General features: G+C 66.7%; 70 protein-coding genes (1 of these 70 cut by a window edge). 23 read left to right on the plus strand and 47 right to left on the minus strand.

Going from position 1 to position 53,608, the window contains the following annotated elements:
- The 3 genes from A3CU_RS0121285 to A3CU_RS0121295 form a co-directional block, all read left to right on the plus strand.
- Window positions 1-253, plus strand: a 253-nt coding sequence (locus tag A3CU_RS0121285; RefSeq protein WP_027944013.1) for a transposase, incomplete at its 5' end; no start/stop codon positions are given.
- A gap of 139 nt (window positions 254-392) precedes the next feature.
- Window positions 393-1,070, plus strand: coding sequence for a hypothetical protein (locus A3CU_RS0121290; RefSeq protein WP_027944014.1), 678 nt, complete (start codon window positions 393-395; stop codon window positions 1,068-1,070).
- 10 nt (window positions 1,071-1,080) lie between these two features.
- The gene (locus A3CU_RS0121295; protein WP_245617246.1) at window positions 1,081-1,959 is read left to right on the plus strand and encodes a hypothetical protein; all 879 of its coding nucleotides are present in this window, start codon (window positions 1,081-1,083) and stop codon (window positions 1,957-1,959) included.
- Here A3CU_RS0121295 and A3CU_RS0121300 read toward each other — a convergent pair.
- The 6 genes from A3CU_RS0121300 to A3CU_RS0121325 form a co-directional block, all read right to left on the minus strand.
- On the minus strand, window positions 1,945-3,054 hold the full coding sequence (locus A3CU_RS0121300; protein ID WP_211246480.1) for a JmjC domain-containing protein: 1,110 nt from the start codon (window positions 3,052-3,054) through the stop codon (window positions 1,945-1,947). The two genes, A3CU_RS0121295 and A3CU_RS0121300, sit on opposite strands and share 15 nt — an antisense overlap.
- A 156-nt stretch (window positions 3,055-3,210) precedes the next feature.
- Complete coding sequence (locus A3CU_RS53555; RefSeq protein ID WP_169739668.1) at window positions 3,211-3,360, minus strand: hypothetical protein; 150 nt, start codon at window positions 3,358-3,360, stop codon at window positions 3,211-3,213.
- Window positions 3,361-3,556: 196 nt separating this feature from the next.
- Window positions 3,557-3,679: a hypothetical protein gene (locus tag A3CU_RS55175; RefSeq protein ID WP_281174132.1), complete on the minus strand. Its 123-nt coding sequence runs from the start codon at window positions 3,677-3,679 to the stop codon at window positions 3,557-3,559.
- 342 nt (window positions 3,680-4,021) lie between these two features.
- Window positions 4,022-4,330 (minus strand): hypothetical protein, encoded by a 309-nt coding sequence (locus A3CU_RS45920; RefSeq protein ID WP_052371953.1) that lies wholly within the window; start codon window positions 4,328-4,330, stop codon window positions 4,022-4,024.
- Between the two features lie 433 nt (window positions 4,331-4,763).
- Window positions 4,764-5,099, minus strand: a complete 336-nt coding sequence (locus A3CU_RS0121320) for a hypothetical protein (RefSeq protein ID WP_027944017.1) — start codon at window positions 5,097-5,099, stop codon at window positions 4,764-4,766.
- A gap of 110 nt (window positions 5,100-5,209) precedes the next feature.
- Complete coding sequence (locus A3CU_RS0121325) at window positions 5,210-6,433, minus strand: helix-turn-helix domain-containing protein (protein WP_043842004.1); 1,224 nt, start codon at window positions 6,431-6,433, stop codon at window positions 5,210-5,212.
- A 366-nt stretch (window positions 6,434-6,799) separates the two neighbouring features.
- Here A3CU_RS0121325 and A3CU_RS52550 point away from each other — a divergent pair, with 366 nt between their 5' ends.
- Genes A3CU_RS52550 through A3CU_RS0121335 form a run of 3 tightly spaced genes read left to right on the plus strand, consistent with a single transcriptional unit; the run spans window position 6,800 to window position 8,054 of the window.
- Window positions 6,800-7,222 (plus strand): hypothetical protein, encoded by a 423-nt coding sequence (locus tag A3CU_RS52550; protein WP_156960464.1) that lies wholly within the window; start codon window positions 6,800-6,802, stop codon window positions 7,220-7,222.
- Window positions 7,223-7,239: 17 nt separating this feature from the next.
- Window positions 7,240-7,728, plus strand: a complete 489-nt coding sequence (locus A3CU_RS0121330; protein ID WP_027944019.1) for an Lsr2 dimerization domain-containing protein — start codon at window positions 7,240-7,242, stop codon at window positions 7,726-7,728.
- The gene (locus A3CU_RS0121335) at window positions 7,725-8,054 is read left to right on the plus strand and encodes a recombinase family protein (protein WP_027944020.1); all 330 of its coding nucleotides are present in this window, start codon (window positions 7,725-7,727) and stop codon (window positions 8,052-8,054) included. The genes A3CU_RS0121330 and A3CU_RS0121335 overlap by 4 nt, the downstream gene beginning before the upstream one ends.
- Before the next feature lie 142 nt (window positions 8,055-8,196).
- Here the strand turns inward: A3CU_RS0121335 and A3CU_RS45925 are convergent, their stop codons facing one another.
- Window positions 8,197-8,508, minus strand: coding sequence for a hypothetical protein (locus A3CU_RS45925; protein WP_156960465.1), 312 nt, complete (start codon window positions 8,506-8,508; stop codon window positions 8,197-8,199).
- 5 nt (window positions 8,509-8,513) lie between these two features.
- Window positions 8,514-9,191, minus strand: coding sequence for a peptidoglycan-binding domain-containing protein (locus A3CU_RS49920; protein WP_052371954.1), 678 nt, complete (start codon window positions 9,189-9,191; stop codon window positions 8,514-8,516).
- A 368-nt stretch (window positions 9,192-9,559) separates the two neighbouring features.
- Between A3CU_RS49920 and A3CU_RS52555 the strand changes: the two genes are divergently transcribed.
- Window positions 9,560-9,853, plus strand: coding sequence for a hypothetical protein (locus A3CU_RS52555; RefSeq protein ID WP_156960466.1), 294 nt, complete (start codon window positions 9,560-9,562; stop codon window positions 9,851-9,853).
- Between the two features lie 109 nt (window positions 9,854-9,962).
- On the opposite strand, the gene A3CU_RS0121350 is transcribed toward A3CU_RS52555, so the two are convergent.
- The 19 genes from A3CU_RS0121350 to A3CU_RS0121440 all read right to left on the minus strand — a co-directional run bounded on the left by A3CU_RS0121350 (window position 9,963) and on the right by A3CU_RS0121440 (window position 25,708).
- On the minus strand, window positions 9,963-10,499 hold the full coding sequence (locus tag A3CU_RS0121350; RefSeq protein WP_027944021.1) for a hypothetical protein: 537 nt from the start codon (window positions 10,497-10,499) through the stop codon (window positions 9,963-9,965).
- Window positions 10,499-11,635, minus strand: a complete 1,137-nt coding sequence (locus tag A3CU_RS0121355; RefSeq protein WP_027944022.1) for a hypothetical protein — start codon at window positions 11,633-11,635, stop codon at window positions 10,499-10,501. Before A3CU_RS0121355 ends, A3CU_RS0121350 begins: the two co-directional genes overlap by 1 nt.
- On the minus strand, window positions 11,635-12,822 hold the full coding sequence (locus tag A3CU_RS0121360) for a hypothetical protein (protein WP_156960467.1): 1,188 nt from the start codon (window positions 12,820-12,822) through the stop codon (window positions 11,635-11,637). Before A3CU_RS0121360 ends, A3CU_RS0121355 begins: the two co-directional genes overlap by 1 nt.
- A 24-nt stretch (window positions 12,823-12,846) precedes the next feature.
- Window positions 12,847-13,191, minus strand: coding sequence for a hypothetical protein (locus A3CU_RS0121365; RefSeq protein WP_027944024.1), 345 nt, complete (start codon window positions 13,189-13,191; stop codon window positions 12,847-12,849).
- Window positions 13,192-13,222: 31 nt separating this feature from the next.
- Window positions 13,223-14,173, minus strand: coding sequence for a phage tail family protein (locus A3CU_RS0121370; RefSeq protein ID WP_027944025.1), 951 nt, complete (start codon window positions 14,171-14,173; stop codon window positions 13,223-13,225).
- A 9-nt stretch (window positions 14,174-14,182) separates the two neighbouring features.
- Window positions 14,183-17,770: a tape measure protein gene (locus tag A3CU_RS0121375; RefSeq protein WP_156960468.1), complete on the minus strand. Its 3,588-nt coding sequence runs from the start codon at window positions 17,768-17,770 to the stop codon at window positions 14,183-14,185.
- A 201-nt stretch (window positions 17,771-17,971) separates the two neighbouring features.
- Window positions 17,972-18,352 carry a hypothetical protein gene (locus tag A3CU_RS0121380; RefSeq protein ID WP_027944027.1) on the minus strand — a complete coding sequence of 127 codons (381 nt, stop codon included), beginning with the start codon at window positions 18,350-18,352 and terminating at the stop codon, window positions 17,972-17,974.
- A gap of 59 nt (window positions 18,353-18,411) precedes the next feature.
- Window positions 18,412-18,717: a hypothetical protein gene (locus tag A3CU_RS0121385; RefSeq protein WP_027944028.1), complete on the minus strand. Its 306-nt coding sequence runs from the start codon at window positions 18,715-18,717 to the stop codon at window positions 18,412-18,414.
- 23 nt (window positions 18,718-18,740) lie between these two features.
- The gene (locus tag A3CU_RS0121390) at window positions 18,741-18,926 is read right to left on the minus strand and encodes a hypothetical protein (protein ID WP_027944029.1); all 186 of its coding nucleotides are present in this window, start codon (window positions 18,924-18,926) and stop codon (window positions 18,741-18,743) included.
- Between the two features lie 113 nt (window positions 18,927-19,039).
- Window positions 19,040-19,732: a phage tail tube protein gene (locus A3CU_RS0121395; protein ID WP_043842010.1), complete on the minus strand. Its 693-nt coding sequence runs from the start codon at window positions 19,730-19,732 to the stop codon at window positions 19,040-19,042.
- Window positions 19,733-19,741: 9 nt separating this feature from the next.
- Window positions 19,742-20,143 (minus strand): hypothetical protein, encoded by a 402-nt coding sequence (locus A3CU_RS49925; RefSeq protein WP_052371955.1) that lies wholly within the window; start codon window positions 20,141-20,143, stop codon window positions 19,742-19,744.
- Window positions 20,144-20,145: 2 nt separating this feature from the next.
- Window positions 20,146-20,457, minus strand: a complete 312-nt coding sequence (locus tag A3CU_RS0121405) for a hypothetical protein (RefSeq protein ID WP_027944031.1) — start codon at window positions 20,455-20,457, stop codon at window positions 20,146-20,148.
- Complete coding sequence (locus A3CU_RS0121410; protein WP_027944032.1) at window positions 20,454-20,786, minus strand: hypothetical protein; 333 nt, start codon at window positions 20,784-20,786, stop codon at window positions 20,454-20,456. Before A3CU_RS0121410 ends, A3CU_RS0121405 begins: the two co-directional genes overlap by 4 nt.
- Window positions 20,783-21,142 (minus strand): hypothetical protein, encoded by a 360-nt coding sequence (locus A3CU_RS0121415; RefSeq protein WP_027944033.1) that lies wholly within the window; start codon window positions 21,140-21,142, stop codon window positions 20,783-20,785. Before A3CU_RS0121415 ends, A3CU_RS0121410 begins: the two co-directional genes overlap by 4 nt.
- Window positions 21,143-21,145: 3 nt before the next feature.
- The gene (locus A3CU_RS0121420) at window positions 21,146-21,337 is read right to left on the minus strand and encodes a hypothetical protein (RefSeq protein WP_027944034.1); all 192 of its coding nucleotides are present in this window, start codon (window positions 21,335-21,337) and stop codon (window positions 21,146-21,148) included.
- 115 nt (window positions 21,338-21,452) lie between these two features.
- Window positions 21,453-22,442 carry an SU10 major capsid protein gene (locus A3CU_RS0121425; RefSeq protein ID WP_027944035.1) on the minus strand — a complete coding sequence of 330 codons (990 nt, stop codon included), beginning with the start codon at window positions 22,440-22,442 and terminating at the stop codon, window positions 21,453-21,455.
- A 45-nt stretch (window positions 22,443-22,487) separates the two neighbouring features.
- Window positions 22,488-23,138, minus strand: a complete 651-nt coding sequence (locus tag A3CU_RS49930; protein WP_052371956.1) for a hypothetical protein — start codon at window positions 23,136-23,138, stop codon at window positions 22,488-22,490.
- A 93-nt stretch (window positions 23,139-23,231) separates the two neighbouring features.
- Complete coding sequence (locus A3CU_RS45945; protein WP_052371957.1) at window positions 23,232-24,272, minus strand: VG15 protein; 1,041 nt, start codon at window positions 24,270-24,272, stop codon at window positions 23,232-23,234.
- Complete coding sequence (locus A3CU_RS0121440; protein ID WP_027944036.1) at window positions 24,269-25,708, minus strand: phage portal protein; 1,440 nt, start codon at window positions 25,706-25,708, stop codon at window positions 24,269-24,271. Before A3CU_RS0121440 ends, A3CU_RS45945 begins: the two co-directional genes overlap by 4 nt.
- A gap of 369 nt (window positions 25,709-26,077) precedes the next feature.
- Between A3CU_RS0121440 and A3CU_RS0121445 the strand changes: the two genes are divergently transcribed.
- The gene (locus A3CU_RS0121445; RefSeq protein ID WP_027944037.1) at window positions 26,078-28,009 is read left to right on the plus strand and encodes an NACHT domain-containing protein; all 1,932 of its coding nucleotides are present in this window, start codon (window positions 26,078-26,080) and stop codon (window positions 28,007-28,009) included.
- Here the strand turns inward: A3CU_RS0121445 and A3CU_RS0121450 are convergent.
- The 5 genes from A3CU_RS0121450 to A3CU_RS51270 all read right to left on the minus strand — a co-directional run bounded on the left by A3CU_RS0121450 (window position 27,948) and on the right by A3CU_RS51270 (window position 33,199).
- The gene (locus tag A3CU_RS0121450) at window positions 27,948-29,639 is read right to left on the minus strand and encodes a terminase large subunit (protein WP_052371958.1); all 1,692 of its coding nucleotides are present in this window, start codon (window positions 29,637-29,639) and stop codon (window positions 27,948-27,950) included. The two genes, A3CU_RS0121445 and A3CU_RS0121450, sit on opposite strands and share 62 nt — an antisense overlap.
- Window positions 29,599-30,057: a phage terminase small subunit P27 family gene (locus tag A3CU_RS0121455; protein ID WP_027944039.1), complete on the minus strand. Its 459-nt coding sequence runs from the start codon at window positions 30,055-30,057 to the stop codon at window positions 29,599-29,601. Before A3CU_RS0121455 ends, A3CU_RS0121450 begins: the two co-directional genes overlap by 41 nt.
- A 206-nt stretch (window positions 30,058-30,263) precedes the next feature.
- Complete coding sequence (locus tag A3CU_RS45950) at window positions 30,264-30,647, minus strand: hypothetical protein (protein WP_245617247.1); 384 nt, start codon at window positions 30,645-30,647, stop codon at window positions 30,264-30,266.
- Window positions 30,634-31,368 carry an adenine nucleotide alpha hydrolase family protein gene (locus A3CU_RS0121465; protein WP_211246481.1) on the minus strand — a complete coding sequence of 245 codons (735 nt, stop codon included), beginning with the start codon at window positions 31,366-31,368 and terminating at the stop codon, window positions 30,634-30,636. Before A3CU_RS0121465 ends, A3CU_RS45950 begins: the two co-directional genes overlap by 14 nt.
- Window positions 31,369-32,068: 700 nt before the next feature.
- On the minus strand, window positions 32,069-33,199 hold the full coding sequence (locus A3CU_RS51270) for a DUF932 domain-containing protein (RefSeq protein WP_156960469.1): 1,131 nt from the start codon (window positions 33,197-33,199) through the stop codon (window positions 32,069-32,071).
- A 181-nt stretch (window positions 33,200-33,380) separates the two neighbouring features.
- Here A3CU_RS51270 and A3CU_RS52560 point away from each other — a divergent pair, with 181 nt between their 5' ends.
- The 9 genes from A3CU_RS52560 to A3CU_RS0121515 all read left to right on the plus strand — a co-directional run bounded on the left by A3CU_RS52560 (window position 33,381) and on the right by A3CU_RS0121515 (window position 36,599).
- Window positions 33,381-33,668 carry a hypothetical protein gene (locus tag A3CU_RS52560; RefSeq protein ID WP_156960470.1) on the plus strand — a complete coding sequence of 96 codons (288 nt, stop codon included), beginning with the start codon at window positions 33,381-33,383 and terminating at the stop codon, window positions 33,666-33,668.
- Window positions 33,665-33,820, plus strand: coding sequence for a hypothetical protein (locus A3CU_RS52565; protein WP_156960471.1), 156 nt, complete (start codon window positions 33,665-33,667; stop codon window positions 33,818-33,820). Before A3CU_RS52560 ends, A3CU_RS52565 begins: the two co-directional genes overlap by 4 nt.
- Window positions 33,821-34,052: 232 nt before the next feature.
- On the plus strand, window positions 34,053-34,385 hold the full coding sequence (locus tag A3CU_RS52570) for a hypothetical protein (RefSeq protein ID WP_211246482.1): 333 nt from the start codon (window positions 34,053-34,055) through the stop codon (window positions 34,383-34,385).
- Window positions 34,382-34,777 (plus strand): hypothetical protein, encoded by a 396-nt coding sequence (locus A3CU_RS0121490; RefSeq protein ID WP_027944044.1) that lies wholly within the window; start codon window positions 34,382-34,384, stop codon window positions 34,775-34,777. Before A3CU_RS52570 ends, A3CU_RS0121490 begins: the two co-directional genes overlap by 4 nt.
- Before the next feature lie 5 nt (window positions 34,778-34,782).
- The gene (locus A3CU_RS0121495; RefSeq protein ID WP_156960473.1) at window positions 34,783-35,019 is read left to right on the plus strand and encodes a hypothetical protein; all 237 of its coding nucleotides are present in this window, start codon (window positions 34,783-34,785) and stop codon (window positions 35,017-35,019) included.
- Window positions 35,016-35,471, plus strand: coding sequence for a hypothetical protein (locus A3CU_RS0121500; RefSeq protein WP_027944046.1), 456 nt, complete (start codon window positions 35,016-35,018; stop codon window positions 35,469-35,471). The genes A3CU_RS0121495 and A3CU_RS0121500 overlap by 4 nt, the downstream gene beginning before the upstream one ends.
- A complete protein-coding gene (locus tag A3CU_RS0121505) occupies window positions 35,468-35,683 on the plus strand; it encodes a hypothetical protein (RefSeq protein WP_027944047.1) in 216 nt (71 codons plus the stop codon). Before A3CU_RS0121500 ends, A3CU_RS0121505 begins: the two co-directional genes overlap by 4 nt.
- Window positions 35,680-36,099, plus strand: a complete 420-nt coding sequence (locus tag A3CU_RS0121510; protein WP_027944048.1) for a ParB N-terminal domain-containing protein — start codon at window positions 35,680-35,682, stop codon at window positions 36,097-36,099. Before A3CU_RS0121505 ends, A3CU_RS0121510 begins: the two co-directional genes overlap by 4 nt.
- Window positions 36,100-36,203: 104 nt before the next feature.
- Window positions 36,204-36,599 carry a helix-turn-helix domain-containing protein gene (locus A3CU_RS0121515; RefSeq protein ID WP_027944049.1) on the plus strand — a complete coding sequence of 132 codons (396 nt, stop codon included), beginning with the start codon at window positions 36,204-36,206 and terminating at the stop codon, window positions 36,597-36,599.
- 94 nt (window positions 36,600-36,693) lie between these two features.
- On the opposite strand, the gene A3CU_RS0121520 is transcribed toward A3CU_RS0121515, so the two are convergent.
- The 11 genes from A3CU_RS0121520 to A3CU_RS52585 all read right to left on the minus strand — a co-directional run bounded on the left by A3CU_RS0121520 (window position 36,694) and on the right by A3CU_RS52585 (window position 42,734).
- On the minus strand, window positions 36,694-37,515 hold the full coding sequence (locus tag A3CU_RS0121520) for a hypothetical protein (protein ID WP_156960474.1): 822 nt from the start codon (window positions 37,513-37,515) through the stop codon (window positions 36,694-36,696).
- Window positions 37,508-37,678 carry a hypothetical protein gene (locus tag A3CU_RS52575; RefSeq protein WP_156960475.1) on the minus strand — a complete coding sequence of 57 codons (171 nt, stop codon included), beginning with the start codon at window positions 37,676-37,678 and terminating at the stop codon, window positions 37,508-37,510. The genes A3CU_RS0121520 and A3CU_RS52575 overlap by 8 nt, the downstream gene beginning before the upstream one ends.
- 94 nt (window positions 37,679-37,772) lie before the next feature.
- Window positions 37,773-38,288 carry a hypothetical protein gene (locus tag A3CU_RS0121535; protein WP_052371959.1) on the minus strand — a complete coding sequence of 172 codons (516 nt, stop codon included), beginning with the start codon at window positions 38,286-38,288 and terminating at the stop codon, window positions 37,773-37,775.
- 31 nt (window positions 38,289-38,319) lie between these two features.
- Window positions 38,320-39,246 (minus strand): hypothetical protein, encoded by a 927-nt coding sequence (locus A3CU_RS52580; RefSeq protein WP_156960476.1) that lies wholly within the window; start codon window positions 39,244-39,246, stop codon window positions 38,320-38,322.
- Window positions 39,247-39,261: 15 nt separating this feature from the next.
- Entirely contained in the window at window positions 39,262-40,071 is an 810-nt protein-coding gene (locus A3CU_RS53560; protein ID WP_027944053.1) for a recombinase RecT, read from the minus strand.
- Window positions 40,068-41,063: a YqaJ viral recombinase family nuclease gene (locus A3CU_RS0121555; RefSeq protein WP_027944054.1), complete on the minus strand. Its 996-nt coding sequence runs from the start codon at window positions 41,061-41,063 to the stop codon at window positions 40,068-40,070. Before A3CU_RS0121555 ends, A3CU_RS53560 begins: the two co-directional genes overlap by 4 nt.
- A 28-nt stretch (window positions 41,064-41,091) precedes the next feature.
- Window positions 41,092-41,442 (minus strand): hypothetical protein, encoded by a 351-nt coding sequence (locus A3CU_RS0121560; RefSeq protein ID WP_027944055.1) that lies wholly within the window; start codon window positions 41,440-41,442, stop codon window positions 41,092-41,094.
- A gap of 224 nt (window positions 41,443-41,666) precedes the next feature.
- On the minus strand, window positions 41,667-41,936 hold the full coding sequence (locus tag A3CU_RS0121565; RefSeq protein WP_156960477.1) for a hypothetical protein: 270 nt from the start codon (window positions 41,934-41,936) through the stop codon (window positions 41,667-41,669).
- Window positions 41,933-42,118, minus strand: coding sequence for a hypothetical protein (locus A3CU_RS0121570; RefSeq protein WP_027944057.1), 186 nt, complete (start codon window positions 42,116-42,118; stop codon window positions 41,933-41,935). Before A3CU_RS0121570 ends, A3CU_RS0121565 begins: the two co-directional genes overlap by 4 nt.
- Window positions 42,118-42,297, minus strand: a complete 180-nt coding sequence (locus A3CU_RS0121575; RefSeq protein ID WP_027944058.1) for a hypothetical protein — start codon at window positions 42,295-42,297, stop codon at window positions 42,118-42,120. Before A3CU_RS0121575 ends, A3CU_RS0121570 begins: the two co-directional genes overlap by 1 nt.
- Window positions 42,298-42,566: 269 nt before the next feature.
- Entirely contained in the window at window positions 42,567-42,734 is a 168-nt protein-coding gene (locus A3CU_RS52585) for a hypothetical protein (RefSeq protein ID WP_156960478.1), read from the minus strand.
- A gap of 353 nt (window positions 42,735-43,087) precedes the next feature.
- Here A3CU_RS52585 and A3CU_RS0121590 point away from each other — a divergent pair, with 353 nt between their 5' ends.
- Together A3CU_RS0121590 and A3CU_RS0121595 are read left to right on the plus strand one after the other, a co-directional pair.
- Window positions 43,088-43,531, plus strand: a complete 444-nt coding sequence (locus tag A3CU_RS0121590) for a hypothetical protein (protein WP_156960479.1) — start codon at window positions 43,088-43,090, stop codon at window positions 43,529-43,531.
- 160 nt (window positions 43,532-43,691) lie between these two features.
- The gene (locus tag A3CU_RS0121595; protein ID WP_027944061.1) at window positions 43,692-43,949 is read left to right on the plus strand and encodes a hypothetical protein; all 258 of its coding nucleotides are present in this window, start codon (window positions 43,692-43,694) and stop codon (window positions 43,947-43,949) included.
- 304 nt (window positions 43,950-44,253) lie between these two features.
- On the opposite strand, the gene A3CU_RS0121600 is transcribed toward A3CU_RS0121595, so the two are convergent.
- Entirely contained in the window at window positions 44,254-45,486 is a 1,233-nt protein-coding gene (locus tag A3CU_RS0121600; RefSeq protein WP_027944062.1) for a cytochrome P450, read from the minus strand.
- An 86-nt stretch (window positions 45,487-45,572) separates the two neighbouring features.
- Between A3CU_RS0121600 and A3CU_RS45960 the strand changes: the two genes are divergently transcribed.
- Complete coding sequence (locus A3CU_RS45960) at window positions 45,573-46,226, plus strand: TetR/AcrR family transcriptional regulator (RefSeq protein WP_043842017.1); 654 nt, start codon at window positions 45,573-45,575, stop codon at window positions 46,224-46,226.
- Between the two features lie 283 nt (window positions 46,227-46,509).
- On the opposite strand, the gene A3CU_RS45965 is transcribed toward A3CU_RS45960, so the two are convergent.
- On the minus strand, window positions 46,510-48,102 hold the full coding sequence (locus A3CU_RS45965; RefSeq protein ID WP_052371961.1) for an MFS transporter: 1,593 nt from the start codon (window positions 48,100-48,102) through the stop codon (window positions 46,510-46,512).
- Window positions 48,103-48,301: 199 nt separating this feature from the next.
- On the opposite strand from A3CU_RS45965, the gene A3CU_RS0121615 reads away from it, so the two are divergent.
- Window positions 48,302-49,135 carry a TetR/AcrR family transcriptional regulator gene (locus tag A3CU_RS0121615; RefSeq protein WP_027944063.1) on the plus strand — a complete coding sequence of 278 codons (834 nt, stop codon included), beginning with the start codon at window positions 48,302-48,304 and terminating at the stop codon, window positions 49,133-49,135.
- Between the two features lie 180 nt (window positions 49,136-49,315).
- Here A3CU_RS0121615 and A3CU_RS0121620 read toward each other — a convergent pair whose 3' ends face one another.
- Entirely contained in the window at window positions 49,316-50,908 is a 1,593-nt protein-coding gene (locus A3CU_RS0121620) for a helix-turn-helix domain-containing protein (protein ID WP_027944064.1), read from the minus strand.
- A 90-nt stretch (window positions 50,909-50,998) separates the two neighbouring features.
- Between A3CU_RS0121620 and pruA the strand changes: the two genes are divergently transcribed.
- A complete protein-coding gene (gene pruA / locus A3CU_RS0121625; protein WP_027944065.1) occupies window positions 50,999-52,624 on the plus strand; it encodes an L-glutamate gamma-semialdehyde dehydrogenase in 1,626 nt (541 codons plus the stop codon).
- A gap of 12 nt (window positions 52,625-52,636) precedes the next feature.
- A complete protein-coding gene (locus A3CU_RS0121630; RefSeq protein ID WP_027944066.1) occupies window positions 52,637-53,563 on the plus strand; it encodes a proline dehydrogenase family protein in 927 nt (308 codons plus the stop codon).
- Window positions 53,564-53,598: 35 nt separating this feature from the next.
- On the opposite strand, the gene A3CU_RS0121635 is transcribed toward A3CU_RS0121630, so the two are convergent.
- Window positions 53,599-53,608: the final stretch of a hypothetical protein gene (locus A3CU_RS0121635; protein ID WP_027944067.1), read on the minus strand. The gene runs 650 nt beyond the window's last position; the window shows 10 of its 660 coding nt (coding positions 651-660); its start codon lies beyond the right edge, outside the window; the stop codon is at window positions 53,599-53,601.

Genomic DNA, 53,608 nt, shown 5'->3' on the forward strand with positions numbered 1-53,608 from the left:
TGCGATGCGCCAGCTGGTCGCTGCCCGGGACTGGCTGCACGTCATCCAGCTACCCGCCTACGCCCCCGACCTCAACCCGATCGAAAGCGTCTGGTCCCACGTCAAACGCAGCCTGGGCAACCTCGCCGTCACCACCGTGGACCACCTCGCCGCGATCGTGCGCAACCGACTCAAACGCATCCAATACCGACCGAACCTGCTGACCAGCTTCCTCGCCCAAACCGGCCTCACCCTCGAACCCGAGCCACCCTAACCCTGACCATTCAACCTCTGTAGCCCGCGTTGAGCAGGTGTTTGGAGTCGGTCTCGCCCCGGAAACGCTGGTTCGGAAACGGCGCTCCGTTGGCGCACGCAGCAACTGCGGGACGTGGGTTCGAATCGAGGCCCGTCCATTGGCGAAGATCGCCGCGCAGGGGCAAGCGGGCAACGGTATGGAGGCGGCGGAACTGTTGCGTGACATTGCCAAACCTGCCTGGTACCGAGGACTCAGTTGGCTCGATCAGGCCGAGGGTGTCGTCTGGCGTGCTGATGACGTCGAGCTGATCACCGCCGGACCGATCCAGCGCGGTCCTTTGCGCAGCGACGTTGCCCTGCCAGGCGGGTGGTGGGGTGCTCTGAACGAATCGCTAGACGCTCTCGCCGGTCAGCACACCACTCGAATCGCCACGCCGGACACGGAAGTGATCACGCAAGCGCTGGTCACCCGCGAGATCGAGCGGGCCTTCCCCGGCCGCGTGGACACGACAATCACCGAGCCGTGGGTGCCCGCACACGGGGACTTGAACTGGTCCAACGTCACCGGACCAGAGTTTTGGATCTTGGACTGGGAAGATCACGGCATGGCGCCGCGCGGACTGGACGCGGCGAACCTGTGGGCAAGCTCGTTGACCGTCCCGGAACTGGCCGAGCGGGTCTACCACGAGCGCCGTGCCGACCTGGAGTCCAGGCCGGGCAAGCTCATGGCGCTGTTCTCTGTGGCGAAGATCCTGTGCGATTGGTCCATTCCGGATGAGCTGCGTGAGCTGGCCACCCGCGAGGCGGATAAGCTGATCGTCGACTTCCAGCGGTGAACCCTGGTGGATGATTGGTCCGTTGCTATCCAGGTCGAAGGAGCCTTTTGCTGTGACCGCTACTCAGCCGTCTGCGGTTTTCGACGTCCGTGAGGGCCGGCACGAGGATGTTCTTGCCCGTGTCGAGCAGGCGTTGGGGGTGCGTCTCGATCGAGCGTCGGTGGTGTACGGGGAGCACGGTGCTACGGAAGGTTTCCGTACCGGCGGCGGCACTTGGGTTCGGGTGGAACGCCGCCATCGGTGGCGGATCAACAGCGCGGTGTGGATCGGCTTGGAAGCCGCAGCGACGATCCGTGGTGTCAAGAAGCCCGAGTGGTTCCAAAGCGCTACGTGGACCGATCAGAGCAGGGACGTCGTGTGGCGTGCGGACGAGGTAGAGCTGATCACCGCCCCGGTGGTGGGCAATCTTGCGACGGCAGCGACGCTGCCGGATTCGTGGTGGGCAGGGCTGCGGGAGTCGCTGGCCGCGCTGGGGGCGCACCCCACCGAGCGGGTCGGGATGAGCCAAGCTCACCTCACCAAGAGGATCAACGAGGTCTTCGACGGCGTCGACACCGGCGTGGATGAGTGGGCGACTGCGCACACGGACGTGCACTGGGGCAACGTTTCCGTCGAAGGCCACATCATTGACTGGGAGGATTGGGGTGCGGCTCCGCGTGGGCACGATGCTGCGACGCTTTGGCAATCGGCGTTACCTGATCCCCGGATAGCCGCGCGGATTCAACACGAATTCGCCGCTGATCTTGAGACCCGTTCGGGCAAGCTCGCGCAACTGTTGCAGTGCGCGAACGCGATCCGGGTTGCCGCCCGTCGCGGAGCGCCGACGCCGCTATCGGAGCCCGCGCGGGCGGCTGCGGACGTTCTGCTTGCGGATCTACGGGGTGTGTGAACCTACGCCGAGGTAGCCTGCCGCCAGTTCCTCGGTCAGTTCGCCGCACAGCCCTTCATCGAGCAGGGTCCTGGCGAGCACGTTGGCATTGATTCCTGTGGTCTCGGTGACCTGTTGGATGTTTGCTGGATTGCCCGAGAGCAGCAGGCGCAGCGCCGGTTCCGCCTTGGCGGCAAAGGTCAGTGCCTTGCCGACGGCCACAACTTCGACCGTGGAGTCGTTCACGCTGATGTATGGCGGGAAATCGGTCATGCACACCACGTCGGTGATCGGCCCGAAGATTCCGCCCGTCCTGACATGCCGCCGCGATGGGCGTTCCTGTTCACGGGCGGCTAGGAACACCTCCTGCGGGTATTGCGCCAAGAGCTGCGGAACGCGCGTGGCGAGCGTTGCCGAGCCGCCGTCGCGGTCGAGGTCGTGCCGGAACGCTTCGTCGGCGCGGGATCGGTCTGCGACCCACGACAGCCAGTCCACCCCGGTCCGTTTCACGAAGCCGAACGTCGCGTGCAGGCTGTAGCCCGCACCGTCGCCGGATCGGTCGGTGCGGGTGGCCTGGTGCCAATAGCCGCGCGGGATGTGCATGACGTCTCCGGTCCGCATGGTGCCGGACCAGACGATCTCCTCGGGCGGCTCACCGGAGTGTTCGGTGTCTCGGTACATCGGAGCAACGCGGCTGGTGCCGCGCACCTCCCAGGACTTCTCGCCGCCGAGCTGCACGATCAAGACGTCGTGGTCATCCCAGTGCAAGTCGAACCCAGCCGCGTCAGCGGTGGTCAGGTATGTGTTCACCTGCACTAGCTCACGGGACCACCACTGCAACGCCTGGCAGGCGATCTCCATCGCCGGGTCGAACGAGTCGAGCGTGTCCAGCACGACGGTGCAGCCGTCGGTGAGGAACTGCGAAAGCCGTTCCATGCGCGCCATCGACAAGCTCCGTCCACGGCGGGTCACCGTGTTGCGCAGGTACCGGTCCGGGTGCAGTTCTTCACCGTGCTGGAACACCCGAAACTGGGGAAATGCCAGCGCCCGGCGCATGATGACATCCAACAGGCGCGTCGGAGTCAGTATTCGTTGGCACAGCTTCAGATCGTCCATGCTGCCATGAGCGAACCCGGTCCCAAGCGGCCGAGAATCGCCCCACCCCAACGCTTTCTCGATCGACTCAATCAGAACGTGATCCACATGCCCCTCCATTCGTATGAAAGGTGGGCAGACCGACCGCACCTCGATCTGCCCACCATGACTTCGCGGTTACTCCGGGATGTTCAGTCCGTCGCCGCCCTGGTCGCCGTGGCCATCGCCACCGCCGGACTTGGACGGGTCGCCGTGCGAGAGATCGACGCGGTCACGCACGACCGACACCGGCCGCACACTGATCACCAGGTTGTCCTGCTCTTCCATCTGATTTCCCTCCCTTCGCTGCTCGTTCTGCACGCTGGCGTGATTCGCCAGCGGTGCCTACCTCCATTCGAGCCCTTTTGGCACGCGCGGAGGGAAGGTGCCTGGGTGCTGCTGGCTCTACAAGCGGTTCAGAGCATTGAGCCAGGCGGAAGTCGGCACACGACATGCCGACACCTGCCCGTGGTGCACACTCCCATCACAGGGCGATCATGAAGATCCACGCCTTCGGGTTCTTGACCAGCTCCACCAGCCGGGAAACCAAGCTCTTCTTGGCCTCCGGCTTGGCAAGCATGGTCTCTTCCCCCACTGCCGTTGTCATGTCCTAAATCACCTCCTCTCGCTCGATTAGCTTGACCGCGACCAGACCCGACCCGGCGCGCCAGCTCGTGCTTTTCACGAGGTGGGAGCAAGTCCGGTTTCCGCGCCGCATTGGCCTATCTGTTACGCGGGTCGGACAGGTTTTCATACGCCTGCGGGAAAGATACTGGCCACAGCACGTCAGTCGACTCCGGATCAGGGTGAACTTCTTCCGTCTGCTGTGGAGTCGTCACCCACGCATGAAGCGGCCTCCGCCGTGCCACCGAACCCATCTCCATGGTCTGCTCGGCTGGACTCACTTCATACACATTTGCCGTGTTCCAGTAATACGGGTTCATCGGCATCAGAGATCGCCGGGCGCACCGTGCGGCGGCAGCGCGAGAAGCGCAGTGATGACCTCTTCCACTGTGCCGTGTTCCTGCCAGAGCGGATTGCCCGTTGGGTAATCCTCGGCCCGGAAGCGCGCAGCGACGGCTTCGGTCATGGCTTGGACCGTGTAGGTCTCCACGACTTCGTTCCCTCGTCGCTCAGCATGGAGCACGGCGATGGCCAAACCGTCGGCTCCACGCAGGGCCCGGAACTCAAAACCGGCTTCGACGCTGCGCTTGATGGCGGCGATGTGCGGCACTTCTTCGTCGGTGGGTGGCGGCATCGTGCGTCTTCCTCGGAGGTGGGAGGCGGCGGCCCTTCCGGAGGGGTCAGGGGTCAACGGCAGGACCGCCGCCGCTTAGGTCCTGCTCGGTCCGGGGAGGGGAAGGTGGACCGAGCAGGATGCTTATGGGACAACAGCCGCCGGAGCTAGGACGGCTTATAGCGGTGATAACGCGGGGAGGTCATCCGCAGCTCGAAGTCGCTCATGGCGCCCTCTCGGTGGAAATTCTCGCGGGCCAGCAATCGGTTCAGCTAGAGCGCGTATTGGACGATAAGAAAACAAACCAGAAGAAAGATCAGCGCTTTGCTAATAGCGACGAGTGGATCACCGTGAGACGCCATCATTTCCCGCACTTTTCGAACCGGGTGTTATGGAGCCCGGCCGAGGGCACGCGCGTTCGGGGCCGCACATACCCCCAGCCGGAGACTGGGACTCAGACAGGCCATTCCAGAACTTCGCGCACCACATCGAGCAGAGAACCGGTAACGACGATCTCCGGTTCGGGCGCATCGCCTCGCGGCCAAGGAAAATCGCACTGTTCATACCGGCAGACACCAGAGGGCTTCTCGCCGAACGACAGAGACATCAAGTCGACATGGCGGCTGGTGAAGCGACGGCAGTAGATCTCCGACAAGTCGGGAAGCGAGCCACTGTAGACGAACCCGTGCGTGCCGAGGACGGTCATGGCGGCAACGTCAAGGGCGGTATCGGGGTCGGGAACAAAGTCCTCGGCAGAATTCAGGATACCGCTGCTGACCAGGGCATTCACGAGTGATCACCGCGTTCGGTGTTCATGTGTTGACCTCCTGTGTCCGGAGGTCCGAACCTATGCCGAGGTCAAGGGGTGAGCGTGTCCCCAAAGGACACGCTCACCCGGTTTCACCCGATAGGAGCAACGCCCATTCGCCAGGCCAGTCCCCGCAACTCGCGGCCCCCGGCGTCGCGACGAGCGACGGTCATCATCGAGGTCACCGCGTCCCGCACGAACTGGTTGTTCCGTACCTGCTGCGGAGTCAACTCCTCGGCTTGCAGGAGTGCCGCTAGCCCCTGTGCACGGGTTTTCTTGTCCTGGATGAGTCCGCGGCCCAGATCCATCCAATAGGCGCCCTGGCGCGACCTAGGGGCGGCCTGCCACGCGACGTCCTTCGCGATCTCGGCAACGCCAGGACCGCGCCCCAACTCGACGTTTAGGCCAACCCTCCAGATGCCGACGTTCGACCGGCCGAAGTTCATGGTTCCTTCGCCCCATAGCGACAATTCGCCGATCTTGGTGGCCATGTCGTCCGCCTCGGCGAGGTGCATCCGGGCTCCGTCTGCGTCGCCTTGGGCGGCCTTGGCCAAGGCTGCTGTCAGGTGGCCCATGCCTCGCGATTCCAGGCGTGCGCCAGCCATTTCGGCTGCTTCGACGGCGACCTGGTACTGGCGGCTCCGGGACCGCGATGAGATGTAGTGAGCCCGCGTCCAAGTCGCGATCCCCAGCCATTCTGGATCGTCCAGCAGCTTCGCCGTCTGCATAACGCGGTCGGACATCAGGTAGGACAGGTGTGCCGATCCCATCGCGGCCGTGACACGGCCGGTGGCGTGGTAGGTGCCGATGAGCCCCCTGAACGCCTCCTCGCGGTACTGGCCATATTGCGGGTCACCGCCATAAATAAGCAGGTCAAGGATGAGGTCGGGTACAAGTTCGCCCATCGCCGCGTAGTCCGAGGTTGGCCGTAGCTCGTCGATAAGCTTGCGTAGTTCCTCCTTCACGTCGCCCCAGGGACGCGCCGGCCGCTCGTCCGGCACCTCGCCAGGCAGCCACGCGGTCAGAACGGCTTCAATAGGGTCAAGGGCCTGGTGGGCGCGGTTGCTCGTGGAGTCCACCGGGGGGTAGGGGCCGCCGAGGTCTGCTGGCGATACTCGCAGCGTGCGCGCGATTGCTTCGCGCGTCTTCCGGCTCTCCAAGGACCGTTCGCCGCGTTCGATCTTGGACAGGTAGCCAAAGCTGATTCCGGACAGCTCGGCCGTTTGACGCAAGCTCAACTTGCGCCACAGCCGGATCTCACGAATGCGCCGCCCGGTGGCTCCGCCGTCGTCCACGAAGTCGTACTCGTTGCGCATGGATGCACCTTTCATTCCGCCCTCGTGCCGCTCCGCCCGAGAACCCCCGGCCCGTCGGCCGGGGGCATGTCGCCTCTCGGGCGGAAAGGCGCCACCCTAGAGTACGTCGTTTCGGGATCAATCAGCGGTGGCAAGGTAAAATCCCTGGTCAAGACCTCCGACCAGGGGTTTCTAGTTGATCAATCCAGCCGCCCTCGCGCTGGCATCGTCGGCCAGTTCGGGAATCCCTTGCAGAGCCTACCGGCCACGTCTCGCGCAAGTACCTGCGGAAATTTCTCACGCGACATGGTTGCTTACTCTCCGCTGTGCGTGTTAAATCCGTTTCAACAGGCAACGTGGCACACGCAGAGAGGGAGATGAACCTGTATGCCTGACACCTCCGGGATTCCCCCGGAAGTTCGCGAGTACCTGGAATCAGCGCCAGAGACGTTCTTGCGCTGCCGCTTGTTCCACCACAACTGGGACCTCACCCACCAACTCGGAACGTACTTCATCGAGAACGAGGGACAGGTTGACGAGAAGTGGCGCCAGGAGCTGGAATGCGCGCGTTGCGGTCTGCCCAGTGTGGACTACTGCGAGCCCTGGACGTGCGTGCGTGTCGGCACGCGGCGCATCCTCTACCCAGAGGTTGAGGGCTACCTCGCAGACGTGCCGGTCGCCAGAGACCACATCCGCCTGTTTCTTGCTGAAAAGCAGATGGGACGGCGGACAACGTCACGTAATCGCAACGGACGTCGGCGAAAGTCCGTTCGTCCCAAGCCTTCCAGAGCTGCCGTCGCTGCGGCCTGAGTGGACAGGAGCGCGATATGGCGAAGAAAGTCTCTGTGGTAGACGATTTTGACAACGACACACTCGCAAGCGAGACCGTGATCTTCGCCTTCGATGGCGAGAACCTCGCGGTGGATCTCTGCGAGGAGAACGCACTCGGGTTCCGCGAGCTGATGGCCCCGTACCTGGAGGTCGCCACCAAGCTGGGCAAGCACAAGCTCGACAAGCGCCCGATCAACGGCAAGAAGATCTCGGCGCCGGTCCGACCGCAGACTGCGAAGGCACTGCCCGCCAGCTCGGGTGTGAACGTGAACGGCGAGCCTTGGTATCGCCACGACCGCAACGGAGACCCCAGCCGCGAGAAGGCGAAGAAGCGCTACCGCGACATGGTCCGCCAGTTCGGCCTGGACGCGGGCTACGACCTCGGCGAGCGCGGCGTGATTCCGGCCGATGTGTACGCCGCATTCGAGCAGCACCGCCGCGAGGAGGGTTTGCCGGTCGGCCCGAAAAGCGTGGGGCTGGCATGACGATCTTCGGCTACGTCCGCGTGACCCCGCACGCTCCTGCCGGGACGGCGGACATGCAGAGCTGGTGGATGAAATTTCTCGGCTGCCAGGAGGTGTTCGCTGACGTCTGGCAGGGGCCGCACCATCCACCCGCGTTCGATCGCCTGCTGGATCATGCGCAGCCCGGCGATGCGGTCGTGGTGCCGCTGCTGTCGGTGTTCGGTCCGACCGACGCACATGTGCGCGAGGCCCGTAAGCGGCTTGGCCGCCAGGGCGTTACGGTCGTCCTGCTCGGCGAGCAGCCGCCGGTCTACCAGTCCGATCCGCTGGAGGAATTGGCGTCCTGAGCGGACATCCGTGAATGGAGTGATGAATCGCTGACATTATTGGCGCACGACGAAAAGGCCCCCGCCTGTCCATTTGGGACAGACGGGGGCATTTCCAATTCCCTACGGGTGATCGCCGCAGGGCCAGACTAGCAGGTGGCCGTCATGCCGTGGGTTGCCCGGGCTCGTCGGCCGCCGGAACGAGCGGGCGGCCGAGTTGGTCGTGCGGGTCGACGACTGGGGTCACCAGGGGTTCGGCGTGGTCGAGCACGTGGAACTGTCCAGCCGCTGAGGTCGCGAAGGTGATCAGTGTGACGACGGCCGCCACCACGTTGCCCAGCAGCGTGGCTTGCTCTGCGTTGAGAAGGCCGAAGGAGACCGCCGCCGCGAGCAGCGTGCCGAGTAGTGTCTTCCATCCGCCATCGCGGATTGCATCCAAGATCGGCCGGGGCCGCCGGTTGGTGGAGTCGTTCACGCCCATCACCGGAACCCCAACGCGGCCCAGGCCTGCGCGCCCACAATGCCGTCCACGGCGATACCGGAGCGCCGTTGGAACTCGCAGACCACGGCGGCCGTCGCCGGGCCGAAGATGCCGTCCACAGCCAGCTTCGAGTACGCGGGGTAGACCCGGTTCAGGAACGCCTGGAGGTCGGTCACGGCCTGGCCGGTCGATCCCTGTTGGAGCGTCGGGCGGCCGGACGGTGCGGGAGCTGGCGCGGAGCCGCCTCCGGCGATGCCCCACCCGGCCCGGTCGTCGTAGTTGGTCCGGGAGAACGACACGTGGACGTGGCTGGTGTGCGGGTTGCTGCCGGTGTAGGCGTGCCAGCCGGAGTAGTTGTCGTTGGTGATCCGGCGGTTGTAGATCACGTACCCGCCGCCGGTCAGCCGGTGGTCTCCTGTGCGGCCGTCGTGTCCGGTCAGGCCGCGCTGGCGCAGGTACTCGGCGAGCCATGCGGCGTCGATGCCGTTCGCGGTGATGTCGATCGCGCGGACCACGCCAATGCCGTTGCGGTCGATCACCCAGGGGTTGTGGTCGCTGTCGCGCGAGGCGTGCGCGGCGTCGCCGATGGTGCCGTCGCTGGCCTTGGACCGGTTCGGCCAGCGGGCGTTGACTTCGTTGCGGAGGTCGATCAGTGCGTTGGCCAGACGCCATGCCAATCAGGACTCACCATCCTTGTTCTCGGGGCGTTCGGTGTCCTCTGCCGCGTCGGCTTCCTCGCCGATGCGGCACCCGCGGCCCGCCGCCGAGTCGCCCGCGCCGACGCCGTCGTGTCCTACGCCCGCCGACGGGGGCTCGACCCGGTGACAAGCCTGTCGGTCGCTCGATTGGGGTAATGCGATTTATCTCTTTCAAGGGCACTCAGAGCTGCGGCGAGCGCTGCTGTGAGTGAACCAGGCGGGCCAGCTCGGTGGCCCGAATGGCTTACAACTGTGGCAAGAGTTGTTCTTGTCGCCAGAGGGGCTATTCTGAGTGAGAAATTCTTTGAGCGCTTGTGGTAGTTGACGCCAGACCTCACGAGGGGGAGATGATGCAAGTTGGGGATCGAGTCAGAGCTGGAGCGGATTGCGGGGTCACCTTCCTAGGGCCCGGCACCGAAATGTGGATCAATGAGGGTGAAGAAGGAACCGTTCTTCGTGTTGAAGACTATGTCGAGTACGCGGAGGCGCGCCCAATGAAGGCAGGTAGCTGGGCTGAGAAAACGTTACTTTCCAACAAGAAGTCTCCGCATGAAAAACGGCGATTTATCCGCCTTCTTGTCAAATTTGACTTTGGAATAACGGTCGAGATTGATGCAGATACAGTGAACGTTCAGGATTAAGTCGACTGAACGTCGAGATGTCTTCGTGGCTCTCTTCGCCAGCCGTCGTGGCCGGCGGTTCGTCCGTGGGGTCGGTCATCGCTGCCTCCTTTCGTGAGCAGTGGCCGGGTTACAGGGAGGTGATGGCCTGCACCGTGATCTCGGAGGGGACGCCGAACTGCGAGGCCCGGAGGGTGGCCGCGACGAAGCACCAGGCCGACCAGTAGAGCCGGTCGCCGACGCTGAGGTAGATCCGTGACCGCTGAGCATCGAGCACCGCGCCGTCGAGGCCCTGCTGGGTGATGCTCCCGGCGTCGGTGGCGATGGCGTTGTTCACAGTCGGCGCGTTGAGCGTGACCTTGCACCCGGCTACGGCGTTGGCTCCGCCGACCGAGCAGTGGTAGTGCACGCGGTAGTAACCGGCCCGCGTGATCGAGATGTAGGCGGGTACTCCGGCTGAGCCCGCCACCAACATCCCGAACGGGTCGTAGGTGGGACTCCACCCCTGCTGGGCGTAGGTGTCGCTGTCGGCCGCGACGTTGGTGGCCCCGGTCAGCCGCACCACGCAGGCTGGAAGTACGGCCTTGGTCCGCCCTAGCTCCTCGACCCGCCTTTCCAGGCGCCGGATCTGGTCGGCCAGCGTTCCGGTGCCGGGTGGTGTCGGCATCAGAGCACCGCCGCTGTGGGTTGCAGGTCCAGATCTAGCGATGCCTCGTCCTGGCTGCTGTACGCGAGGATGCGGCGTCGGTACTGGCCGTCGGGAATCCAGGGGTGCCCGGAGATGCCAAAGACCGGTGCGTCGCCGAGGCTCCAGGTGCCCAGCGCGGGTGAGACTTCAATGCCGGTACCGGTCGCGCCGTCGATGCGGACCGAGCATCGCCAGGTCTCCGTGGGCGCGCTGAACGCGGCCAGGTCGGCGTCGGCGTAGTCCTCCAGCGTCTGCTGCTCGATCACGGAGGTGTGGTCACCGTCCACATAGTCGGTCGGCGGAAAGCCGAGACCGACCAATGTGGTGTCCTCCGCGAACCCGGTCAGCAGGCCGCGTTCGCTGCCCGATCCTTTGACCCACACGCGGGTGCACGGGCTGGCGCTACCGTTGACGTCCACGTCGATCGCTGAGAGCGCGCCGCCGTAGTCCCAGACCGCCGCGGATTGCTGATCGCCCAGCAGCGGCGAGCCGATGAGCATCTGCCAGCGCAACCGGTTCTGACCGGGCACCAGGTACGGCCAGAAATCCAGCTCCGGCCCACTGATCACTTTGGACAGGTTGTCCAGGCGCTCCCAGACCTTCGCGAGGTCGTAGCCGAAGTAGGTCCTGGTATTGGTTCCCGCTTCGGGCGCGGGCAGGTCGATCGGCAGGCTGAACCCGGTCTGCGCCAGGTTCGCCGCGACGATCTCGCGGGCGATGCCGCGCAGGGACTTGTCCGAGATCGTCAGGTCCTCGGACGGGTCGACGATCGCGGTGTGCCCGGCAGGGTTGCGCAGCACCCGCCGGTCGAACAGCCCTTGAATGCCTGTGCCGGACACGGACAGCGTTCGCGTGTTCTCGTCGTAGCTGTGCGTCCAAGTCGGCCCGGCCTGCACGACGATCGTGTCGTACATGATCAGCCAGGAGAACCGCCCAACGTCGGTGAGCGACTGGAAGTCCAGAGAGGCGTTTGCCGGGTCGTCGGGGATGAGGTTGACCGTCCACTGTCCCTTGTCGGTGAGCTTGCGGGAGAACGAGGGCAGGTCGCGGGGCGTGACCTCGGCGAGCAGGGTCCCGGTGACCGTCTCGGCCACCATGACACGCCAGTCGCCCATCAGACCGCTGGCGGGGGAACGGTCGAGGGCAGCACCGACACCTGCAACAGCGTCTGCCCGGTGTCGTTGCCACGCCAGGAAAAACCCCAAAGCTCTGGCTGTGACTGGAAGATGTCGCGGATCGCCACGGACAACACGACGTCGTGCTTGCCGGTCAATGGCCCGTACTTCAGCGGCGGTACGCCGGGGACCTTGGTGCGGTCAGCGGTGTCACCCATGCTGTCTTCCCGTCGCCAGTTGACGACCGCGCCGCTGATGCTGTCCAACGTGATCCGGACATCCACCGCGACCTGGGCTGAGAGGACGAGGAAGGCTCGGGCGGTCGGCTCGATCATGTAAGGGGTGCCGAGGTCGGGGATCGTTACGCGGCACAGCTCGGCCATCCCGGTCGCGCCTTTGATCCAGGTCCGCTCACCCGGCGGCGGGTTCGCGGAGTAGACGAGGCAGTTGTGCACGCCGCGCCACCCGGAGTACTTCGGGTCGCCGTTGTCGCCGTAGTACACCTGGTGTTGAAAAACGGCGTTGTGCACCCAACGCTGATCACCGGGATATGCGCCGGCCTCCTGGAATGCCGAGGAGCCGGGTTTGGCGTCGGCCCCGTACAGGGACCTCATCCCGCCCCTGGCGACCAAGCCTGGTCCGCGCATGTCGGTGATGTCGTCGGTGGTGATCGCCGTGGCGTCCTTGTTCACCCGCACCGCCGCGAGCGGATGCCAGCCAGAACTGGGCGTGGGCGTCGGCACGGTTGCCGTGCCCGTGCTCGGGTCCCCGGTCCAGACTTCCACGGTGAACTTGCGAACGCCCGAGGCCGATGCAATCGCGGGGTTGAGGTCGTCATAGACCCTCGCGACGATCAAGTCGACCCTGTTGGTGGTAGCGCTGGATGCCGCGAGACTCAGCGTCTTCACCGAATCCAGCGCGCACATGTAGGCCCCCAAGCCGGGCGTGTTGATCACGCAATTGCCCATCTCGACCGTGACCGCGAGACCGGAGCTAGCGGGCTTGACGCGCATCGCCATGTGCGAGCTGCCGCCGACCCCGCCCGTGTCACCGCTGGCCATGACACCGCTCCGGTAGTCGATGTAGGACAGGTTCGGGCGCGGCATCAGCACGGAATCCAGCGCCAGCCGCGCATCGCTGAGGCCGACGCGACTCTGCACCGCCCACGGGCTGTAGGCAGAGGCCACCGACGATCCGAGTGCGACCACGGCTCAGACCCCCGTGCCCGGCTCGGTGGACCCGGTATCCGGCGGCGGGTCGTCGGGCCACTCGGTCATGATCGGCCGCAGCCCCGAGAACCGGAGCACTTCATCGCTGCACGCAGTGTTGCCCTTGTACAGCCACTCGCCCAAGTGCAAGAAGTAGTAACCAAACCATCTGATCGTCTCACCGTCCTCGCCCATGCGGACGTTGGTGGCCTGCTGGCCGCCGAAGGCGTAGTTGATCCGGTCCATGAACCATCGCGCCTGACTCACGTCCGTGTAGCGCACGAGGTCATAGGATTCGACCGCTTGGTAGTAGATCGGCGGATCGGGCTCGTCGGAGTACACGCCCACGCTGAACTCCCTTCGTGGCAGCGAAATCGGGTCAGAACCAGGCGGCGCGGAAACTCGCCGTGACGTAACCGGTGGCAGTGATGGGTCCGGTGTGCGTCAAGCCGACCGAGAGCAGGCCCGGCTCGCCGGAAGCGGAGGCCGGCGGGATCGCGAACCCGGCGAACTCGGCCGGGTTGAGCAGCTGACGGCGTACGGCCGTGCCGCCGAGCAGCACCGACGGGGCCGCCGGGTCGATGACGACGAACTCGCCCTCGGACAGCACCGCGTTGAAGCGCAGGGTCGCCGCCCCGGCCGTCAGAGTCGGGTTGGTCAGTGGTCCGTAGAGGGTGTAGATCGGCGTGGTCGGCGCGGTGCCCCGGTTGGTCAGCCGCATGAATCCCGTCGCGTTCGAGGTGCCGAAGACCAGCCCATCGTCAGCGGCGCCGAGGCCGAAGTAGAGACCTCGGTTCGTGTCAGGCAGGACCACCTGGTTGAAGTCCAAGCCGTCGTCGCCCGTGTCGTGGGGCAGGCCGGAGGACATGACCTGCTGCTCCAGGGAGTATTTCGCCGGATCGGGTGCAACGACCTGGATGGAGAACTCGAAGCCGGGCTCGCTGATCACGTCCAGTGGTGTGCACAGGATCTCGTCGTCGAGATGCACTTCGGCGGTCAGCGCGCCGATCTCGCTGTAGCAGGTCAGCGTCCGCGGCTGCGTGGGGTCTGAGAGCAGGCCCAGCACGTTCGCTTCGGCTTGCCGCAGCACGGAGTAGTCCTCGGCGTAGGCACGCCCGGTCAGCGTGATCGTGCGCTGCTTCTTCCAGCCAGGCGAGCGGTAGGCCCCGTGCCGACCCAGCCGGGAGGAGAACGTGGCGTTCGTGCCCGGCGAGCCCCAGAATCCCTTCTCCTGGGTCACCAGCCACTGCACGCCCTGGCTGTCGCGGTAGTCCTCATCCGGGCTCATGGTGAGCCAATCCAGGCTCCAGGTGTTCGCGCCGTGCGCCATTACTACCCCCTACAGTCGTGCCCCGAGTGCCAAGTGCCGGTCGATAACGTGCGCGATGTGCTCGGGATCGGCGTCGGTGCGGGCATAGACGGTGATGGGCCGCATGTTCTCGGCGGAACGGATGCGCCCGACGATCGCGTCGTACTGCTTCCTGGTGAACACCGCTTCAGGCTTCCCGGTGCCGTTGTAGACAGTGGACAGTCCGGGTGGAAGCCAGCCGCCCTGGTCGTAGCCCTTCGGCGTGGCGCCGACGGCCTGCTGAACGTTGAAGATCGTGCCGTAGCGCGCCTTGATGTAGTTGATGCCCGCGACGATGTTGGCGATCGGGTCGTAGATGTCGGCCGAGAGCCGGGGGTCACGATAGGCAGCGAAGGTAGCGCCGATGGTCTGCATGAGGCCCCGGCTGGGATCTCCGCGCCGTGCGTTGATGTCGGTCAGGTTGATTGCGCGCGGGTTGCCGCCGGACTCCCGCATGATCAGGGTCTGTAGTGGCCCTTCCCAGTTCGCGGGCACTCCGGTGAACGTCATGGCGGCGCGAATCCACCCGAGCAGATCACCGCCGACGGTGGGAGCACCCTCCTCGCTGGAGGAGAACGGGTTGAGCTTGGACCAGAGCCAGTCCACCGCCTTGCCGATCAGCTCGGCGGGCATCTTGGCCAGCATCGTGATCCAGGGCGCGTCCGGGAATCCGATCCGCGACTTGACCCAGCCGATCGGGTCCTTAAAGAGCGCGACCACGGTGTCAGCGATGCCCCCTACAAAGGACAGAATTGTGTCGATCACACCGCCACCCGCGAACCGCGCCACCCCGCCGCCGGAGTATCCGTTACGGCCCACCACAGTGGCCGGACGGCCGGAGGCCGCCGCGTTGAGCGCCAAGACGTTTTCTGCGCCGACCAATCGCGTGGCCTCGGGTGTGAGGACTGATTCACCTCGCGACAGCAGTGCGGGCACGTCGTCGCGGCCCGGCGCGAAGCCGGGGATGATGCCGCCACCGGCAAACTGGATCGGCGTGGCCTCAGCGAGCTTGCCCAGTCCCAGGAAGTCCGCGACCCAGTTCCATACTGCGCGGATGCCGCGGTTATAGACCCACTCGATCACGAAGTTGACCGGCGCCGCCGCGATGCCCTTGATCTTGTCCCAGATCTGGCCGATCCAGGTCACCGCTGCGTCGAACGCCTCGCCGACCGAGTGAACCGCGCCCTTCACCGCGTCGAACGCCGGGACGATCGCGTTGTCGTAGACCCAACGCACGGCCGAGCCCACTCCGCGCCAGGCTGGCTCGATCACGTGGCGATAGATCCAGGTGAAGGCGGCGCCCACCGCGTCAAGCGCAACGCGCAGCGCGCCGAACGCTGGAGAGACCACATTGGACCAGACCCATGAGATCGCCGCGCCGATCGCATCCCAGGCTGGCTTGATCGCTTTCTGGTAGAGCCAGGTCGCCCAGTCGCCGAGTTGCCGGAATCCGCCGACGATGAAATCTACCGCTGGCGAGATCGCGTTGGTCCATAGCCATGTCGCGGCGGCGCCGATCGCGTCGATGGCGGGTTTGATCCCGTTGGTCCAGAGCCACAACGCGACCGAGGACCAGAACCGGAAGGCAGCCACAATGAGGTCGATCACCGGCCGAATCGCGTTGATCCACAACCACGTCGCGCCTGCTGCGATCCACGAAAAGACCGGCGAGATCGCGTTCGTCCACAGCCACGTCGCGACCTCGGCCAGCGCTCGGAACGCGATGACGAACGGCGTGACCAGTACCGTGACGATGATCGCGATCAAAACCCGCGCGGCTAAGCCGATCGCGTTGAACACCGGCGACAGGACATTGGCCCAGAGCCACGACGCGGCGGCGCCGACCGCGCGCACTGCCGTGACAATCCCGTCGAACATCGGCCGCAAAAATCCATTGTAGACAGACACGGCCACGTTCTGGATGCCGTTCCACAGCCCGATCCAGAAGTTGCGGAAGCCTTCACTGTTGTTCCACAGCCACACAAACGCGGCGACGAGCGCGGTAATCGCGACGATGATCACGCCGACGGGGCTGGCCGCCCAAGCGGCATTCAGCAGCCATTGCGCGGCCCGTACCGCGAGGATCACGCCCTGGAGCACGGTCATCCCGACTCGCCATGCGGCGGTGACCACCGTCATTGCCCGCACGATCCCCTGGCCAATGAGCACCGCCGCGCCCCACGCCATCGTGGCCAGCCGTACGGCGGTCGTGATTCCCCACAGTGCTCCCAGCGCGGCGACTAGGGGCGTGAGCACGGGTTGCAGGCCCCGGAGAGCGTCAGCGACCCAGCCCAGCGCGGTGCCCAAAGCGTTGATCAGCAATGTGACGCTGGGACCGAACGCGGCAACGAACCCGGTCGCGAACGCCTTGATCAGGGGCCAGGCGTTGATGGCGAGGTTGCGCACTGACTCAAAGAGCCCACCAAAGGCGTCAGCGAGTCCAATTTGGATGATCAGGTTTTTGGTCTCGGCGACGATGCCGGGCAGCGCCTTGAACGCCTCGCCGACACGAGCCATACCCGCCCGCATGGCAGGCACGAGCGGTTCCAGCAGTGTCGCCATGCTGGAGGTCACTGCCGAACGCATCAGGTCCAGCGCACCGACGAGGGTGTCTTTCTGGTCGAGCATGATGCCGCCGAACTTGGCGGTCTGTCCGGCGAGTCCGTTGGTGCCGTTCTCGATGCCAGTGATCAGCGCGTCGAGCGCAAACTTCGAGTCGACAGCGCCTGCCGAGATGCGCTTGCTCATTTCCGCAGACGTGACGCCTGCGGTGTTGGCGAGGATCTGTAACGCCGGGACGCCCGCCTCGGCGAATTGCAGGATCTCGTCGCCCTGGATTTTTCCCTTGGCAGCGACCTGGCCGAGGATCGTACCCAGCTGCGCGAGTCCGGCTGCGCCTTTGCCGCTGGCGGCGGCTGCGTCGCCGAGGGCTTTCAGCGCCGGAATGACCTTGGCGGTGTCGACGCCGAACGCGATTAAGTTCTTTCCGATGGTGGCGATGTCCGGGAACGAAAACGGCGTGGTTTTCGCGAACGTGAGCAGATCGTCCATCATCAGCTTGGCTTTTTCCGCCGAGCCGGTGAGCACACCGAGCGCCTTCGTGGTCTGCTCAATGTCAGAGATCCGCTTGATACCGGACCCGACCAGCGCACCGATGCCGCCGATACCGACCGCGCTCAGCGTGGTCAGCGCCATCCCCTTGACGTGCTCGAACGCCGCACCCAGTTTGCTTTTGACATCAGCGGCGGCGCGGGAGGAGAACGCTGCGAAGCTGCTGCCCAGCGTGGAGACGGTCGAGATGCCCGCGTCGGCGACGCGGCGGAGCGCTCCGCCGATGGTGCCGAGATTGCCGGTGAACGCCGAGGTAGCGGCCCTGGCGTCGAGGAATCCGGCGACGAGGTTCTGCACGCCGGTGATTCCTGGGGTGAGCGCGGTGCGAGCCAGTCCGCCGAGGGTGCCCATCCGGCCCGAAAACGCCGATGCGGCGGCGTCGGTGTTGACCCACCCGTCCCGGAACCGCCCCAGAGCGGGTATCGCGTTGGTCAGCGCCGACCCGACGGTGCGTCCCAGCCCCGTCACGGTGGTGGCGGCGCGGGAGATGTAGGGGGTGATCCCGGTGGCGAGACCTCGCCCGAGATCGCCCCCGACCTTGGTGCCCGTCGCCGTGCCCAGGCCCGCCAGTTGAGAGGTGACCTGCGTCGTGACGGACCGGCCGAACCCGCTCAGCGACGGAACGATCTGGATGTAGGCGGTGCCAGCGCTGTAGGGCACGGGGTGCGGTCACCCCCTGGCAAGCATCATCTGGACCCGCTGTCGGTGTCGCTGGTAGCTCTCGGATGCCTCCAGCCGGTCCCGCGCCAGTTTGGGGCGCGGCATCTGGCCGGGTTTTTGGGGTTTGCCGGTGCGCTGAGCGTCCAGGGAGGCCCGGATGGTCAACAGGATGTCGGCGATGTCGGTCAGCGCCGCCCGCTCCGGAGTCCAGGTGTGCGCGTCGACCGACCGTGGTGTGGCCGGCTGGGGGCGGGCGAGTTCGGCGTCTCGTTGCCGCCGGGCGATCTCGTCGTCGTCGCGGATGGCCACCTTGTAGTGACCGTGGTCGGGCAGCCGCTCGATCAGCCGGTAGAGCTGCGGCCACGGCCGCTCGCCCCGGAAGAACTCCAATATGTTGATCCCCAACTCGCGTTGGAGGTCGTATTCGATTGCCTCGCCGTGGTCCTCGATTAGCGCGACGAGGCCCGCGAACCCCCCGGCGGCACCGCCGACAGTCCAAAGTGGTCGGCCATGTCGGCGACGAGACCGTTGAGTGCTCCTGCCGGGGCATCGCGCATCAGCTCGTACACGCGGTCGTACTCGTCGCCGGTCAACAACTCCAGGCGTTGCCGGGAGCTACCGGACTCCTCGATTTCCAGCAGGACCGCGCCAGAGGGGGCCGAAATGCTGATCTGCTCCCCGTCCTCCAGTTCCAGCACGAAGGGGTCCTTCTGGGCTTCGGACACGTAGCGGCTGTACTTGTAGGTCTTGGCCATCGTGGGGGTGGTTCTCCTGGTTCTTACTCGGTCGTGTCGGTTGTGTCGGTGGGAAGCTCGGCGTCCGTGGTCGCGTCCGGGCTCGGGGGACGCACTGCTGCGGGCTCGTCGGCAACCACGGTGTAGCCATGCCCGAGGGTGAGCGTGCGGATCTCGGACTCGTCCTCGGTGCGGTAGGTCCTGCCGTCGGGTGCGCGCAGGGTGGCCATCGCGGATCTCCTGTGTTGGATGGGGCGGACTGGCAGGGATGCGCGGCGCGAAGGGTGTGGCGCGACGCCACGGCCACCCGGCCCGTGAGCGCCGCGCCACGACTAGGGCGGGATCACTCCTCGGGGGCGGTGTCCGTGGTGAAGCCCATGTCGTCCAGCAGCGCCTTCCAACCGGGGCCGCCGAAGAACATGCGCATCGCGGTCTGGGCCTCGTCGTCGTACTTGGCGGTGAGCGTCACGTCGTAACCGATGGGGTCCCCATCGTCGGACCACTTCTGGTCGCCGGTCTCAGTGACCGACGCCTTCGGTAGCAACTTGGCGACATAGATCGTGTCGGCCCCGGCACCGTCCACGAACAACCCGAGCGCCCGGAAATAACGCGTGGCCGGGCGGGACGGGCGATCGAAGGTGACCTCGCCGGTCATGGGGTCCGGGGTGACCCCGGACAGGTCGAGGCCCTCGTAGAGTTCCAGGGTGCGCCGCTTGGTTTCCTGCGCCACGACTTTCAGGCCGTCGGTCTGCTTGGTGATGTCGGTACGGGTCGGCTCGACCGCACCCCATGACTCGACATCGGAGGTGTCCACCGACCGGGACCAGGTAGCGCCGTCCGATTTGGACACCCAACCGAGGTCCTCGTAGCCGGATGGAAGCGGCACCAGGTCTGCGGAGCTGCCGGTGGTCAGTGTCGTGGGCAACTCGGCCGAATGGTCGGCGATGAACACCGACCCTTCCAGCGCTTTGCGGATCAGCTCGGACTGCTTGCGCTTGAGCGCGCTGTAAGAGGTCGACGGTGCGGGAGTCGTCACAATGTCTCCTTAGGACTTCTCGGTGCCTACGCGGGTGCGACGCCAGGCCAGCCGGTAGTAGGCGCGATCACAGCGCTCGTCGTCGCTGGTGGCATACGGCACGCGGGTCGGCGGGTTGTCGGTGCGCACGCTGTCGATCAGGGCGCCCGCCGCTACGGTGCGGACGCTTCCGAGGATCACTTGGCGGCACTGTTCGCCCAGACGGCGAGCTTCGGCATGGTCGTGGCCGTAGCAGGACACCTCGACGCGGGGATAGTCGGTGATCCCGTCGTCGGAGCCACCCACCCGATTGACCTTGATCAGTGGCGGCGTCAGATCCGGCGGGGTGTCGCTGACCGTGGGCGCCACCTGTTCCAGCAGCGCCATCACCACGTCTTCAGCGTCGGGAAACGGCGGCAGAACCGTCCCCATGCTTATCCCGCTTCCACGATGTCGAGGGTGCGGGCCAGCACGTGACGGCCCCTGCGGTGTCGGTTGCCCCACTCCACCGCCGCCGCGTGCGGTGCCGAGGCCACGATCACGGTCATCGCCCGGTCTCGCTTGCGGCCACCGCGCCCGCCGTCCTCGGCGTGGATGCTGGTCGCGTACTGCCCAGTGACACGGGGTGCGATGTGCTGTGCGAACTGGGCTCCGCCCCTGGCTCGGTCGGTGAGCATGCTGCGCATGTCCGGGCTGAGCATCAGCTCGCCGATACCGTCGTGGTCGAGTTCGAACCGCACGTTCATCCGGTCACTCTTTCCAGGTCGATCTGACACACGCCGCCCGCATCGGTGAACGGGTTGCGCCAGCGTTGCGGCTCACCCGAGACCTGCCAGCGCGTCCCGTCGGCCAGCACGACGCGATCGGTGGCGGTCACGTCGGCATCGACTCGGGTGTAGACGGTCAGGTGCGTGGTGACCTGATCGGACCGTTCGGTGATTTCCACTGAGCCGTGTGGCGCCAGCACGCAGTCGCCGATCGTGTGCTCGGTTGCGGGCAGCGGGTCGCCGTAACGGTTGACTCCTGCCGGGCGGGACACCGTGATCGTGTGCCCGATCAGCCCTTCCGGGGTCATGAGCTGACCTCCGTGCGGCTGGTGTCCACACTGAACGCCATGGGCATGCCGACCGCTCGCCGGAGCCGGTAGCGCTGATCACGGGTCAGGCCGGTGACCCCTCGGGCGTCGGCAGCCGAGTATGCGGCCGTGTACGGGCCGATCGTGATGGATCTCCCGCCGCCGGGGGTGGGCACGGAGGTCCGTCCCAGCTCCAGCGCCACCGCCAGCACTCCGGCGGGCACGGGATCGGGCACGGCGCCGATTTCGCCGATGATCAGGTCCACTACCCAGTCATGGATGGCGGCCGAGCTGGCGTCGCTGACGGGACGGCCCGACAACGCGGTGAGCGTGGCTGCGGTGAACAGCTGCACCACGGGTTACTCCGTGCGCGCCCGTCGAGCCTTGGCGGGCGGGTCCGATTCGGACTTCGCCTCACGGACACCCATGTCGGCCGGGAGCTTGCGCAGCTCGGCGGCCGTCTTGGCGTCCACATCGGCCACGCCGTCCACGAACCGCACGCCGAGGTCGCGCACGATCAGGCCGGGGTGTCGTTCGCTGGTGAACTTCACGACCCACCGCCCTTCTTCTTGTTGTGGCTGCCCGGCTTGGGGCCAGGTTTGGCCCCGCGCCCGGACTTGCGCTGGTCTTTCGGCGTTCCCGGATTCGGCTTGCCGCCCATAGGGATCAGTCCGCCTGCGGGGCCGTGGTGAGGCCGGTGATCTTGCCGTGGCTGCGTTCGTTGCCGTAGGCCAGGCCGACCTCGCCATAGATCTGGAACCTGTCGCTCGCGCCCGTCTTGGCCAGCGGCTCCGTGAACAGGAAGCCGCGGCCGGGCACCCGCAGGAACACCGGAGCCAGCTCGTCCAGCGACGCGACGACCACCGTGTCGGCAGGCATGTAGCGGTTGAGCATCAGGTTCAGCCGCCCGAAGTCCGTCTCGATGGTCTGCAACGAGACCCCGCCGACGTTGCGGGTCTGCTCGCGATAGCCCCGGTCCGAGATGAACGCCTTGGTCAGCTGCCGCTTCTGCCAGGCGTTGCAGATCAGCGTCGCCGTCTCGCTGACGGTCAGGCCACCGTTCTCCCAAGTCGTCTGGAGCAGGTCCACGATCACGCCCTCGGTCAACTCGGCCGGGGTGGCGTTGGTGATCACGTTGGTCTCGATGGCTTGGAGCAGCCCACGCGTTTTGCGCGGCTGGGCGTTGTTGGTGGGCTGGGCGAACGTGCCGGTGATGAAGGACAGTTCGATGTCGCGTGCGATCTGCTCCAGGTGCCGTTGGGTCTGCCAGGTCAGCTCGTCGCCGACCGGGTTGGTGCCGCTGATCGCGGCCGAGGTCGGCACGTTCGAGCCCGTCGCCGCGAACTGGCCGGTCGCGGCCTCGCGGGTGTAGGTGATCGACAACGCTTCCTGGTGGATCTCCACCACGTTGAAGTTGTTCCAGCGCGTCCGGGCCTCGGGCTCCGGAGCGTCCGCGCCTTCCAGACGCTGCCGGGCGTTGTCGGCCGCGCGCAGGTCGTAAGACTGCCAGGTGAAGATCGTGGAGTCGGTCGACTGGCCGCCGGTCAGCCCGCCGATCGAGGACAGCAGCGGGGTATCGCTCGGCGTGACCGCGAACAACTCGCCCACATAATTCGGGCTATTGAACGTGGTGAGCATGCCGGTAATGCCGGGCATCGTGTCTCCTGTTCTATCTACGACGCCGACACCGCGACACCCGCGTTAGCTCCGGCCCTTGTCGCCGAGCAGTTGCGCGGTCTTGAGCCGCAAGGCTTCCCGGTGATCGCCCTTGCGCTCGGCCTCGCGGATCTGGTCCGCGACCGACAGGCCGCCCCGCGCTCCCTGGCCCGGATCGGGGTTGGGTCCCCGACGGCCGCTCTCGGCCGCCAAGTGCGGGCGGTCTTTGAGCACGGCCGCCACGTCCTCGGCGATGGCGGCGGTATCGATCTCGCCGTCCTCGCCGATGTAGCGGTCCTTGTCGTCGAGGTAGCGCGGCGCATCTGCGGGCGTGGCCCAGCCGTGGGCGGCAGCGCGGATCTCGGCGTTGATCGCAGAAGTCAGCGCGGCCTTGACACGGGCCTCGGCCTCCTCCGCACGGACCTGGTTCTTCTCGGCTTCCGTGCGGTTGGCTTCCTCGGCCTGGTCCCACTTCTTGGCCTTGGAGCTGTTCTCCTTGGCGCGGGACTCCCACTTCCGGGATTGCGCAACGGCTTGCTCGTAGAGCTTGCGGTAGTCCCGGTCCTGCTCGTCCTGTGTGGACTTCTCGTCCTGCGCGGGCGGGCTGGCCGGCTGCTGCTGACCAGTGGAGTCGGGCTGCGTGGTGTCGTCGGTCCCGCCGTTGGCGGGCGCGTCTGCGGTGGTGGTGTCGGACATTGGGTGCTGGTTCCTCCCGTGCGGGATCGCCGGGCGGTGGCGTGCGCCTGCCCGGTCGGGTGTGTGGGGTGGGTGCGCCGTGCGGCGCGCGACTCAGCGGGTCAGGTAGGCGTAGCGGCGCAGCTGGCGCACCAGCTCGTCGCGGTCCCACCCGAACTCGTCGCCGAGTCGGAAAATCTCGCCTGGTGTCAGGCGAGGAGCTTTCGTCGTGCGGTACCGGCGGCCCGGCTCCTTGCGCAGCTCGGCGTCCGTGCGTGGCCGCAGGCTGCCATCAGGCCGGATCTCGTAGCCGCCGTAGAAGGCACGCGTGGTGGTGCCTGTGGTGGTGATCTGGAGGTTCCGGCCGAATGCCTTGACCGTGGCCATCCCGCTTCGGGCGTTGACCACCTGCGAGATGTCGCCGCCCATCCGGATGACCTCGGCGTTGGCCGTGCCAAAGCGCCGATTCTGCTCGGCCTCGCTCATCGCGTGGAACAGCGCGGTCGGGTCGTTCTCCGGCCGCCCAGCGCGCCAGTCCGCTCGGGTGACCGGGACCATCGTGCAGTCGCAGCGCGGGTGCCGGAGGAAACCAGTGCTGTAGCGGTAGAACTTCCCGGCGAGCACGATGCAACGGTCGCAGGCCGGAAGCCGGACCACCCGCTCGTGCCCGGCCACGCCAGGATGGGCTGTCTCGGCGACCTGCACGGCCGAGCGGCCCGCATCGTTGATCTCGGTCGAGACATAGGTCAGCGCCCGCCGGAGCCCGGCCTGATGCGCGTCCGTTGTGGACATACCCGCGAGCAGATTCTGAAGCAGCCACACCCGCAGCGCCGTGCCCAGCCAGTCCAGGCTCATGCCGCCAGCGGTGACACCGCCGAAGCTCACGGGCAGCACCGAGGCCACCGCGGATTCGTCGGTGCCGGACACAGCCTTGTCCACGAACGGTTCCGCCAGCGCGGCGACATAGATCTGGCCAGCCGTGACCGCCGAGATGAACACCGGCAGGATCTCGCTCGGGTACGCGGCGGTCAGCTGGTCGGGCGCGACCTCGCGCCACGCCTGCTGCACGTCGTCTGCTGCCCGCCGAACGGCCGCCTGGGTGGCGTCTTGGTGGTCGTAGGCGATCTCGGTGCGCTCGGCCGTCGGCGCGGTCATCCGCTGGCGCTACCGGCGGGGACCGGACTCCGCTGCGCGGCGGCCGACGGCTCGGCTTTCGGCCCTGTCTCCGCCGCTGGGTCGTAGACCGCGCGGGTCACGTCCTCGCGGTCTTCGCTTTCCATGTCCCGGATCTGCGCGGCGGTGAAGCCGAGCGTGCGCCGAGCCATCCGGCGCGGCACCAGCTTGTCCGCGCTGTAGAGCTTGACCACGGCGTCGGACTTCTGTGCGAAAGTTGGCGTGGCCGCATCAGCCCACACGGTTTCCATCCAGCGCGCCGAGTCCGGCACAACGCCATCGCGCACGAGCATCACCAGCCGCATGATCCGTTCCCACGCGGTCTCGAAGCCCTTGATCCGCCGCTCGGCCCGCTTCACATGCCGGGACTCGGCCGCCCGGATGCCATCAGCGGACGCCGGGTTGTCGCTGGAGTAGCCGAGGTTGTGCAGGCTCAGACCGGACACTGTGGACACCTGCACCGCCAGTGCCCGCAGCGTGTTGTGGAAGTTGGTCAGATCGGCCTCGTTGAACTGGCCGACCTCCACTCCATCGTCCTTTTTGGTCTTGGAGGTGGACCAGATCTTGCCCGCGATCGTCTGCCACACCGAGACCTTCTTGCCGTCCGGGTCGCGAAAGTCGTCCTCATCGAACCCGAGCGCCCAACGCCTTGGCATGGCATGAAATTCGGCCGAGATCATCATGTCCGTGGCGATCTTGCACGCCGCGTCCGACAGTGGGATCACATCCGCCAGCTCGGACGTACCGAGCGGATACCACAGCTGCGGCCGGTTCACGATCGGAACCACCAGGACTTCGCCCAGGCCGTGATCGTCGCGGGAGACCTCGATGTAGCCGCCGCTGTCACGGGAGACGACGAAGGTCACCGTGTAGTCCGGCAGGTACAGCGTGATGAAGTACCGGATCTCACCGTCCGGTGTGGAGTCGTGCCAACGCTTGATCGCGGCGATGACCTGCCGGGTCGCCGGGTCCAGCTCCACATGGACCTCAAGCGGCGACTCGATCGTCACCAACGGGTAGCTCGCGTCGGCCGGGCGCGGGTTGGCGCCCACGATCGCGTAGGCCCGCTTCATCACCATCGCGGTGACGTGTGCCTGCTGATAGCCCGCGTCCAGGTCGTTGTACTGGGCCACGTGCTCCAGGTCGGTGTCGAGCTTGGGCTTCCCGCCGAGCCGGAAACCTTGGAGGTCGATCCTTTCCTCCAACGCGTCGACCACCAGGCGCGGCCAGTTGATCACCACTTGACGGACCCGCTCGTCCAGCGTGTCCATCAGCTCCGGGTGCATGTACGACAGCCGCTGCTGGCCCTCGTAGTACTCCAGCAGGCGACGCAGCTCCGGAAGCTCGGCATTGTGCCGATGCACCAGCCGTGTCAGCCACTGCTGGTCGATCTCGCTCGGAACATCGCCGATCGCCACCCGCTCACCCCCTTGACGCCGGTCGTTGGTGGGGAACGGGTGCGCGGTCGGTCTAGTGGCCCGGCTGGCAGCGCAACTCGTACAACCGCCAGGCTTCGTTCGCTAGCTGTCCTCAAAGTCGGTAGGGCGATCCGGCGGTTTGACGCATGGTGAGTGGGCATGTGCTGCACACTGCACGATGTGACGAAGGGCGATGAGATCCGTAACGAGATCACTGGCTCTGTGCGGGGGAATGTTCTCCAGATCGGCAATATGTATGGCGATGTCGTGGGGTGGCACCAACCGTCTGCTGCGCACAGTGCGGACCAGTCGCTACGCGAGCCTCTCTGGCGTCTCACCCGCGAGGTCCGGGAAGCCAGCGCAAAGGAAGTGCGGAAGTGGGGGATCAGCGGTTCTGGCGCGTTGTCGGTGCGGTGGCGCACCGCCACCGATGACCTACTCGATCACTGGGAGAACATCCACGACAGCGCCGAGCCGGTGCCGCTGGAGGGGCACTTCACGGCCGTCCGGGAGACCTACCAGGCGGTTCACTCGAAGCGGTTGGTGATCGTGGGCCAGACCGGGGCGGGCAAGACCGTGCTGGCGCACCGCCTGATCCTCGACCTGCTTGACACCGACGGCGTCACCGGCCCGGTGCCGGTGCTGTTCAGCCTCAGCGACTGGAACCCCGACTCGACCGATCTCCAGCTCTGGTTGATCCAGCAACTCGTCCGCGACTTCGGGTTCCTCAACGACAAGAACCCCGCCACGGGCGAGACACAGGCCGAAATCCTCGTCAAGGAGAAGCTGATCCTTCCGGTCCTGGACGGCTTTGACGAGATCCCACACCAGCACCACCGTGCCGCCATCGGCAAGGTCAGCAACATCGACTATCCACTGGTCGTGACCAGTCGCCCGGACGAATACCGCGAGGCCGCTCACGTGGTCAAAGCGGTCGGCCGCGCCGCTGCCATCGAACTCCAGGAAGTCGCCCGCGATGAAGCCCACCGGTTCTTACGCCTGAGCACCAGCAAGTCCCGCAGCCGGGAATGGGACGCGGTGTTCGAGCACCTGGAAACCCAACCCGATCAGACTGCCAGCCAGAACCTCACCCGCGTGTTGAAGACACCGCTGATGGTCACGCTCGCCCGCACCGTCTACAACGACACCCCGGACCGCCATCCCCACGATCTCCTTGAGAGCCAACGTTTTCCCACCGCTGCGGCGGTGGAAGACCATCTCCTGGACGCCTACATCGACACCGTCTATACCCACCGCGACCCCGGCCCGCGCGGTCCACGACACCCGAACTGGACCCCCGACCAAGCCCGCCACTGGCTCGGCTACCTCGCCACCCACCTCATGCACCGCACCACCCACGACCTCACCTGGTGGCAGCTCCCCGCCACCCTCCACCGCCGGACCCGCATCCTCGTCCTCACAGCAATCTTCGGGCTCGCGGCCGGGCTCGCGTTCGGGCTCTGGGTCGGGCTCGCGTACGGCCTCGCGGCCGGGCTCGCGTACGTCGGGTTCGGGCTCGCGTTCGGGCTCGCGTTCGGGCTCGGGGTCGGGCTCATCAACGAAGTGCGATTTTCTCGCGGGCGCACGGGACGAGAACCGGAGCGACTACGCCTGAGTCTGCGACGGCGAGGCCGTGATCCACGCGCCGGGTGGATAACCTACCTCAAGAAGCCCACCGTCGAGTTTACTAGCGGGTTCGCGGTCGGGCTCTCGTTCGGGCTCTCGTACGTGCTCGCGTACGGGTTCGCGGTCGGGCTCTCGTACGGGCTCTCGTACGGGCTCACGTACGGGTTCGCGTTCGGGTTCGCGTACGGGCTCCCAAGTGTCGTCGTGTCAGCTCTCGGAGATACCTACGACCCCCACGCCACCGACCGGTGGACACTCCTAACCCGTGACCGAACGGTCACCCTCGCCCAAACGATCGCAACGACTGTGCTCGTGGGCGGGTTCGCTTACGGGTTCATGGTCGAGTCCTTTGGTATGCTCCGTAACCTCATTTTCGGGCTCGTCTTGGGTTCCGCATTCGGAATTGTCCGCTTGGCGCTCTCGGCATGGGGGAGCTGGCTGCTGTTCGCACGCCTGTGGCTGCCGCTGACCGGTCGTTTGCCGTGGCGTCCAAAGCGCTTTCTCGAAGACGCCTACGACCGTGGCGTACTGCGCACGACAGGCGCGGTCTACCAATTCCGCCACGCACGGCTCCGTGACCACCTCGCCGACCACTATCGCAGTCAGTCGAACCTCACCGGACCACCATCCGCCCGGACCGCGCGTGCTTCTGTGCCAGTTCGCGCCAGCGAGTGATAGCCATCGCGGCTGTGGGCACGGCGTCGATGCGTTTGCCGACGGCGCCCCGGTCGGGCTTGTCGGGCCGGAGCTGGTCGGCGTCCCCAGCGGGGTGGCGCACTTCCACCGCGTCGAAACACCACTCGGCGACGGGGTTGGCGTGGTGGTTCCAGGTGCGCGCCTTGGTCAACGCCATCAGCTCGGTCAGCCCGAACGTGAGCCCGCGGTAGGTCTGCGGAATGGGCGCGAGGTCCAGCCGTGTCTTCTTCTGGATCTCCTGCCGGACCGGCTCACCGGACCACTCGTCGTATCCGGCGGCCATGACCTTGAACGTCTGGCAGTCTTCGGCGATGTCGGCGTAGATCACGTCGTAGTCGATGACATCGCCGGGTGTGACGGTGATCCATCCGCCGTCGGCCCACTGCGAGACCCGCCCGTTGGTCCGCCCGTCGAGGAAGGTCACGGCCGCTTCGGGCAGCCAAAACCGCCACATTATCGAGGGCACGCCGTCCAGGCCGTCGGGCACGAACAATGCCCACGCGGTCATGTCGAGCTTGGCCGCCAGGTCGAGCCCGCCGTAGGCCCGGCGGCCGGCTAGCTCGGCGCGCAACCAATCCGGGGCCGGGGCCACGGTGCCCGCGCACTGCCGGTACAGGTGCATCGGCATCCAGCGGTGCGCCTGCTGCACCCATTGGTTCAAACGGTACTGCCGGAAGGCGTTCTCTTTGGACGGGTCGTTCTTTGCCTCGGCGGCTTCCTGCCGCAGTGACCGGATCGAGAGGAAATCGCCCAGCGCGGGGTTGGCCAGCGGCCAGTTCTTCTCATTCCAGGGGTCGGCGTCCTCGGGGACGTTGCGGACGTAGGCGAAGCGGTGCCGCGCCCGGTCCGGGTCCTCCATGATCCGCACGCACTCGTTGTGCTCGCTGCGCGCGAACGACGCCGGGTCGTCTCCGGCCGTGGTCGCGGCGACCATCATCGGCTGCATCCGCGTGCCCATGCCGGTGCGCATGGCGTCCCACAGCCGCGCGTCGCGCTGGGTCAGCACCTCATCGAAGACGACACCGTGCGGGTTGTGGCCGAGGTTCCCGGCGGCGTCGGCGGCGACCACTTCGTAGTAGCTGCCGGTGCGCTCATCGATGATCCGTTTGATGTGGTCCTTGACCACCAGGCGGGCCGACAGGACCGGCGAGAGCTTGACCATCCGGGCGGCCACGTCGAAGACCTTGGCGGCCTGGCCCCGGTCCATGGCGCAGCCGTAGATCTCCGCGCCCTCCACACCGTCGCCGACCAGGAGGTAGAGCGCGATGAACGCCAGCAGCTCGCTCTTGCCGTTCTTGCGCGCCAGCTCGATCCAGCCGATCTGGAACCGGCGGGCGTAGGACTCCCACTCGGGGTCGTAGGTGACCTCGCCGAACAGCGGCTCGATGATGTCCCGGCGCTGCCAGGTCGAGAGCACAAACGCCTTGCGCGCCCACTTGTCCTTGGTGTGGACACACAGTTCGGCGCAGAAGGCCACGGCGTGCGCGGCCCTGGGACGGCAGAAGTGGTCGCCCCTCTTCCGGCAGGTCTTGCCGTCGAGGGTGTAGCCGCACTCCGGCAGCCGCCGCTTACGAGAGGAGGCGTTCCGCGCTCGGCCCGCTGCGGCCACCCGGCGCGTCCACCTTGAGCTGTGTGCGGTCGCTGGGCGTCAACCCAAAGCGGGCGCCGTACTGCGCGAACGTCGTTTCGGCCTCGCGCTGCACCGTCAGAGCGGGGTTCTTCACGAACCCGTTCGGTCCCTGCACCAGCAGCGCGGACCCGTTGACCAGCTTGGTCGCCTGCTTGTAGCGGCCCAGCGCTTCACAGACGACCACGAAGGCGTCCACGTCCCACGGCGTGAGCACGCCGACGGCGATCAGGCTCGGCGCCAGCCGGTCCCACACCGCGCGGGCGTCCTCGGACAGCTCCTCCGGCGGCCTGACCTCACCCTCGGGCGGGATCGGCTCGGCGTGGTTGATCCGGTCCGGGCGGTCGCCGTGCAGGATCTTGAGAGCCGTTGGCTTGGGCTTGACTCCCCGTGCTCCCACGGCAGCCTCCTACGGGTCGTTGGGGTGTGACGAGGCCCCCGCCAGATGGGGGAGCGAGCGGGGGCCTCGTCACGATCGGGAGGGGATCAGGTACCGGAGCTGCGGCCACCCGCAGCGCCCGGCGCGCGAAGACCGAGCCGACGCGCGGCACCGCGAATCAACGCACCACTAACGGAAAACGCCCGACGCATGGATTACCTCCTCTCCTATTCCTCGTCCATCGGCACACCGAGCACGCGGGCCACGGCGTAGCCATCCATGTACTTGTCGCCGATGGCGAGAAGCCCGGCGTTGCGCAGGAACCGTTCCTTGTCCTCGCGCGACTTGAAGCACACCGCGATCCAATACTCGGAATCCGTGGCGAGCCGGAAGCGCTCGGCCTCCCGCTTCGCTCGATCCCGGAACCCTTGCTGTAGTGCGGTCAGTTCCCTACGGGAGTCCTCCGGTAGGTCTCCGGTGTAGTCGACCTCGGCCAGCGGGTCCGGCTCCGGCTCCTGGTTGAGCTGCGCCAACAGGTCCTCATTGGACCCGCCCATCGGTGCGGCTGAACCGGCGAGCTGTGCCATCACATCGTCGTTAGAGTCCGGCACGGAACAGCTCCAGATCCGCCAGCGGGAACCACTCCAGGATGCGGTCGTAGTCCCGTGGCCGGTTGTCCTTGATCGGCTTGAGGAACCGGAGATCCAGGCCGTCGAAGGTGCGGTTGAACCACTCGTAGTCGATGGGCAGCGGGCAGTGGTGCTCGGCGAGCGCGGCCCGGACATGCCGGATACGCCAGTCCCACACCGGGCTGACCTTCATCACGTGCTCGCGCATCGGGCCGTGGCCCTTTATCGCCGTGCGGCGGTTGGGCGAGTCCGCCGCTCGGATGCCGTCAGCGGTCCACGTCGCCGCCGGGTCCAGGTCGTAGTAGCTCTCGCACAGCATCCGCGAGATGTCGATGTAGTCCGGCTCCGGCAGTTGCGCGGCCTCGATGATCCGGATGTGCTCGGGCACCTGGAACGTGAGGTTGTTCAACCACCGGAACAGACTCGGATGCGGAAGCTGCGGGATCGTGACCCCGAAGTACCGCTCGTAGTCCGCCAGCGACTCGTCCACGAACTCCAGACCGGGCACCAGGTACAGGTGGAACGGCCGGACCTCCACTCCGGAATCCCGCAGGGCCAGCCATGCGGCCAGCGAGTCCTTACCCCGGCTGAACGCCAGCAGCACGGGAAGGCCCTTGCGGGCCAGCTCGGTACGGATCTCGGCCGACGGCGCCGCCCCCTCGATCACGATCGGGGCGGTCTGGTCGGCGGTCGGGTTGATCACCAACGGGCACCACCCCCGACCGCGCACCGAGAGTGACCGATATGTGTCGGCACAGATTCGGGCCTGGCTGACGATCCGGCTTGCCGGGTGGGGGGAGGGGTGACCCCCTGGGGGCCTCGGCGGGCGCGGTTAGCCCCCTCTTGTAGTGGGGTCGATTGCGGTGGCCCGGTTGTGGCAGGTCTGGCACATGCCTCGCCCGTGTGCGGGGTCATTCGGGTCTTGTCCATTTCGGATGAGTGCTCGCCGCGTGGCTGGCCAGTGGTCGGCCACTGTGGACGGTTGGCCACAACTGCGGCCGGAATGCTGCGGGCATTGGGTATCGGTGCATCGGCACCATGGGTCACGGGCCAACACGGCGGTACGGAAGCGGCGGTGCCCTGCTGTTCGGTAGCCCTGCTGTGCAGGGTCGGCCCTGCGGCGATTGGCTGCCTGCCTTGCATGCTCGGCACAGCGGCCCCGACCAGGGGCAGGCTCACCACAACCGGGCACAGTGCACGGGGCAGGGGCACGGTACGGCATGCCCTGCCCCCTGCCTGCCCTACAGGGCACCGGAAATACACCACGGGCAGGGAGCTACCGGGGGCCGAGATGCACCCTTGTACGGGCCTCACAGCGGCCGGAATTACACCAGCGGGGGAACTACCCCGGAACGGGCAGTGCCCCCAACCAGTCGGCCGGGGGCACTGTGGACGGTCGGTCATCACTTAGCGGCCACGATGTCTAGTGCAGTGGTGAATGCCTTGTTCTTGATCTTGTCATACTCACCGGTAAAGCTCCGGTCGGCACGAGCGGTGACCGACTCCTCTTCACCCTTGCCGACCACGGGAACGAACCAATCCAGGTATTCCACAACGGAGTTGTATCCGGCCCAGACGGTGCCCCGGATGTCTTCCTGGGTGTCGGCAGACTTGAACAGTGCGGTAAGAGCTTCCCACTGTTCTTGTTCCGGCTTCCTCCAGTCATCTAGAGGTTTCCGGAACTTCTCTGGCCATAGTTCCTTGACATACTGGCCGAACACTTCGGTGTCCAGCTGAGTGTTGATCATGCTTTCGGCCTCTGCCTGGAAGACCGACAGCCACTCGAAGTTGATCTTGAGTGCTTCCCTGGCTTCCTGGAGCTTTCCGGCGAGTCCCGACGAATGCCGGAAGGTGTAGGCACTTCGGTGGTTGCGGAGAGCTGCCCTTTCAGTGTTGGCACAGACCACCCGGACCGGGGTGGTGACCACCTTGAGCTTGCCCTGTCCGGAGTAGTTCTGGAAACCGGCGAGATACAGCCCGACCTCATCGGTTCCACCGATCTTGATCGACTCCGGAAGCTGCATAGTAAGGAAGATGTCCTTACCATTCCGGAGTGATCCCCCAGTGTCGAACACGGCACCGGAAGTGTCCACAATGGCTTGCATGAAGTCGGCGAACTCTTCCGGTTGAATGATCGGGTACTCACCGGACACGATGCCGAGCGGTTGTAGCTCTCCGGTCTGCGGGACGGTCCGGAAGGTGTTCACCCAGCCCGGTATATCCATCAGTTCCACAGTGTCCATTTCGGACACTTCCGGGCTGTCATCTGGCCGATCGGCATCCTGGCGAACGGTGCACTTCTGAGTGTGCTTGGCTCCGACCTTCCTCCGACACTCGGGGCACTTGCCAGTAGGGACTAATCCGGTGATACCGAAGGACTTCCGGACATTCCAGCCGGACAGGTGGGCAAGGTCTAGCACTTCCTGTGCCTTCATCGGACCGGGGGCAACGGTGCCCAACCGGTGCCAGCCGGGCTCACGGGCGGCAGCAAAGGCATAGCTGCCATCGGCGAGCTTCTCAAGCTCATGGGACATGTGCGGCTCTCCCTGGGGTGTTGGTTGCTGTCTTGCTGACAGGACCAACATTAACCACCGACAAGATGATTGTCCTCTGTATGTGATACATAACACTATGACTAGACAATCATTTGTTTGACCCTGCATTCTGGGTCTGTCAGCAAGACAGCAACCCACGACAGCAGGGAGGCACCACCCCATGAAGCTGAGACGAGGCCGGAACATGCGGCCACGACCGGCGACACCACCCCGACCACCCCGGACCGAACCGGTAACGGTCGAGCAGCTGTCCGAGCAGGACGCCGACCGGGTAGGCCGCATGGCCTACTACGGCGGTACGGACTGCCTCGATGGCAAGGGCAGCGTGATCGGTTGGGAGAAGCTCACGCCGGAGCGGCGGGACTACTACATCGGCATCGCCGCGTGCGTTCTCGTCGAGCACTGCCTCATCCGGGGTGTCGAGGTCATTGTGAGGCGGCCCCGGTGAACGCCGTGCTCGCCACCCTGGCAGCCCTGTCGCTCGGCGGCGGGCTGCTGGGGTGGATCTGGACGAAGAACTGGCGCGTCGGCGCGACCGGCCTCGTGATCATGTTCGTGATCGCGGTGATCGGCGGTCAGCTCGCGGGAGGCGGGTCATGAGCGGCTGCGGCTGCGCCTGCTCGTCGGGTGGCTTTTGCGGTGGCTGCGGTCACGCGGATTGCGGGGGTCGGGCGAAAGCCCGGCCCTCCGGCCCTGCCCCGGTGGCCAAGCGGTGCACCTGTCCGGTGCCGCACACGTCGCCGGACGATGCGGGCATCACCCGGCGCGATTGCCCGGAGCATGGTCGTCTGCTCCCGCCGTCGATCTACCGGCCTTCCGGTCCGGTGGCGTGATGCGCGTGAGCCGGAAGTGGTGTCGTCGCGGCGGGGACCGTGCCCGCGACACCGTTGACTACGCCGCCGCGTTGGCGGTGTCGGTGGTGGCTAGGGCCGTGACCGCGCGGCCCTGGCGCCGTCGTCGTGGACGGCACGCCGCGATGACGGTCGTGCGCTTCGACGGCGTGGTGGTGTTCGCCGATGGGCGGACCCACCTCGTCCGCATCACCCCGGAGCTTGTTCTCCAGTGGTGCGCCCCGAAATCCCAAATGGTCGAGGCCGAGGACGCGCTTCGGGCGATGTCCTCGGCGCTCGCCGCCATCCTCAAGCAAGACAAGGACGACCAATGAGCGAACAGCTCAAGTTTGGCTATAACAAAGGGCTTCCGCCCGATGTGACGACCGCCTGGGGCTGCCGGGCGGTCGTACACCCCGACGGCTTCGGCCTCGATGTCCCGCCGGACCGTGAGTCCGGCTTCGGCGACTGGCACACGCTGATCGGCTACCTCCGCGACCACGACGGAGAAGGGTGGATCAGCAAGGCGACCATGATGTTCGCGTCCGGTGAGCTGTCGGTGCGCTCTGGCACCGAGGTCGTTCTGTTTGAGAACGACCGTGCCGTGATCAAGGCGAACCCTCAGCGCAGCCACGGCTACCTCTACGTCTGCGCTTACTGGAAGCCTGAGCCCGCCGGAAGCGATGGCCCGCCGGCCTTGCGTGAGCTGCTGCGGCTGGACGGGTGATGACGATGACGAAACCCGTGGACCCGCAGGAGGTGCGGGGGAAGATCGCCGCGCTGTTCGGCGGCCGTGCGGTCGAGTTGGCCGCTAAGGAAAACCCGCACTCGCGGGTGGACTACACCGACCCGGAGGTCGCCGCGCTCGCCGACATGGCGGGCGCCGATCTGGTCAGGGACTGGAACGAGGGCGACGGTAGCGCTGCCGCCCTGCTGTTCGAGATCGCCGACGAGGAGGGCTGGTCGTGAGCCAACCGATCATCTGCAAGGTGTGCAACCTCGCGCTGGATGGGTTCACCAACGAGGAGGGCGTGACCTACCGGCACACGATCTCGGACGCGATGGACGGCAAGGACATCAACCACGAACCGGTGCCGATCCCGGCTCCGCCAGGGTGGCGCGGTCACTGCGACTTCTGCACCGCTGGGGTGCCCAAGTTCGTTGTGCCCGCCCGGGACTTCACCCCGCCCAACGCGCCGAACGGGTTCAGCACGGGCGACTGGGCAGCGTGCGAGTGGTGCGCCCTGCTGATCGGCGCGGACCGCTGGCCGAGCGTCGTGAAGCGGGCCGCGAAGCACTTCCAGCGGCGGATGGGCTTCCCGATGCCGTCGAAGTCGCGGAAAGCCGTCCAGGCGCTGTACCGCACGCTCGCCGAGAACATCACCGGCCCGATCCGGCCGATCGAGGGAGACGAGTCATGAGCCGAGAGATCCTGACGGGTCAGGAACCGGAGCCGGAGCCGGAGGCGCCTATCTGCCCAACGTGCAAGGAGCCGATCACCGGGGCCATGTTCGGGCCGCGCGAGGAGTGCTTGCGCTGCTTTGAGGCAGGCTTGCCGCCGATCCCGCCGGAAGGTGTGGAGGAGACCGGCGAGTCCTGGTCGGACGTGTACGTGGGGGGTGGTGACTGGTGAGCAGGACGCACTCGCCGACGCACCTGGGCTGCCAGACCTTCCGGTTCATGGTTTGGCAGTGGTGCATCACCACCGCCGAGGAGTTGATCCGGGCCGATGGGGAGGCTGCCGCGACCTTCTACCCGGAGGGCGGCATCACCACGCTGGATCAGTTCCTCCCGCTGGAGCCGGAGAAGCCGGGCTACATGCGGCTGATCCAGATCGAGGTCGACCACGACTACGCCATGACCCAGACCGACCTGACCAAGCCGATCATCGTCGCGCCGATCAAGCCGGAGAAGGGCGAGTACGGCGTGATCGTGATCGACGGCTGGCACCGGGTCGACCGGGCTCGTAAGGAGGGCCGCGAGCACTTGCCGGTCTACATGCTCTCCCCGGATGCCGAGCAGGCGTGCCGAATCCCGATCTTCATCTAGGAGGTGAACACCCCGTGACAGGCGACAGCCCCGGTCGCGTAGCGGCCGGGGCTATCGTGTCTTCCTGCAATCAGTTGTCAGCAAGACAGCAGGGAGACCCCCGGATGGTACGTGACCCGCTTCTGCCCAAGTTGCTCTCGGTGACCGAGGCCGCCGACGTCCTTGGGCACAACCGGTCCTACGTACACCAGTTGATCAAAGAGGGCAGTTTGCCCGCCGGGAACGCGGGTACAACCGTGGTCCTGGCCGAGGCCACCGTGCTCCGGTACAAGGCCGGTGAGCGGTTCCCCTTCCCGACGCTGCTGGTCGTGCATGTCTACGACGAGGACGCCGACGGCTGGACCGAGGCGAGCCGGACGGCGGTCGCGCCGGATTACGAGATGCCGGATGCGTTCCGCCTGGAGGACATCGCCGGGGTGGAGGGTCGGTCGTACCGCGTCGAGCTGCTGGACAACCAGGGCAAGACGCTCGGGATGAAGACCGTCGAGCCGACGAGCTGATAAGGGGGGTTATCAGGGTCCGGGGGCCTGCGGCCACACACTTCCGGACGATGACGACACCGATCTTGCACGCAGCTCAGCGCCTTGGCAAGTTTCAGGCGGCGTGTCGTGGCCGACTGACGTGGGTCAGCGCGAGGTCACGCACGTCGCCGAATCGATAGACCGGGCGGCCCCGGCCGTCGGTGCCGTGGGCGACGATCCGGCCCCGGTTCACCCAGGAGTCCCAGGTGCCGCGCGGGATGGTCTTGTCCAGCAGCAGCCGAGCCCAGCCCAGCGCCACGGTCGCGGTGACCCGCAGGTCGGCCGCGTAGTCGATCATCCAGTTGCGGCGTTCGTCCACGTCGTGTTCGGTGCCGCAGCTGCCGCACTGCACCCGGCTCGCGCCAGGGCGGGCGTAGAGGTGATCGGGACACCTGCCGCCCTCGACCTGCGCATCGCACGGCCCGGCGTAGATCCGGTCCGGTGGGCGATCGATGACCCGGCGGACGCGAGCGACGACGTGAGTGATTTCGTCGTACAGCTCGTCGGCCGCCGGGTGCAGTGCGAGCAGTCCGGGCAGGCCGACCATCCAGGCGACCGCGCCCGCGGTGGACCCGGCGGGCGGGAGCAGGTGTGGGTTGCACTCGTGCACGTCGCGCGCCCAGGTCGAGATCGTGTTCGCCAGCACCCAGCCGATCTCGCTGGCGGCTTCGTGGAACGGCATCGGCTGGGTGGCCGAGTGGGCGACCACGCCTGTGCCGGTGGACAGGACGCTCTGCCGGGACAGCGTGATGCCGAGTTCGGCGATCAGGCCGCGCCCGCCCTGGCCGTCGGTGGCCAGGGCGCGCAGGGCGGCCAATAGCTCGTCCAGGCAGCTTGAGCAGAGCATGTCGTTGGTCGGCCGAGTGCAGCCGGTGACACAGGCGTGCTCACCCATCGCGGCCACCGCTTTCGGCCGCCGACCAGACGGCGGCAGTGAGCAGCGCAGCGACACCGAGCACCAGCCACATCAGCTCGCCGGTCCAGATGGCGGCGACGAGCCCGGCGATCAGCAGCGTGAACCCCACCGCGCCGAGCGTGGGCAGCGTGCGGCGGGTCATGCGAACACCACCCACAGCAGCGCGAGCAGCACGAACACGGCCACCGAGGTCACGAGCACCGCGACCTTGGCCCAGCACCGGGGCGGACGGTGGTTCATGCGGCCTCGGCCTCCCCGTAGCCGGCCTGGTGCAGCAAGGTCACCAGGTTGGCCAGTTCCAGCCGCACGGGCATGGCGAGCGTCGGGTCGCTGACGTGTGCCACGTCGGGGTTGCGGACGGTTTCGATCAGCGCCGCGAGGTCTGCGGCGGGGAGCCACGCCCACCACACGCCGGGGTCGGACTTGCCGTCCCGGCGTTGGACGACCACGCCGTAGTCGGCCCCGGCCGCCACCGCCTGCTCGGTGGTCTCGGCGAGGATGCCGGTGATGTCCAGTGTGGACAGACTGCCGCGCGCTTTGACCTGCCAGACCAGGCCGGGCGTGCCCCGGATGTCGCCGAGGTCGGCAGAGACCCGGTCGGAGCTGCGCCAGCCGTTGTCGGACTTGCGCTCGGCGTCGGGCCAGCCGTGGACCCGCAGGTACCGGCCGACGTCGCGTTCGGCCCGGATGCCTTTCTCGCGGTTGGCACGGCCGATCTCGGCGCGAGTGCGTGCGGTTGTTCCCCTGCTCACGGTGGTCCTTCCTCGTCGGTGAGCTGGTCGGTCATGACGCCTGCCTGTCGTCGTCGGGCGGGTCGGTCGAGCCGTGGTCCTTGCCCAGGGCGGCCCGGACCAGCGCCATGCCCCGGCGGGCGCGGTCGGCGGCGGTCGGGTCGTGGTGGCACAGGGCGGCGCCGACGTAGCCGGTCTGGTCGCACATGTCGCAGGCGGCGATGGCGTGCGCTCGGGTCTCGGCGCGCTGGTGCACCGCCTCCGCGCGGCGGACCTGCGCCTGTTCGGCAGCGTCGGCGTCCCAGCGTTCGCGGGCTTCGCGGGCTCGGGCACAGGCGCCGCACGGGGGCGGGTCCGGATCGTGCTCATGGTCGATGCAGCGATCTAGTGGGCGTTGCGGTTGAGGGTTTGGGGGCGGGGGTGGTTCCCGCGTGCTCGGCCGGTCGTCGGAGATCGAGCCTCGCGCGCGCGTTCCCTTCCCTTCCTTTCCTTTCCCTTCCTTTCCTTTCCCCGAGGTAGGACTACCGGAGGAGTCCCGTAGTCCTACTGGAGAGCCGCTACCAGGGATTTGTGGATAACCGGCTGTTTTCTCCGGTAGTCCTCCGGTAGCGCTACCGTCGGGCTCCGGCGGAGGTACCAGAGCGCCATTGGACGCGGGCGGAATCTTGGATGGCGTGGGCTTCTGGATGCTCTGGTGGTCGTCCCAATTAACGATCTCCAGGTACCGCCGACCGTCCACTTCGTAGCGCACAATGCGCCCATGGGCGGCCAGCGTCTCCAGGTCCTCTTCGATGTCCGCCAGGGACACGTCATCCAGCGGCCAGATGTCGCCCTTGATCAAGCGCACGTTGTCCTTGGTGCGGCCTGCGTCGTCACAATGCGTCCACAGACCGATCCATGTCAGGCGCGCACGCAATGGCAGCGCCGACACGTCCTCGGACCGGAAGAAGCTCGGCTTGATCGTCCGGATACGTGGCATTCCGGCCTTCCCCTGTTAGCTCGTTGGCTCGTCGGTGGGTGGGGTCTCCTCCTCGGGCGGTTCGGTCTCGATCACCTCCCCGTCCAGATCAGGCGTGATCTCGTCCAGCGCGTCGGCATCGAGGTCGGTCCGGACCGAGCCCTCGGCGGCGATCGCGCGGTTCATGACGGTGGCCATGGGCAGCCACTTCGCGAGCTGGCGGACGGCGGTCTTGCGGGCCATCGCCTCCCAGTCGGTGACCCACGGCCCCTTCTTGCCCGCGCGGGAGCGGCCCCGGATGGCCTCGATCGCATCGACGCTCATGACCTCGAACTCCGCGCCGCCGTCGAGCAGCGTGGCGGCGGCGTAGACATCGGTGATGCCACCGCGGGCTCCGCGTGCGGGCTTGTGGATCAGGTCCGGGTGTAGGCCGTAGGCGTACTCGAACTCGTCTTCCTCATGCACGACGCGGGCCGAGATGTTGCGGAGCTGGCCGGAATTCCACGCGAGCTTGATCAGGCCCCGGTAGCCGGGGATGAACGTCACCTGGTCGCCGTAGGGCACCAAGTACGCCTCGCCCAAGGGGCCGGGCTCCAGGCCGAGCTGCGCCGAGGTCATCAGTGCGCCGAGCAGCGACTCGGGTCGGCAGCGCTGGAGGTCGTTGCTTTGGCGGACTACGGTCAGCGCCACGCGGGTGAACCGTTCGGGGTCCAGGGCGGTTCCGGTGAGCGCGCGGGCGATCTCGGGTTTCTGCCGCTCGATGAGCGTGCGGAGGTCGCCCCCGCCGGCCGACGCGGTTCCGGTCTTCCTCTGGGCGAGCGCGGCCTTGGTGGTGGCGTTGCTTATTCCTGATCCCTCCTGGCTGTCGTGTAGGTGAGGCGGCGGCGCGCTGGCCGTTCGGTGACGTACTGCGCGTACAGGTCGGGCTGCTCGGCGGCGAAGGACTCGTAGTCCACCGACCGGGTCGGCTTGGCCGGGGCCTTGTTGCTGGCGACTTTCTGCCCGTCGCGGTGGGCTTCCTCGGCCGAACCCATCGCCGCCCGCAGCTCGTTGTCGATGCCGGTCCGCTCGCCCTCGATCGCCTTGAGCTGTTCGGTCAGCTCGTGGCGGCGGGCGATGTGCTTGTCCCACAGCGGGTCCAGCTCGATCACTTCGTCGGGCACCGACGGCCAGCGCGACAGCGCCATGCGGGTGGTCTCGGAGGCATCCGGCGGCGGGGCCTCGTCGCGCTGGACATAGCCCCAGAACTCGCTCGCGCCGTCCACCAGGTCGCCGATCAGGTCGTCATCGCGCTCGATCACCCGCTCCAGATAGGTGTTGGTGTCCAGCAGCGCCACCACGAAGGTCCGGGGCGCGTCGAGAATGCGCATGTACCACTGGATCTGGCAGATGTAGTGGATGGGCACCTCGTCCTCGGCCCACTGGGCGACAGCGCGGTACCCGCCGGTCTTGGCCTCCACGATCCCGGCCAACTCGCCGGAGGGATGCCAGGCCAGGCCATCGACGTTGCCCAGCATCCATTCGTGTTCGCGGTCGGCGTAGATGCCCTCGCCGCCGGTCAGGATGTATTCGGGGTGCCGCTCGTCCCATTCCCGCAGCAGCACGGGTTCGAGCACCTGTCCCCAGTACATGCGCTCAGTCGCCGCGTCGTCGAAGTCCGGCTCGATCCGCCGGGTCTTCTCCAACCAGAGCTGGTAGGGCGTCTGCCACGGGTTGAGCCCGCAGGCGGCGGCCACATCGGAGCCGCCGAGCCCGAAGGTCCGGACGAAGGTCCAGTCCTCACGCGGGGCGTCGGCCGGGAGCACGACCGGCACGTCAAGGTGTCCGTGCTGGCTCATGCGCTCCTCCCCGCTGGGCGGTGCGCAGCTACCTGGCTGATATCGCTGACCGGGGCGGGTTTTCGCAGACCCACCAGTGGTCCGGGCGTGCGCCGTCTTCCAAGGTCTCGATGAGTGCGCGCGGGACCTGGTGCCACAAGGCCCACGCCCGCCAGCACACGATGCCGCCAACCGGCTGCACCGAGACGCGCACGGCGGTCCGGTCGCAGGAGATCCAGTTCGACGTGAGCCCGAGACCCCAGCGGTCCGGGACGGGTATGTCGGTCAGCCAGATCAGCGATGCGCCCAGGAGGGGGTGCCGGTTGGGCCATAGCTCGCCGCTGCCGTGGATGCCACGGGCACCGTGGTTACAGGTGAAGTGATAGAAGGCGCTGGGCAATCATTGATCACCTGACCGAACGTTGATCGGGTGGGAGCGGAACCACTCGTGCGCGTTGTACATCGCGACGGAGCGGGCCGTGCTGTTTGGCCTGGTCGCTTCGGAGATCTCCTGCCGAAGCGACCCCGGCAGCCGTAGCCAACAGGTTCGGCAGGCGTAGAACGCATGCTTGACCTGTCGGCCGCAGCCGCCGGGGCAGTCGTGGGTTCGGTTCCGGGTTGCCGTCAGTCCTGCTCAACCTCGCCGCTGTCGTCGCCGTCGGGGTTCTCGTCCTGCTCGCCGTCTTCTGCCGGGTCCTGCTCGGCCCGCTTGCCGTCCAGCACCGCGAGCTGATCGCCGAGGTCGTCCACCGTCTCGTTGAAGATCGGCGTGTTGTCGTCGAAGCGAAGGTCCACCGCATACTCCTCCACGCCCGGCATTTCGAAGGTCGGTACCTCCAGGGCGTCCTCGTCCTGTCCGGTCGTGGTCTCGGTGGTCTCGTCCTGCTCGGTCACCACAGCACCCCCGCGACCACCACGCCGAGTCCGACGCCGACGCACAAGGCCACCACCAGCAGAGCGGCGAACGCGCGCGGCGCGGCGCTGAGCAGCCGAAGCAGGGCAGCCCGTAGGTGATCGAGAACGCCAAGCCGGGCATGCTTGCCGGTCGGAGGCGGGGTCATGATCCGGGCGGCCATCAGGCGATCCGTCCGTTCCAGTGGCGCGACGGCTCATGCCGCAGCGGCAGGGGCATGACGAAGTTCGTGAGCCAGCCGTAGAGCGTCACGGCGTCCCGTCGGGTGCCGTACTCGTCGGGGTGCAGTACATGCCTACCTTCGCGGTCGTGATCATCTGGATAATCGATGGTGGCGGTCATCGCGGACTCCCATCTCCGTTGGTGATCGGGGCTGGCCGACGTAGGTCGGGGCACGGGCGTCGGCCAGCCCCTTGTCCTGGTCCGTCACGCACCACGGGCCAGGGGCTCTAGGGGTTGGTGACGAAGGAGAACGGCTACGCGGTCCTGCTGGTCAGCCGTGAGCGGACCGTGCTGGTCGGCCAGGTCGCCCAAGTAATCAGCCAGGCTGCGGGTGACCCCCAGCCGCTCCAGGTCCTCGTTGGTAAGCAGCGCGCGAGCAGGCTCCCGGCTCATGCCACACCGGACCGGTCGATCTCCTCAGCGCTGTCGTCCTCGGGATGCGCGAAGTACGGGCCGATGAGTTCAGCGCTGGCTTCGGGGTCATCCAGCACAAAGAAGGTGCCGCGCGGAACACCGAGAACGTCTTCGAGCTTTGCGGCCTGCCGCAGCGGGATCACCGGCGACGCACCACTGAGGACCTGGCTAAGACGAGCCTGTGACAGCCCTGCCATAAACGCGACGTCAGCATGTCGGCCGGTAGCCTCTACGAGCTGTCGGAGTGCGCTAGCGTCGCACGCACGCACGTATGTAGCCACGTCAACTCCTCGGGTGTAATTGACATGAGTGGCCTGACCGAACGCCCCGTACCGGTGACGTTCGCCCATCAACCCTGGTCAAGGGGGGCTGTGACCTGTCCTGACCTCCACGTTAAATTGGTTTCAACATGAAGGTCAACGGCTACGCTCAGTTAAACGTGCTTTAATTCCGGCAAGGTCGCCCTAACAAACCGCTCGGGATGGTGCCCTGCGAAGTGAACCTCGCTGAACTGATCAACTCGATCAAGGACAAGGAAGGGCTGACCTGGCGCCAGCTCACGGATCGCGCCAAGCAGAAGGGTGCACCCCCGCCGACAGGCTTGTTCTACCTAGGCGACCCCAACCGTCCGATGGTGGACTTCCCCCGGACGAAGACGATCTACGGCGTGGCCGCCGCGCTCGGTGTCGAGCCGTCGGTGGTGGCCGCTGCCGCCCTGAAATCTCTGGGGCTCCAGGAGCAGAACGTCGTCGAGGTACAGGCCGAAGAGATTGATGTGGTCACACGTAGTGATGGCGACACGCCCGAGACTCGAAAGGGTGATCGGTGGATCGTGATCACCCCAGATGATCAAACATCCGACGAAGTGCTCACAGCGTTGCGAAGTGGTGCAAACCTCCGGGTTATCTCCCCTTCCGGGGACCCTTCAACTCGTCGGTAACCTCGGCCCGTGGCCTATCAGGCCCGTAGTCACCCGAACGGCCTAATTTGGTTGGTCCGTCAGAGGTGGATACCGTCACACTACGGAGGGGGCACTGGGTGTCACATCCCGTGAAACGCCACATGGAAACCCGCATGTAGGTGGGGCGAAGGTGGACATTGTGACTGACGAGTACAGACTCAAGCGGATCGATCTTGGTGGCAGTCCCGAAATCTACGTTGGACTCCATGAGTCTCCACCCGTCGTGCTGGCTGATCACGGCACGCCGGAATGGGTAGTGGACGCCAAGGTGCGCGCCAGCTTGATCGACGAGTTCATCGCGAAGCTCAAGGACGAACCCGACTACCAACCCGAGGACGCCAGGCCCGGCTACCTGGAGCTGTCCGATGAGGCGGGAGGCACGGGCACCGACGGCTAGCCCGACCACTCCACCTGAGCCGCGTTCACACCGTATTATCGGTGTTGAACGCGGCTTTTTTCTTGCGCCGCAACAGGTTCTGAGCCTGGGCAGCCCCTCGATATAAAAATGTCACAAGTTAGCTCTTGCCTGGACCGGGGACACGCCAGGTGCTGGCGTGTCCCCGGCTGGAGAGGGCGAGTTCTGGGTTCGGGTGGGCGAGTTCTGGGTTCGGGGAGGCGAGTTCTGGGTTGGTGAGGAGTTCCGGGCTATGGGCAAGAACGCCGAGCTCAGCCTGACCCACCCCAACCGACTTCGACAAAGGCTAGGTGGCGTGCACCGTGACCGGGAACTTGGCCGGGCCACGCAGGTTGATGCGGCCGTTCCACTCCAGTTGACCGGCGAAGCCGAGGTCCGGGAATCGCTGCACCAGGCGGCTGATCGCGACCTGGCCCTCCAGCCGCGCCAGCGCGGCGCCGAGACAGTGGTGCGGGCCCGCGCCGAACGACACCTGGGCACGTGCATCCGGCCGGTCGACGCGCAGCTCACCGGCGTCCGGACCGAAGAAGCGCTCGTCGCGGTTCGCCGAGCCGAGACAGGCCAGCACGAAGGTGCCTGCCGGAATCTCCTTGTCCCGCAACACGTAGGGCTCGGTGGTGATCCGGCGGGTCTGCTGCACGGGCGAGTCATACCGCAAAAATTCCTCGACCGCGTTGGCCGCCAGTTCGGGCTTGGCCCGCAGCAACGCCAGTTGGTCCGGGTTGCGCAGCAGCGCGTTCACCCCGTTGGCGATCAGGTTGACCGTGGTCTCGTGACCGGCAACGTAGAGCAGAACCACCTGCGCGACGAGTTCGTCACTGTTGAGGACCTGGCCTTCGTGCTCGGCCGTGATCAACGCGGTCAGCAGGTCGTCGCCCGGGTTCTTGCGTTTCCACTCGATCAGCTCGCGGGCGATCGAGGCCAGTTCGATGTCCGCGTCCATGATTGCGCGGGCGGCCTCCTCGTCCGCCACGATCTCCAGTGACCGCACCAGGGTTCCGCTCAGCTGACGGATCCGGGCATGATCGGTCGGCGGCATGCCGAGCATCTCGGAGATCACCTCGAACGGCAGCGGAAACGCCAGTTCCTCGACCAGGTCGCAACCGCCCTTCTCGGCCATCTCGTCGAGTGCCCCGTCCACGAGGGCGGTGATCCGCGGCTCGAGCGCGGCGACGGCACGGCGCGTGAACACTTTGGTGACCAGTGAACGCAACCTGGTGTGGTCAGGCGGGTCACGGTCGAGCATCGAGAGGTTCAGCGCGCCGGCGTTGCCCTCCGTACCGAAATATTCGATCTGCTGGTTGAACGGACCGGGCGCCAAGTTGGCGACCTCGACCGACAAACCCGCCTTCAGCAGTGTGGAAACGTCATCGAAGCGGGACACGAACCAGAACCCCAGCGGGTGGTTCTGTACCGGATCGTTGTCGCGCAGCATCTTGTATTGCGGGTACGGATCTTCGAAGAAGCCGGGCACGAACGGGTTGAACAAGAGTGCGTCCGGCTCGATCAGGTCGGTCATGCGGAGTTCCCCAAACTGTTGCGGCCCATGGAAAAGCGTCATAACTCCGGTCGACGCATACGCAGTGTATGTCTTATGCTTCGTGTATGTCGACCCTGAAGAGCCGGCGGGAGCAGTACTCGCAGGCCACCCGAACCGCGTTGCTGGAAGCGGCCACCCGGCGGTTCGCCGAACACGGGTTCGCGGGCACCACGCTGGAGGACGTCGCCGCCGACATCCAGGCCACCCGCGGCGCCGTCTACCACCACTACGCCAGCAAGACAGCGCTCTTCGCGGCCGTGTTCGAGAAGCTCGAGACCGAGGCGATGGCACTGTCCGACGCCGCCGCGGCCAGGGCGAGCGATCCGTGGCAGGCCGCGTTCGTCGCGCTGGACGCGTTCCTGGAGTGCAGTTGCGACCCGGTCTACGGCCGGATCGCGTGGCTCGAGGCGCCGACCGCGCTGGGCTGGACGCACTGGCAGTCGGCCGGCGTGGACCTCGCATACGGGCACGTCGAGCGCCGGATCAAGGCGTTGATGGACGGGGGCTACCTCGACCCGCAGCCCCTGGAGACCCTGACCCGGGTGGTCTACAGCATGCTCGGCGCGGCTGGGATGGCGCTGGCCGAAGCTGCCGACACGGACAAGCCCCGGCTGAAAGCCGAGTACGCCGCAGTCATCGGTCGCATGCTGTCCGCGCTGCAGCCGATTCCCGCCTTGTCCGACGGTGCTGGTTCCCAGCCATCGGCAACTGGAACCTGATGGGTACGGGCAGTCGGGTGGCCATGGTCTTCGCTCTTGATCAGAACAAGTCGCGGGGATCGTGCATTTGTGGGATCTCCGACGGCGCGAGTAGATCAATGGTTCTCGGGAAAACCAAAAAACTGGTGCCATTCCGGCGGCACTCGACGTGTAAGTGAACTGTCACGTTTCGGCAAGTGTTTTCAATCCGGCGAAAACAGATCGTCGTTGCCGGGCCCAAACCTACTATCGATCAGTTGTCATTGCGGTCCATACCAGCCGAGGGCACCGGTACGGCCAGCGATCAGGTTGCCGTGGAGGTCAGGTCGTCCACTTCGTCCCGGCCATCGTGTTCTGCTGCGGATTCCGGGGTTTCGGCTCCGGGTTGGGTGTGCGCGCCGCGGAGCAGGGTGGCGATGAGGATGGCCGCAGCCGCCATCAGGACGGCGCTGACGACCGAGGCGATCCGCATCTCTTGGGCGAAGGCGTCGAACGCCACGTTTCGCAGGGCTTCGGCGGCGCCCTTCGGGAGGGTCGCGGCGGTGTCAACCGCGCCGCCGAGAGTGTCCCGCGCTGCTTCCAGTTCCTTGGCCGTGAGGGTGTCAGGAGCCTTCGTGGTGAGCTGCGAACGGTAGACGGCCGTGCCGATGCTTCCCAGGATCGCGATGCCCAGGGCCCCGCCGAACTCGGCCGAGGTCTCGGCCATGGCGGAGGCCGCTCCGGCCCGCTCCGGTGGTGCGGCGGACAGGATCACGTCGGTGACCACGGCGGAGACCCCGCCGATACCGATCGCGACAACCGTCAGGGCGCCGATGAGGTAGACCGCTCCCGAACCGGCTTGGATCATGGTCAGCATGGCGTAGCCGGCGGCCGCCACGAGCAGCCCGGCAGCGATCACATTGGGTTTACCGACGCGTGGTGCGATCGCGGTGGCCAGCGCGATGCCCACGGGCATCACGAGAAAGGTGGGCAAAGACCACAGGGCGGACTCGAACGGCCCCATTCCCAGGACGAGTTGCATGAACTGCCATTGGAACAGGCTGAAGCCGACCAGCCCGAAGGTCGCCAGCGCGTCGATGAGCAGGGGCAGGTTGAACCGGCGTGTCCGGAACAGCGCAAGGTCGATCAGCGGGTTCGCGGCCACGCGTTGGCGGCGCAGGAATGCGGCCCCCACGGCGAGTCCGGCTGCGCAGCACGCCAGGGAGAACCACCCGAAGCCGTGCTCCGCCATGAGTTTGACGCCGTAGATGACGCCGAGCACGGCGACGAGGGACAGGGCGGCGCCGAGCAGGTCGAAACGACCCGGCCTGGGGTGGCGGTATTCGGGAAGCAGCAGCGGGCCGAGGACCAGGAGCAGGACCATCACCGGCACGTTGATCAGGAAGACCGATCCCCACCAGAAATGTTCCAGCAGTAGCCCGCCGATGATCGGGCCGAGTACGGCACCACCGGCGAAACCAGCCGTCCAGACGCCGACCGCGGTGGCCCGTTGTCTGGCGTCGCGGAACATGTTCCGGATCAGGGAAAGCGTGGACGGCGCCAGGGTCGATCCGGCGACGCCCAGGAGCACGCGGGCCGCGATGAGCATCCCGGAACTGGTCGAGTAGGCCGCAAGAACAGAGGCGGCGCCGAAGGCCGCGGCGCCCGCGAGGAGCACTCGCCGACGTCCGATCCGGTCACCGAGTGTGCCCATCGTGATGAGCAGGCCGGCCAAAAGGAAGCCGTAAGCGTCCATGATCCACAGCAGTTCGGAGCTGCTCGGCTTGAGGTCGGCCGTCAGGGAGGGGAGTGCGACGAACATGACGGACATGTCCATGGACGCCAGTACGCAGGGCAGTATCAGGACGGCGAGCCCGGCCCATTCCCTGCCGCCGGCGGGTCTGTTGTCTTCAGTCATTTCCTCTGTTCCTCCAGTCCCGTCTGGCGGGTCGAAGTCTTGCGTACTTTGTACGCGGCTGACGCGTACAGGATACGCATGCACGATTCCGTAGGGCTACAGCTTTTTGAACTGCTAAAGCACCGTATTCTGTCCGTCTTCGCCCTCCGTGCGCTAGAATTTCGTCACAACGGGTATGTGTGACGAAAGGGGTGCGGTGATGTCGGAGCGACCGGCATGCGCGACATGTGGAAAGTCGCTGGAGCCCGCCGAGCGGGGACGGCCGAGGCGCTACTGCTCCCGCGCGTGCCAGGCGAAGGCTTATCGGTCGCGCAGGGCGGAAACGCCGGCCGACGTCCCGGAGGACGATGACAGTGCGCCACATCTCACCGTTGAGCGCATCGTGCGAGCCGGGATCGCCATCGCGGATGCGGAAGGACTCGACGCGCTGTCGATGCGCCGGGTCGCCACGGACCTCGGTGCGAGCACCATGTCCCTGTACCGGCATGTGTCATCGAAGGACGATCTGGTGGCCCTGATGGTGGAGGCGGCACTCGCTGACGTCCCCTTGCCCGACTCGGCGCCGCGGGACTGGCGTCACGGCCTTGAAGCTGCCGCATACCGTGACTGGGACCTGTACCACCGCCATCCGTGGATCCTGCCGAAGGTCATGGTGACAACCCGCGCGTACTTCAGCCCGGCTCTCGCGGCGAACAGTGAAAGCGCCTTCTCCGCATTCGATGGGCTCGGCCTCGAACCTGCCGATGCTTTCCGGTACATGTTCATGTTCGCCTCTTACGTGCAAGGCGTTGCGCTGACCTATGTCGGCGATGTAGAGGCGGAACGGCAATCGGAAGTCGCCCGAGCGTCGGGGACGAACGCCTCGGACCGTGCACAGGACCCGCTTTTCGAGCCAGGAGCGTATCCCCGGCTCGCCCTCGCGATGCGCGCAGGTGCCGACCCCTGGGACCTGGACGCCTTGTTCGCCTCAGGTCTTGCCGGCGTCCTTGACGGCATCGCGGCCGATCTCGCAAGACGAGGCATCGACGCCTGAGCCTCGACCAAGTCGGAGCGCAGCGGCCGCTTGGCCTCAATCGTCTGGTCTCAGTTGGCCTTTGCCTCGGGTACCGCGGTCCACGGATCGGCTGGAAACTCGCCAGCTGCCTTGATGTTCGCCGGCCAGGTCATGAACCGATGGGCGGACACCGACCGGGACGGCCGAAGCCTTCGTGGCTCAGCCGCGGCGCCGGGCCGCGAGCAGAAGTTGCAGATGGCAGACCAGGCGTTCTCGGGGGTCGCCGAGTTCGAGACCGCTCACGGCGGTGGCCCGGCGAATGCGGTGCCGCAACGTGTTCGGATGGATGTTCAGTCCGGCCGCCGCCGCCCGGACATCCCCGAGCGCGTCCAGGTAGGCCAGCAGCGACGGCACGAATTCGCTGCCCTGGGCGGCGTCGTGCGCGGCCAGCGCGTCCACTGCGGGATCACGCAGGTCGGGGTTGACTTCGAGCAGACGCAGGGTTTCATCCAGCAGGATCTCGGCGCGCAGGTCGGCGATCGTGGCCAGGTCGCGGCCAGGGGTGCGGGCCATCGCGTCGAGGACCCGGTCGGCCTCCGATCGCGAGGCCACCACCTCACCCAGTACCGGTACCGGTGAACCGATGCCCGCCTGTGTGCGCACGCCGGCCCGGTCCAGCGCGGCGACCACGTGACGCGTGACCGCCTGCAAGGCCGGTTCCGCTTGGTGCGGCGGCACTTCCGGCAACACCGCGTACACGCGCGAGCCGACCGTGCCGACCAGCGCCCCACGCCGGTAGGACGTGGCGTGCACCGACACCACGTTGCTGATCTCCAGTTGGCGCAACTCGTGCGTGGGACGATCGTGCTCGATCTCCCGGGGCGCCAGTGCCAGCACGATCGCCGACGCCGCCGGGTCCAGCCCCAGCTGTCCGGCGACCAGGTCCGCGCTGATCCGCCCTTCGAGCAACCCGGCCACCAGGTCCTCCCGCGAGCGGATGCCGACAGAGCCGCGGCGCCGGAGCAGGTGCACGGCTGCGATCCTGGCGGCACCCAGCAGCGCACTTTCGGCCTGTTCGGCGAACGGGCGGCGGCCCTGTTGAACCCAGATCGTGCCGAGGTGCTGCGTCCCGGCGCGAATGCCGACGGCCAGCCGCTGCCGGATGCCGAACTCAGGCCGCTCATCCACGCGCACGACGTCCTCGCTGGAACGCAACCGCTGGTACACGCCCCACTTCCGGAGCAGCGCCAGGTACTGCTCCGGCCCCTCCCAGCCCAGGATGGACAGGCGCCGCATCTCGTCGATGTCGTCGTCCGAACGGGAGTAGGCCAGCACGCGGTTGCCCGCGTCTTCGATGCTGACGCTGCCCGCCGTGAGCACCGCGACGGTCTGCGCCAGCCCGAACAGGTCACCGTGCTCGGCGTCGGAAGCCGCGGCCAGCGTTGCTCCCTCGAGCACCTCGCGGATCACCGTTTGCAACTGGTCCCACCGCACCTGTGGCCGCACGGTCAGCAAAGCGATCCCGTTGTCCTCCGCGGCTGCGCGCAGGTCGTCCCGTTTCCCGTCGGCCTTCACCGCGACCGCCGACGCTCCGGACTTCGCGGCCACGCGGACGTAGCGGACCGCCTCCCGGCCACGCGCGCCGATGACGAGGATGAGTTCGCCGGGGCGACCGCCGAGTTCGTCGTCCGGGTCGAGGATCGCCACCCCGCGCACCGTGATGTCCGGGCTTCCCGCGGTGAGTTCCAGCAGCGGTTCGCCGACCGCGACCAGCAGGGCCCGCAGCGTCGTGCCGGTCGGCTCTGTGTGCATCGCGGTTTGTCCAATCGAACAACGGGCTTCGGGCAACTGTAGCTGATCGGCTAATCCCCGGAGCTCTTGCGCTGCCTAGCCTTCCTTCGCATGGACGCGATCACTCACCCGCCGGCGCCGCGCAACGAGCCGGCCCGCGACTACGCCCCCGGCTCCCCGGAACGGGCGAGCCTGACCGCCGAACTCACCACGCTCACCGGCCGCCAGTTCGAGTTGACCAACACCATCGATGGCGAACAGCGCATGGCCGGCGGCACCACGTTCGAAGTGGTGCAGCCGCACCGGCACGCCCACGTGCTCGGCGTCTCGGCCAACGCGACCCACGAGGACGCCAAAGCCGCCGTAGCCGCGTCGCTGCGCGCCGCGCCCGACTGGCGAGCGATGCCCTTCGACGAGCGCGCCGCGATCCTGCTGCGCGCGGCCGACCTGTTGTCCGGACCGTGGCGCGACAAGCTCAACGCGGCGACGATGCTCGGCCAGTCCAAGACCGTGGTGCAGGCCGAGATCGACGCGGCGTGCGAACTCGCCGACTTCTGGCGGTTCAATGTCCACTTCGCCCGTCAGATCCAGGAGCAGCAACCGCAGAGCGGCCCGGGCACCTGGAACCGCCTCGATTACCGTCCGTTGGAAGGCTTCGTTTACGCGATCACGCCGTTCAACTTCACCGCCATCGCCGGCAACCTGCCCACCGCGCCCGCCCTCATGGGCAACACCGTCATCTGGAAGCCTTCGCCGACGCAGGGCTTGGCCGCGCACTTCACCATGCGGCTGCTGGAGGAGGCCGGCCTGCCGCCCGGCGTGATCAACCTCGTGACCGGTGACGGTCGCGCGGTCTCTGACGTCGCGCTCGCCGACCCGGACCTGGCCGGTATCCACTTCACCGGTTCGACCCGCACCTTCCAGCACCTGTGGTCCGTCGTGGGTGCCAACATCGCGGGCTACCGTGGCTATCCCCGTGTCGTCGGCGAGACCGGTGGCAAGGACTTCGTTGTGGCGCACGCCTCGGCGGACGTCGACGTGCTGCGGACGGCGCTGGTCCGCGGTGCCTTCGAGTACCAGGGGCAGAAGTGCTCGGCGGCGTCACGGGCGTTCGTCCCACGCTCGGTGTGGGCGCGCTTGAAGGACGACCTGGTGTCCGAAGTGGAATCTCTGGCGATGGGCGATGTGACCGACTTCCGCAACTTCCTGGGCGCGGTGATCGACCGCCGCGCCTTCGACCGTCTCGACCGCGTGGTGCGCTCGGTCCGATCAGCGTCCGATGTGGACATTATGGCCGGGGGAACCACGGACGATTCGGAAGGCTTCTTCGTGGCTCCGACCGTGCTGGTCGGCACGGACCCGGGGCACGAGATCTTCACCACCGAGTTCTTCGGGCCGATCCTGGCCGTGCACGTCTATGAGGACACCGACTACGACCGGGTGCTGCGCCAGATCGACCAGGGCACGGCATACGGACTGACCGGCGCGGTGATCGCCAACGATCGGGCGGCCGTGCAGCGCGCGAGCGAGGTGCTGCGGTTCGCCGCCGGGAACTTCTACGTCAACGACAAGCCCACCGGTGCGGTTGTGGGCCAGCAGCCCTTCGGCGGCGCGCGTGCGTCGGGCACCAACGACAAGGCGGGCTCGATCTACAACCTGCTGCGCTGGGTCAGTCCGCGCGCGATCAAAGAGAACCTCTGCCCGCCGGTCGCGTCGGGCTATCCACACCAGTCCTGAGAGGAGACCGCCGTGCTCCGTTCCGCCCTGATCGCCGCTTCCCGCTCGCCCGAATGCCGGTCGCTGGTCGAACGCACCCCGGTGCTGCGTCCCATCGTCGACCGGTTCGTTGCGGGGCGCGGGATTGACGACGCCATGCGTGTCGCGCGCACGATCGCTGCCGACCGGCTCGTCTCGCTCGACCACCTCGGCGAGGACACGCTGGACCGCGCTCAGGCAGAGCGCACCGTCGAGGCGTACCGGACGGCGCTGCGGCGCCTCGGCGAGGTGGGACTGGCCCCACGGGTGGAGGTTTCGGTGAAGCTCTCCGCCCTCGGCCAGGCCCTGCCCGCCGACGGGGAGAAGATCGCGCTGGAAAACACCCGGCGCATCTGCGCGGCCGCGGCGGAGGCCGGCACGACGGTGACCGTGGACATGGAGGACCACACCACCACCGACTCCACCCTGACGCTGGTGCGGGAACTGCGGGCCGACTTCCCGGCGACGGGCACGGTGCTGCAGGCATACCTGAAGCGAACGGCCGGGGACTGCGCCGACTTCGCGGTCCCCGGTTCGCGGATCCGCCTGTGCAAGGGCGCCTACGACGAACCCGCGTCGGTTGCCTACCGGACGAAGTCCGAAGTGGACGCTTCGTACGTGCGGTGCCTGAAGATCCTGATGAACGGCGACGGCTACCCGATGGTGGCCACGCACGACACCCGGCTCATCGACGTCGCCACCATGCTGGCCGAGCAGACCGGCCGCGGCCGCGACGACTACGAGTTCCAGATGCTGTACGGGGTCCGGCCGCAAGTGCAGACGCAACTGGCCCGACGAGGCCTGCGGATGCGGGTCTACGTGCCCTACGGAACCGAATGGTATCCGTATTTCATGCGCCGCCTCGGCGAGCGCCCGGCCAACGTCGCGTTCTTCCTCCAGGCACTCACCCGCCGCGGCTGAATTACTCGGCTCACTCATCGTCACCCGCTTCATGCTCACAACGGC

The sequence above is a fragment of the Amycolatopsis taiwanensis DSM 45107 genome, assembly GCF_000519205.1.
Taxonomy (GTDB): domain Bacteria; phylum Actinomycetota; class Actinomycetes; order Mycobacteriales; family Pseudonocardiaceae; genus Amycolatopsis_E; species Amycolatopsis_E taiwanensis.

Excerpts from the sequence above, each read along its gene's own strand:
- A3CU_RS0121295 (WP_245617246.1), top strand. The coding sequence starts at position 1,081 with ATGATTGGTCCGTTGCTATCCAGGTCGAAGGAGCCTTTTGCTGTGACC.
- A3CU_RS0121300 (WP_211246480.1), bottom strand. The coding sequence starts at position 3,054 with ATGGACGATCTGAAGCTGTGCCAACGAATACTGACTCCGACGCGCCTG.
- A3CU_RS53555 (WP_169739668.1), bottom strand. The coding sequence starts at position 3,360 with ATGGAAGAGCAGGACAACCTGGTGATCAGTGTGCGGCCGGTGTCGGTC.
- A3CU_RS55175 (WP_281174132.1), bottom strand. The coding sequence starts at position 3,679 with ATGACAACGGCAGTGGGGGAAGAGACCATGCTTGCCAAGCCGGAGGCC.
- A3CU_RS45920 (WP_052371953.1), bottom strand. The coding sequence starts at position 4,330 with ATGCCGCCACCCACCGACGAAGAAGTGCCGCACATCGCCGCCATCAAG.
- A3CU_RS0121325 (WP_043842004.1), bottom strand. The coding sequence starts at position 6,433 with ATGCGCAACGAGTACGACTTCGTGGACGACGGCGGAGCCACCGGGCGG.
- A3CU_RS52550 (WP_156960464.1), top strand. The coding sequence starts at position 6,800 with ATGCCTGACACCTCCGGGATTCCCCCGGAAGTTCGCGAGTACCTGGAA.
- A3CU_RS0121330 (WP_027944019.1), top strand. The coding sequence starts at position 7,240 with ATGGCGAAGAAAGTCTCTGTGGTAGACGATTTTGACAACGACACACTC.
- A3CU_RS0121335 (WP_027944020.1), top strand. The coding sequence starts at position 7,725 with ATGACGATCTTCGGCTACGTCCGCGTGACCCCGCACGCTCCTGCCGGG.
- A3CU_RS52555 (WP_156960466.1), top strand. The coding sequence starts at position 9,560 with ATGATGCAAGTTGGGGATCGAGTCAGAGCTGGAGCGGATTGCGGGGTC.
- A3CU_RS0121350 (WP_027944021.1), bottom strand. The coding sequence starts at position 10,499 with ATGCCGACACCACCCGGCACCGGAACGCTGGCCGACCAGATCCGGCGC.
- A3CU_RS0121355 (WP_027944022.1), bottom strand. The coding sequence starts at position 11,635 with ATGGGCGACTGGCGTGTCATGGTGGCCGAGACGGTCACCGGGACCCTG.
- A3CU_RS0121370 (WP_027944025.1), bottom strand. The coding sequence starts at position 14,173 with ATGGCGCACGGCGCGAACACCTGGAGCCTGGATTGGCTCACCATGAGC.
- A3CU_RS0121385 (WP_027944028.1), bottom strand. The coding sequence starts at position 18,717 with ATGGCCAAGACCTACAAGTACAGCCGCTACGTGTCCGAAGCCCAGAAG.
- A3CU_RS0121390 (WP_027944029.1), bottom strand. The coding sequence starts at position 18,926 with ATGGCCACCCTGCGCGCACCCGACGGCAGGACCTACCGCACCGAGGAC.
- A3CU_RS49925 (WP_052371955.1), bottom strand. The coding sequence starts at position 20,143 with ATGGGGACGGTTCTGCCGCCGTTTCCCGACGCTGAAGACGTGGTGATG.
- A3CU_RS0121405 (WP_027944031.1), bottom strand. The coding sequence starts at position 20,457 with ATGAACGTGCGGTTCGAACTCGACCACGACGGTATCGGCGAGCTGATG.
- A3CU_RS0121410 (WP_027944032.1), bottom strand. The coding sequence starts at position 20,786 with ATGACCCCGGAAGGGCTGATCGGGCACACGATCACGGTGTCCCGCCCG.
- A3CU_RS0121425 (WP_027944035.1), bottom strand. The coding sequence starts at position 22,442 with ATGCCCGGCATTACCGGCATGCTCACCACGTTCAATAGCCCGAATTAT.
- A3CU_RS49930 (WP_052371956.1), bottom strand. The coding sequence starts at position 23,138 with ATGTCCGACACCACCACCGCAGACGCGCCCGCCAACGGCGGGACCGAC.
- A3CU_RS45945 (WP_052371957.1), bottom strand. The coding sequence starts at position 24,272 with ATGACCGCGCCGACGGCCGAGCGCACCGAGATCGCCTACGACCACCAA.
- A3CU_RS51270 (WP_156960469.1), bottom strand. The coding sequence starts at position 33,199 with ATGTCCCATGAGCTTGAGAAGCTCGCCGATGGCAGCTATGCCTTTGCT.
- A3CU_RS52560 (WP_156960470.1), top strand. The coding sequence starts at position 33,381 with ATGAAGCTGAGACGAGGCCGGAACATGCGGCCACGACCGGCGACACCA.
- A3CU_RS52570 (WP_211246482.1), top strand. The coding sequence starts at position 34,053 with ATGCGCGTGAGCCGGAAGTGGTGTCGTCGCGGCGGGGACCGTGCCCGC.
- A3CU_RS0121490 (WP_027944044.1), top strand. The coding sequence starts at position 34,382 with ATGAGCGAACAGCTCAAGTTTGGCTATAACAAAGGGCTTCCGCCCGAT.
- A3CU_RS0121495 (WP_156960473.1), top strand. The coding sequence starts at position 34,783 with ATGACGAAACCCGTGGACCCGCAGGAGGTGCGGGGGAAGATCGCCGCG.
- A3CU_RS0121505 (WP_027944047.1), top strand. The coding sequence starts at position 35,468 with ATGAGCCGAGAGATCCTGACGGGTCAGGAACCGGAGCCGGAGCCGGAG.
- A3CU_RS0121515 (WP_027944049.1), top strand. The coding sequence starts at position 36,204 with ATGGTACGTGACCCGCTTCTGCCCAAGTTGCTCTCGGTGACCGAGGCC.
- A3CU_RS0121520 (WP_156960474.1), bottom strand. The coding sequence starts at position 37,515 with ATGGGTGAGCACGCCTGTGTCACCGGCTGCACTCGGCCGACCAACGAC.
- A3CU_RS52575 (WP_156960475.1), bottom strand. The coding sequence starts at position 37,678 with ATGACCCGCCGCACGCTGCCCACGCTCGGCGCGGTGGGGTTCACGCTG.
- A3CU_RS52580 (WP_156960476.1), bottom strand. The coding sequence starts at position 39,246 with ATGCCACGTATCCGGACGATCAAGCCGAGCTTCTTCCGGTCCGAGGAC.
- A3CU_RS0121555 (WP_027944054.1), bottom strand. The coding sequence starts at position 41,063 with ATGAGCCAGCACGGACACCTTGACGTGCCGGTCGTGCTCCCGGCCGAC.
- A3CU_RS0121570 (WP_027944057.1), bottom strand. The coding sequence starts at position 42,118 with ATGGCCGCCCGGATCATGACCCCGCCTCCGACCGGCAAGCATGCCCGG.
- A3CU_RS0121575 (WP_027944058.1), bottom strand. The coding sequence starts at position 42,297 with ATGACCGCCACCATCGATTATCCAGATGATCACGACCGCGAAGGTAGG.
- A3CU_RS0121600 (WP_027944062.1), bottom strand. The coding sequence starts at position 45,486 with ATGACCGACCTGATCGAGCCGGACGCACTCTTGTTCAACCCGTTCGTG.
- A3CU_RS45960 (WP_043842017.1), top strand. The coding sequence starts at position 45,573 with ATGTCGACCCTGAAGAGCCGGCGGGAGCAGTACTCGCAGGCCACCCGA.
- A3CU_RS45965 (WP_052371961.1), bottom strand. The coding sequence starts at position 48,102 with ATGACTGAAGACAACAGACCCGCCGGCGGCAGGGAATGGGCCGGGCTC.
- A3CU_RS0121615 (WP_027944063.1), top strand. The coding sequence starts at position 48,302 with ATGTCGGAGCGACCGGCATGCGCGACATGTGGAAAGTCGCTGGAGCCC.
- A3CU_RS0121620 (WP_027944064.1), bottom strand. The coding sequence starts at position 50,908 with ATGCACACAGAGCCGACCGGCACGACGCTGCGGGCCCTGCTGGTCGCG.
- pruA (WP_027944065.1), top strand. The coding sequence starts at position 50,999 with ATGGACGCGATCACTCACCCGCCGGCGCCGCGCAACGAGCCGGCCCGC.